52 protein-coding genes, 1 riboswitch and 2 other annotated features (1 of these 55 running past the window's edge) are annotated in these 57671 nt (G+C 49.0%); of the genes, 44 read left to right on the top strand and 8 right to left on the bottom strand.

Features of this window, described 5'->3' with window-relative positions; genetic code table 11:
- From L6H70_RS27735 to galE, 6 genes are all read left to right on the top strand, one after another.
- Positions 1–992: hypothetical protein (locus L6H70_RS27735; RefSeq protein WP_236337422.1), on the top strand; the 992-nt coding region annotated here is incomplete at its 5' end.
- The gene (locus L6H70_RS27740) at positions 955–1791 is read left to right on the top strand and encodes a glycosyltransferase family 2 protein (RefSeq protein ID WP_236337423.1); all 837 of its coding nucleotides are present in this window, start codon (positions 955–957) and stop codon (positions 1789–1791) included. The genes L6H70_RS27735 and L6H70_RS27740, both read left to right, overlap by 38 nt.
- A gap of 68 nt (positions 1792–1859) precedes the next feature.
- Positions 1860–2579 (top strand): glycosyltransferase family 32 protein, encoded by a 720-nt coding sequence (locus L6H70_RS27745; protein ID WP_236337424.1) that lies wholly within the window; start codon positions 1860–1862, stop codon positions 2577–2579.
- A 37-nt stretch (positions 2580–2616) separates the two neighbouring features.
- Complete coding sequence (locus tag L6H70_RS27750; protein WP_236337425.1) at positions 2617–3267, top strand: CatB-related O-acetyltransferase; 651 nt, start codon at positions 2617–2619, stop codon at positions 3265–3267.
- A gap of 39 nt (positions 3268–3306) precedes the next feature.
- Positions 3307–4830, top strand: a complete 1524-nt coding sequence (murJ, locus tag L6H70_RS27755) for a murein biosynthesis integral membrane protein MurJ (protein ID WP_236337426.1) — start codon at positions 3307–3309, stop codon at positions 4828–4830.
- 10 nt (positions 4831–4840) lie between these two features.
- A complete protein-coding gene (galE, locus tag L6H70_RS27760; RefSeq protein WP_236337427.1) occupies positions 4841–5854 on the top strand; it encodes a UDP-glucose 4-epimerase GalE in 1014 nt (337 codons plus the stop codon).
- A 1095-nt stretch (positions 5855–6949) separates the two neighbouring features.
- Here the strand turns inward: galE and L6H70_RS27765 are convergent.
- The 3 genes from L6H70_RS27765 to L6H70_RS27775 all read right to left on the bottom strand — a co-directional run bounded on the left by L6H70_RS27765 (position 6950) and on the right by L6H70_RS27775 (position 8212).
- The gene (locus tag L6H70_RS27765) at positions 6950–7138 is read right to left on the bottom strand and encodes a hypothetical protein (RefSeq protein WP_236337428.1); all 189 of its coding nucleotides are present in this window, start codon (positions 7136–7138) and stop codon (positions 6950–6952) included.
- A gap of 544 nt (positions 7139–7682) precedes the next feature.
- Positions 7683–8072, bottom strand: a complete 390-nt coding sequence (hpt, locus tag L6H70_RS27770; RefSeq protein ID WP_236337430.1) for a hypoxanthine phosphoribosyltransferase — start codon at positions 8070–8072, stop codon at positions 7683–7685.
- Positions 8060–8212 (bottom strand): type I phosphoribosyltransferase, encoded by a 153-nt coding sequence (locus L6H70_RS27775; RefSeq protein WP_236337433.1) that lies wholly within the window; start codon positions 8210–8212, stop codon positions 8060–8062. Before L6H70_RS27775 ends, hpt (L6H70_RS27770) begins: the two co-directional genes overlap by 13 nt.
- A 118-nt stretch (positions 8213–8330) precedes the next feature.
- Here L6H70_RS27775 and L6H70_RS27780 point away from each other — a divergent pair, with 118 nt between their 5' ends.
- Positions 8331–8603, top strand: coding sequence for a hypothetical protein (locus L6H70_RS27780; protein ID WP_236337435.1), 273 nt, complete (start codon positions 8331–8333; stop codon positions 8601–8603).
- 404 nt (positions 8604–9007) lie between these two features.
- Positions 9008–14224: an S-layer homology domain-containing protein gene (locus L6H70_RS27785; RefSeq protein WP_236337436.1), complete on the top strand. Its 5217-nt coding sequence runs from the start codon at positions 9008–9010 to the stop codon at positions 14222–14224.
- A gap of 97 nt (positions 14225–14321) precedes the next feature.
- Here the strand turns inward: L6H70_RS27785 and L6H70_RS27790 are convergent, their stop codons facing one another.
- The 4 genes from L6H70_RS27790 to L6H70_RS27805 form a co-directional block, all read right to left on the bottom strand.
- A complete protein-coding gene (locus L6H70_RS27790) occupies positions 14322–14786 on the bottom strand; it encodes a hypothetical protein (RefSeq protein ID WP_236337437.1) in 465 nt (154 codons plus the stop codon).
- Positions 14787–15018: 232 nt separating this feature from the next.
- Positions 15019–15552, bottom strand: a complete 534-nt coding sequence (gene hpt, locus L6H70_RS27795) for a hypoxanthine phosphoribosyltransferase (protein ID WP_236337438.1) — start codon at positions 15550–15552, stop codon at positions 15019–15021.
- Positions 15553–15584: 32 nt separating this feature from the next.
- Positions 15585–17096: an IMP dehydrogenase gene (locus L6H70_RS27800; protein ID WP_236337439.1), complete on the bottom strand. Its 1512-nt coding sequence runs from the start codon at positions 17094–17096 to the stop codon at positions 15585–15587.
- A 157-nt stretch (positions 17097–17253) separates the two neighbouring features.
- On the bottom strand, positions 17254–17814 hold the full coding sequence (locus L6H70_RS27805; protein WP_236337440.1) for a phosphoribosyltransferase: 561 nt from the start codon (positions 17812–17814) through the stop codon (positions 17254–17256).
- Positions 17815–17936: 122 nt separating this feature from the next.
- A riboswitch (purine riboswitch) is annotated at positions 17937–18039 on the bottom strand.
- A 195-nt stretch (positions 18040–18234) separates the two neighbouring features.
- Between L6H70_RS27805 and L6H70_RS27810 the strand changes: the two genes are divergently transcribed.
- From L6H70_RS27810 to ypfJ, 10 genes are all read left to right on the top strand, one after another.
- Positions 18235–19113 carry a protein phosphatase 2C domain-containing protein gene (locus L6H70_RS27810; protein ID WP_236337441.1) on the top strand — a complete coding sequence of 293 codons (879 nt, stop codon included), beginning with the start codon at positions 18235–18237 and terminating at the stop codon, positions 19111–19113.
- Between the two features lie 196 nt (positions 19114–19309).
- A complete protein-coding gene (gene hemA, locus L6H70_RS27815; protein ID WP_236337442.1) occupies positions 19310–20701 on the top strand; it encodes a glutamyl-tRNA reductase in 1392 nt (463 codons plus the stop codon).
- Positions 20702–20706: 5 nt separating this feature from the next.
- On the top strand, positions 20707–21534 hold the full coding sequence (gene ccsA / locus L6H70_RS27820; protein WP_236337475.1) for a cytochrome c biogenesis protein CcsA: 828 nt from the start codon (positions 20707–20709) through the stop codon (positions 21532–21534).
- A gap of 5 nt (positions 21535–21539) precedes the next feature.
- Entirely contained in the window at positions 21540–22187 is a 648-nt protein-coding gene (locus L6H70_RS27825) for a precorrin-2 dehydrogenase/sirohydrochlorin ferrochelatase family protein (protein ID WP_236337444.1), read from the top strand.
- Positions 22188–22711: 524 nt separating this feature from the next.
- Positions 22712–23695: a hydroxymethylbilane synthase gene (gene hemC, locus L6H70_RS27830; RefSeq protein ID WP_236337446.1), complete on the top strand. Its 984-nt coding sequence runs from the start codon at positions 22712–22714 to the stop codon at positions 23693–23695.
- Between the two features lie 5 nt (positions 23696–23700).
- Complete coding sequence (cobA, locus tag L6H70_RS27835) at positions 23701–25248, top strand: uroporphyrinogen-III C-methyltransferase (protein ID WP_236337447.1); 1548 nt, start codon at positions 23701–23703, stop codon at positions 25246–25248.
- Positions 25249–25358: 110 nt separating this feature from the next.
- The gene (gene hemB, locus L6H70_RS27840) at positions 25359–26357 is read left to right on the top strand and encodes a porphobilinogen synthase (RefSeq protein ID WP_236337448.1); all 999 of its coding nucleotides are present in this window, start codon (positions 25359–25361) and stop codon (positions 26355–26357) included.
- A gap of 31 nt (positions 26358–26388) precedes the next feature.
- Positions 26389–27690, top strand: a complete 1302-nt coding sequence (hemL, locus tag L6H70_RS27845) for a glutamate-1-semialdehyde 2,1-aminomutase (protein ID WP_236337449.1) — start codon at positions 26389–26391, stop codon at positions 27688–27690.
- Positions 27691–27761: 71 nt separating this feature from the next.
- Complete coding sequence (locus L6H70_RS27850) at positions 27762–28631, top strand: RluA family pseudouridine synthase (protein ID WP_236337476.1); 870 nt, start codon at positions 27762–27764, stop codon at positions 28629–28631.
- Between the two features lie 197 nt (positions 28632–28828).
- On the top strand, positions 28829–29677 hold the full coding sequence (gene ypfJ / locus L6H70_RS27855) for a KPN_02809 family neutral zinc metallopeptidase (protein WP_236337450.1): 849 nt from the start codon (positions 28829–28831) through the stop codon (positions 29675–29677).
- A 106-nt stretch (positions 29678–29783) separates the two neighbouring features.
- On the opposite strand, the gene L6H70_RS27860 is transcribed toward ypfJ, so the two are convergent.
- Complete coding sequence (locus tag L6H70_RS27860) at positions 29784–31019, bottom strand: GGDEF domain-containing protein (RefSeq protein WP_236337451.1); 1236 nt, start codon at positions 31017–31019, stop codon at positions 29784–29786.
- 193 nt (positions 31020–31212) lie between these two features.
- Here L6H70_RS27860 and L6H70_RS27865 point away from each other — a divergent pair, with 193 nt between their 5' ends.
- The 26 genes from L6H70_RS27865 to L6H70_RS27990 form a co-directional block, all read left to right on the top strand.
- Positions 31213–32643, top strand: a complete 1431-nt coding sequence (locus L6H70_RS27865; RefSeq protein ID WP_236337452.1) for a glycosyltransferase family 4 protein — start codon at positions 31213–31215, stop codon at positions 32641–32643.
- Between the two features lie 129 nt (positions 32644–32772).
- Positions 32773–34158: a LysM peptidoglycan-binding domain-containing protein gene (locus L6H70_RS27870; RefSeq protein ID WP_236337453.1), complete on the top strand. Its 1386-nt coding sequence runs from the start codon at positions 32773–32775 to the stop codon at positions 34156–34158.
- Between the two features lie 201 nt (positions 34159–34359).
- Positions 34360–34643: a binding site (T-box leader), on the top strand.
- Between the two features lie 159 nt (positions 34644–34802).
- Positions 34803–37439 (top strand): valine--tRNA ligase, encoded by a 2637-nt coding sequence (locus L6H70_RS27875; RefSeq protein ID WP_236337477.1) that lies wholly within the window; start codon positions 34803–34805, stop codon positions 37437–37439.
- A 5-nt stretch (positions 37440–37444) separates the two neighbouring features.
- The gene (locus L6H70_RS27880; protein ID WP_236337454.1) at positions 37445–38821 is read left to right on the top strand and encodes a bifunctional folylpolyglutamate synthase/dihydrofolate synthase; all 1377 of its coding nucleotides are present in this window, start codon (positions 37445–37447) and stop codon (positions 38819–38821) included.
- Between the two features lie 7 nt (positions 38822–38828).
- A complete protein-coding gene (murC, locus tag L6H70_RS27885) occupies positions 38829–40217 on the top strand; it encodes a UDP-N-acetylmuramate--L-alanine ligase (RefSeq protein ID WP_236337456.1) in 1389 nt (462 codons plus the stop codon).
- Between the two features lie 267 nt (positions 40218–40484).
- Positions 40485–41666: a glycosyltransferase family 4 protein gene (locus L6H70_RS27890; RefSeq protein WP_236337458.1), complete on the top strand. Its 1182-nt coding sequence runs from the start codon at positions 40485–40487 to the stop codon at positions 41664–41666.
- A 184-nt stretch (positions 41667–41850) separates the two neighbouring features.
- Positions 41851–43035 carry a glycosyltransferase gene (locus tag L6H70_RS27895; protein WP_236337460.1) on the top strand — a complete coding sequence of 395 codons (1185 nt, stop codon included), beginning with the start codon at positions 41851–41853 and terminating at the stop codon, positions 43033–43035.
- Positions 43036–43144: 109 nt separating this feature from the next.
- Positions 43145–44299, top strand: a complete 1155-nt coding sequence (locus tag L6H70_RS27900; protein ID WP_236337461.1) for an SPOR domain-containing protein — start codon at positions 43145–43147, stop codon at positions 44297–44299.
- Between the two features lie 181 nt (positions 44300–44480).
- Positions 44481–44726 carry a DUF4321 domain-containing protein gene (locus tag L6H70_RS27905; RefSeq protein WP_206101681.1) on the top strand — a complete coding sequence of 82 codons (246 nt, stop codon included), beginning with the start codon at positions 44481–44483 and terminating at the stop codon, positions 44724–44726.
- Between the two features lie 36 nt (positions 44727–44762).
- Positions 44763–45371, top strand: a complete 609-nt coding sequence (locus tag L6H70_RS27910) for a Maf family protein (RefSeq protein WP_279306804.1) — start codon at positions 44763–44765, stop codon at positions 45369–45371.
- Positions 45372–45390: 19 nt separating this feature from the next.
- Positions 45391–46080, top strand: a complete 690-nt coding sequence (gene radC, locus L6H70_RS27915) for a RadC family protein (protein ID WP_236337462.1) — start codon at positions 45391–45393, stop codon at positions 46078–46080.
- A gap of 40 nt (positions 46081–46120) precedes the next feature.
- Positions 46121–47155, top strand: coding sequence for a rod shape-determining protein (locus tag L6H70_RS27920; protein WP_054942706.1), 1035 nt, complete (start codon positions 46121–46123; stop codon positions 47153–47155).
- Positions 47156–47214: 59 nt separating this feature from the next.
- The gene (gene mreC / locus L6H70_RS27925) at positions 47215–48093 is read left to right on the top strand and encodes a rod shape-determining protein MreC (RefSeq protein ID WP_236337463.1); all 879 of its coding nucleotides are present in this window, start codon (positions 47215–47217) and stop codon (positions 48091–48093) included.
- Complete coding sequence (gene mreD, locus L6H70_RS27930; protein ID WP_236337464.1) at positions 48093–48623, top strand: rod shape-determining protein MreD; 531 nt, start codon at positions 48093–48095, stop codon at positions 48621–48623. Before mreC ends, mreD begins: the two co-directional genes overlap by 1 nt.
- An 80-nt stretch (positions 48624–48703) precedes the next feature.
- Positions 48704–49363, top strand: coding sequence for a septum site-determining protein MinC (gene minC, locus L6H70_RS27935; protein WP_054942703.1), 660 nt, complete (start codon positions 48704–48706; stop codon positions 49361–49363).
- Between the two features lie 5 nt (positions 49364–49368).
- A complete protein-coding gene (minD, locus tag L6H70_RS27940; RefSeq protein ID WP_054942702.1) occupies positions 49369–50163 on the top strand; it encodes a septum site-determining protein MinD in 795 nt (264 codons plus the stop codon).
- Between the two features lie 159 nt (positions 50164–50322).
- Positions 50323–51180 carry a peptidoglycan DD-metalloendopeptidase family protein gene (locus L6H70_RS27945; protein WP_236337465.1) on the top strand — a complete coding sequence of 286 codons (858 nt, stop codon included), beginning with the start codon at positions 50323–50325 and terminating at the stop codon, positions 51178–51180.
- Complete coding sequence (locus L6H70_RS27950; protein WP_236337466.1) at positions 51173–52015, top strand: M50 family metallopeptidase; 843 nt, start codon at positions 51173–51175, stop codon at positions 52013–52015. The genes L6H70_RS27945 and L6H70_RS27950 overlap by 8 nt, the downstream gene beginning before the upstream one ends.
- 33 nt (positions 52016–52048) lie before the next feature.
- On the top strand, positions 52049–53290 hold the full coding sequence (locus L6H70_RS27955) for an Rne/Rng family ribonuclease (RefSeq protein ID WP_236337467.1): 1242 nt from the start codon (positions 52049–52051) through the stop codon (positions 53288–53290).
- Positions 53291–53383: 93 nt separating this feature from the next.
- Positions 53384–53469 (top strand) — a sequence feature (ribosomal protein L21 leader region).
- A gap of 14 nt (positions 53470–53483) precedes the next feature.
- Positions 53484–53795 (top strand): 50S ribosomal protein L21, encoded by a 312-nt coding sequence (gene rplU / locus L6H70_RS27960; protein WP_054942699.1) that lies wholly within the window; start codon positions 53484–53486, stop codon positions 53793–53795.
- 12 nt (positions 53796–53807) lie between these two features.
- Positions 53808–54143, top strand: coding sequence for a ribosomal-processing cysteine protease Prp (locus tag L6H70_RS27965; protein WP_206101672.1), 336 nt, complete (start codon positions 53808–53810; stop codon positions 54141–54143).
- Positions 54144–54161: 18 nt separating this feature from the next.
- Entirely contained in the window at positions 54162–54473 is a 312-nt protein-coding gene (gene rpmA / locus L6H70_RS27970) for a 50S ribosomal protein L27 (RefSeq protein ID WP_039876443.1), read from the top strand.
- A 199-nt stretch (positions 54474–54672) separates the two neighbouring features.
- Positions 54673–55413, top strand: coding sequence for a Spo0B domain-containing protein (locus L6H70_RS27975; protein WP_236337468.1), 741 nt, complete (start codon positions 54673–54675; stop codon positions 55411–55413).
- 15 nt (positions 55414–55428) lie between these two features.
- Entirely contained in the window at positions 55429–56739 is a 1311-nt protein-coding gene (gene obgE, locus L6H70_RS27980) for a GTPase ObgE (protein WP_236337469.1), read from the top strand.
- Positions 56740–56920: 181 nt separating this feature from the next.
- The gene (locus tag L6H70_RS27985; protein ID WP_236337470.1) at positions 56921–57445 is read left to right on the top strand and encodes a hypothetical protein; all 525 of its coding nucleotides are present in this window, start codon (positions 56921–56923) and stop codon (positions 57443–57445) included.
- 173 nt (positions 57446–57618) lie between these two features.
- Positions 57619–57671, top strand: the start of a protein-coding gene (locus L6H70_RS27990) for an ACT domain-containing protein (protein WP_054942981.1). It continues 385 nt past the right edge of the window; 53 of the gene's 438 nt are visible here — the first part of the coding sequence; the start codon lies at positions 57619–57621; its stop codon lies off the right edge, out of view.

The raw sequence follows: 57671 nt of genomic DNA on the forward strand, positions 1-57671 counted from the left end.
TTATTATTGTAGTATATTTATTTACTCTTTTTTCATTTTATTTTGCTGTTGCAAATATATTAAAAGTAGGATTATCTAATATTACTAATAATATGGTTTTGAGAATTCAATTATCTACACTTGGCCCGTTTGCAATAGTTCTTATGTTTCCTTTAGGGGTTTCTACATATTACTGGATAAGGCTAATTGATGGTGATAGAAAGTTTGCTGTTAAATTTAAAACAATACTATTCTCCTTAATGGCTTTTGTTGTTGCTTTTTTCAGAGGTCAAAGGACTGATCTAATATTAATAATATTGTTGCCTTTACTTTACTATTTTTATAAAAAAAGAAAAATCTCCATTTTAGTATTAAGTTTTTTTGGTCTTATCATCTTATCTTCGGTTTATGCTATTTTCTTTAAAGTAACTACAAATAGTTTGGGATTAAATATTAGTGAAGCTGTAAAAGGTGTGCTAAGTGGAGACTTGGATAGAAATTGGACTTATTGGATGAGTGTAGTGAATTCCAATTTTGTTTCAAACAATATTATGAGTGAATCATTTTCAGGATACTTATATACCCTACTTACTTTTATCCCTAGAAGTATAGTTGATTTCAAAGGATATTCTACGGAAACATGGTTTGTTTATTTCATGGGGAACAATGTTTTTTACGAATGGGGGGTAGCGTCACTTGCGAACATAAATTGGGGAATTACATTGAGCGGACTTAGCGAGGGAATTATTAATGCTGGATACATTGGAGGAGTAATTTTCAGTATATTATCAGGATATTTATTAAGAATAATGGATACAATGGTTGCAAAATATAAATATTTAACTTCGTGTATCCCACTGATTTCCTTGCTTTTGTCAGGATATACCTTTTATAACATAATTGTTATTTATTTACCGGTTGTACTAACCTTAGTTGTACTAAATAAAAGAGATATAATAAAAGGGAGTTATCCAAGTGGTGAAAAAAGTATCAATAATTATGGGGATATATAATTGTGAGAAAACCTTGGCAGAAACTTTAGATTCAATTCTTAATCAGTCTTATGGTAATTGGGAACTTATTATGTGCGATGATGGTTCTACTGACAACAGTTTTAAAATAGCTAAGGATTATTCATCAACAGAAAGTAGAATGAAATTATTAATACATCAAAAAAATAATGGACTAGCTAAGACTCTTAATGATTGTCTTGAGTGTGCAACTGGTGAATATATAATGAGACATGACGCTGATGATCTAATGGTTAAAAATAGGATTGAAAAGCAAGTATTATATATGAACCAAAACATATGTGATGCCTGTGGATCAGGGGCATTTATTTTTGATGAATCAGGGATATGGGGACTAAGGCAGCCTAAGGAGATTCAGGACAAGTATAGCATGATAAAAGCAGCTCCATTTATTCATCCTACAGTTATAATGAAAAGAAGTGTTCTGAATGCAGTAGGTGGTTATTCTGATAACAATTTAACAAGAAAAAGATTAGAAGATTATGATCTTTGGATAAAACTATTTGAGAAAGAATTTATACTTCGTAATATACAAGAACCACTTATTTATTTCAGGGAAGACAGAGATTCATATACCCGGAAAAAAAGACTTTTTAGACTTATCGAAATGAAGGCTAGGTTAAATGCATGTAAAAGACTAAAGGTTCCACATATAAAAAGGATTGGTGCTTTCAAACCCTTACTGGTCATGATCCTACCTAAAGGAATCCTAAGAAAACATCATATTAATAAATCAATTGTAAACTTAAAAAATGAGCAAAAACAAATAGAAAAACAATAAAAAGTTTTGGACTAATGTGTCCTTATATTTGGATTTAATAAGTTAATAGTAAAGGATGTCTGATTAGAGTGGGGAAAATACCAAAATTGATTCATTATTGTTGGTTTGGAAGAGGTGAACTTCCTGATTTAGCTAAAAAGTGTATTAAAAGCTGGCAGGAAATACTACCGGATTTTGAGATCAAAGTGTGGAACGAAGACAATTTTGATATTGCATCTAATAACTATGTGAAAGAAGCTTATGATGCTAAAAAATATGCCTTTGTTACAGATTATGTGCGACTATATGCTTTGTTTCATGAAGGTGGTATCTATATGGATACAGATGTAGAGGTGGTTAAACCATTAGATAGTTTTTTAGAACATGAAGCTTTTACAGGATTTCAAACAATCGATGAGTTGCCGACTGGTTTAATAGCATCAGTGTCTGGTAATCATTGGATAAAGGAAAATTTAAATGTGTATAAAGAGAAAAGTTTTTTAAAACAAGATGGAACATTTGATACCACAGCTAATGTATACTCAATTACGAATATTTCAAAAAAAATGGGCTTCAAAGAGGGAAATGATTTTCATTATTTGATGAATGAAGTAGCGGTTTATCCAATAGAGTATTTTTGTGCTAAAGACTTTGCAACTAATAAGTTATATGTAACAGAGAACACATATGCAATTCATCATTTTGCAGGTTCATGGCTTTCACCAAAAGAAAAAATGAAATTAAAATTACGAGGAATTATTGGATCAACAATGTATGAAAAATTTAAAAATGTAATTTTGAATAAATGAACATAACTTTGATAACTTTAGTGAAAGGTGATTATAAATGTTTTTTAATTTCTTCATTCCGGATTTTTTAAAAGAGTACATTTACTTAACTAAGCTAAAAATGAAGTTTCGCAGTTGTAAAATTTATTCTTTTAGAATAGCAAAGAATGTGGAGATGGGGAAATCTGTTATTATTATGAATAATGCTGTAGTTCATAAAAACTGTAAAATTTCTGATTATAGTTATATCAATTCTAATACATTCTTGGGATATGCTGAAATTGGAAAATTTAGTTCTGTGGGATGTAATTGTCAGATTGGTGTACCAATACATCCTAGTAACTACATAAGTACCTCTCCGTTTACCTATGGACCTAATAATTTATTTGATGTGCCATCCTTTTATGAAGAATTTCAAACAAAAACAATAATAGGCAACGATTGTTGGATAGGGAGTAATGTTGTTATTATGCAAGGTGTTAGAATTGGGGATGGAGCTATCGTTGGGGCAGGATCAGTAGTAACTAAGGATGTTCCACCTTATAGTGTTGTTGCTGGTATCCCTAGCAAATTTATAAAATTGAGGTTTAATCAAGAAAAGATTGATGCTTTAATGGATCTTAAATGGTGGGAAAAGGATATAGAAAAAATAAAAGAATATAAACATTTATTTATAAGTGGGGATAAATGGTATTTTAATATGAAGTAGTACCTATACATTTTGCAATTAATATTAGGCAGGTAGATCATGAAGAAAACTGCATTATATTTGGTGATAATTACCGTATTTTCAAACATTCTTGGTTTTTTGCGAGATATTGTTCTCTCATATTTTTATGGAACCTCTGGGGTAAGTGATGCCTATTTAATTTCATTAACTATACCTGGAATTATTTTTACTTTTATAGGTGTGGGGCTTAGTACTATATTTATCCCAGTATACAGTAGTGCATTAAATGAAAAAGATCAAATTTCAGCAGATAAATTTATGAATAATACTATCAATTTTTTGTTAATAGCGTGTAGTGTTATTGTTGTGATAGGTTTAGTATTTGCTGAAGAAAGTGTAAAACTATTTGCCTCGGGTTTTAAAGGTGATACTTTAAAGTTAGCTGTTTCTTTTACTAAGATAAGTATATTTGGAATTTATTTTTCTGGATTAATATACATCTTAAGTGGCTACTTGCAAATTAAAAATAAATTTATCATTACTGCTACTATGGGATTGCCCTTTAATATTGTAGGTATACTTTTTATATACTTAGGCCACAAGTATAATATTATGTTTCTTTCTGTTGGTAGTATCGCTTCAGTGGCCATCCAATTCCTTTGCTTGCTTTATTTTGCAAAGAAGCAAGGGTTTAAATATGAAACTAGTTTAAATAAAAATGATGAATATTTCAAAAAAATGTTGAATTTATCTATCCCTGTTATATTGGGGGTATCTGTAAATCAAATAAATTCTTTAGTTGATCAAATGATAGCTTCAAACTTAGGTTCTGGCGGTATATCTGCACTTAATTATGCAAATAAAATTAATTTGTCTATTAACACTATTTTTGTAATGTCAGTAGTAACTATACTGTATCCTAAAATTTCAAAACTAGCCGCTGAAAAAAAAGTTGAAGAATTAAAAAAATCAGCAACAGAGACTATAAATATTGTAATAATATTAATCATACCTATTACTATGGGAGTATTAGTTTTTTCTAATCAAATAATAACTTTGTTATTTGGTAGAGGAGCTTTTGATAGCTTCGCAATTAATATGACTTCAAAAGTATTAATATATTTTTCAATTGGATTAATTGGAATTGGATTAAGAGAAGTTTTATCAAGAGTCTTTTACTCCATGCAAGATACTAAAACACCTATGATAAATGCTGCTATTGGATTAGGTTTAAATATCATCTTAAATATTATACTATCAAAATATTTAGGTATTGGTGGATTAGCATTAGCCACGAGCATTTCAGCAATTTTCACATCAATTCTATTATTCATAAATCTGACTAAAAAAATTGGGGATTTTGCCTATAAAGAAATGTTAAGTGTTTTTTCTAAAACGTTTGTTTCATCTGTAATAATGTCATTGGGTTCCCAACTCATTTTTACGTTTGTATCATCTAAGATTAATTTGAATATATATTTGTTTATATCAATCTTTTTTGCAATCGTAATATATTCAGTTTTAATTTATATAATGAGAATTGATATTGTAATAAAATTTACTAAAAATTGGAAATTAAAGTTAAAAATGCGAAAGGTGTGATATATAATATATGGCAATATTAGTAACGGGCGGAACAGGTTATATCGGTAGTCATACAATTATCGAATTGCTTAACGAGGGCCACGACGTTGTAATTGTCGATAATTTGAGCAACAGCAAAATAGAAGTACTACAACGAATAAAGCAGATTACTAGTAAAGATTTTAAGTTTCACGAGGTTGATATTCTTTGTAAAGAGGCCCTTGAAGAAATTTTTATAGAGAATTCCATTGATGCAGTTATTCATTTCGCTGGCCTTAAAGCTGTGGCAGAATCTGTTGTAAAGCCACTTTTTTATTATGACAACAACATTACTGGTACATTAGTTCTTTGTGAGTTAATGGAGAAATATAACGTAAAAAAAATGGTTTTTAGCTCATCTGCAACAGTCTATAGAGCAAGTAATTCTCCTCTAACAGAAGATTCGGAATTAGGAGCAACAAATCCCTATGGTAACACCAAACTAATGATTGAACAAATATTACGGGATCTATGTATTTCTAATAGTTCATGGGGAGTTACAATCCTTAGATATTTTAACCCAATAGGAGCTCATGAAAGTGGTTTAGTTGGTGAAGATTCAGTTGGTATTCCCAATAATTTAATGCCCTATATAACACAAGTTGCAGTAGGTAAGAGAGAGCAATTAAATATCTATGGTAATGATTATAATACATATGATGGTACTGGTATTAGGGATTATATTCATGTTGTAGATCTTGCTAAAGGACATCTAAGAGCCCTTAATAAAATCTTTGATGAAGAAAAAGTTAATGTATATAATTTAGGTACAGGAAAAGGATATAGTGTTTTAGAAGTAGTACATAAATTCTCTAAATCTACAGGTATTGATATACCATATACATTCTGTAATAGAAGACCTGGGGATGTTGAGGTTTGTTATGCAGATTCTTCAAAAGCCTTTAAAGAATTAGGATGGAAATCTGAACGGGACTTAGAGGAGATGTGTAAGGATGCTTGGAGATGGCAAACGTTAAATCCGTATGGTTATACAGAGAAATAGACTTAATAATTTAAGGTTAAGATATTTATACTTTGTCTTTAGAATAATTTCTGGTTCACTAAATACTTTTCTTCTTATTTATCTAGTTAATCTATTTAGAGGTCTCGGTTAAATTTCAAAAAATGTCTTTATCTTTTTGGATTTTATAGAGGAATTATGGCCAATAGGTATGTGTTTCTCCTATGGCATCACCAGTACAGATGCGGTTATTTCGAGTTGAATGAGAACTCGTCTGGATTAGTTTTGATTGCTAAGTTGTCAAGATGTTGAAACCAAATGGATGCCTATAGACTCTGCCTTTTGGTTGTTTGAATTGTAAATTTCTCCAGATATCTAAGCGTTTTCGAAGTTGAACCATGAAATGTTCAGAAGTTTTAGTGGTATCATCTACGATTTGTAGGACGTGCAAGCATTGGCATTCCGTAACTATGATTAACATATATAAAGTTAGAATTTCCTCCCATGGAAAAAGAAAAAAAAGGATTTCTTAATAAACCTTACCGTATTCTCCTTAATCCTGAGCATCGTGTACAGTGTAATTGTAGCCAATGTAGGTAACTCTTTAGTATTCGCAACTCCGTATGTAGTGGTTCGGGGGATGCTGTTGTATTTATACTGTTTTTTCTCATTTTGTATATGTCTCATATTGTGCTTAGTCTGTTGCATTACCTTAATTTTTAGAATGCAGCATGGAAGCTTTCCACTAAATGATAATTTAAATATTGTAGTAGAAGCTATAATTATCATCCTGTACTTTTATTTCAATGATCCGATCGTGTTATTCTTACTTGTTACACCGGTGGTCTTCTATTTTTTCTCAGGGGAAACCGTTCGGATCCTAAAAGCCAGACCATATTTATCACTAACATTAGGCCTTGCTCCATGCAGGATTCGTTAATCAATGGGCGAATACTGACGTGCAGGGCCTGTTAAATTTTCTTAAAGCTGTGCTTCCTATTCAATATCCTCCGAACCCCCGCTCCCCTCCACCACCGCCTTCTGTAGTATATGCATATTTCATTTCACCTGACGGGCCGGGCTCCTTGCCGATATATTTCAAAAATTTTTTGAGACATGGCTGTCGCTATCCTTTTTCTAATAAACATAATAGGTGGAAGCCCAATTGCTGGTATGTCCTTTGAACGCGTTGATGTAATCCAGCTCCTTGGCAGTCTTAATTCCCGTAAGATCCTGCTGTTCAATTCCTGAATATATATTGTCTTTGCCGCTGCAGCCGCCGACTAACATAGCACTGAGCAGGAGTAGAATAGGTAACCGCTTCAAGGTCATCACCGCTCCTTATATTCCAGGGTAAGAAAGTTTTTTGTCAATCATGCTCTCCAGATATATCGTATAATGGATAATTATTTGATTCAATCCGCTCGATCACGGCGTAATAACAGCTAAGAAGGGAGGGTAACTATCTCGTGGGACTATCCTCAAAAGTACTGCTGAAAGCTCTGGTGGCTTTAAGTCCGAGTATCATTCTGCTCCTGATCTTAATAGATCAATTTCCGTACACAGGGCTCGGGAGAATTGTTGCACTCCCTATCATTATCCTGATGAACCTGCTGCTCATTGGTTTAGGTTTGTTAGTAATCGGGCGATTACAACTCCGCTACAGGATTGTTCTGTGGGGATTCATAATTATGGTTACTTTGTGTTTTGCTCTGCTAATGTATCCTCAGGAATACGGACCCAGTGTTGCTGAGGAATTGTGGGATAGGTTAGTAGAATGATTTGAAAAAAACGGACACTTCTCCTGCCCAGTCATTCTGAGTGAATGCTGGTGGGAGAGGTGTCCGTTGTTGGTTGGTGCCTGATAGTGTTACTGCTGTTCCTCAGTCTCCACAATCCATACCTCCGGCAGGTTGCGGTACTGTTCGGCATAGTCGAGTCCGTACCCGACGACAAATTCGTCGGGGATCTCGATGCCGCAGTAGTCGATGGGAATATCGGCCAGACGGCGGGAGGGTTTGCTGAGGATGGTGCAGATGGACACGCTTGCCGCTTCGCGGAGGGCGAACAGCTGCCCCAGATGCTGCAGGGTGAGTCCGGAGTCGATCAGATCCTCGACGAGCAGCACATGCTTGCTGCGGATATTAATATCCTGCTTGATTGTTATTACGCCTGAAGTGGTGGAACTGCTGCCGTAGCTGGAGACGGACATATAGTCAATGGCCACGGGGAAGGTGATTTCCCGCATCAGGTCGGCCATGAATACGGCAAGAGCCTTTTCAGGATTCCGATGAGCACGAGCTCTTTTCCTTCATAATCGCGTGAGATGGCCGCGCCCAGCTCCTCCACCCGGCTCTCAAGCTGGGCTTTGCTAACCAGTACCCTGCGAAGTTCCTTCATTACCACTGCTCCTTGTGAATCATCTTCAATGCTCAGGATGTTCGATCCTTCTTCTTTGCATAACATCATGTGCCCCGCTTTCGTAGATGGTGGTCGATGAGACGAGGGCGGTTTTGGCATGCTCATGCATCTGGGGGATGGTCAGCGCGGCGCAGTTGCACATCGTGGATTTAATTTAACTGATGCTGAGGTCCAGTTTGTCTTTGAGTCTGCCAGCATAAGGGATGAAGGAATCCCCACCCTCCTCGAATTCGATCAAAAATACCATATCGATACCATAAATAATAATTTACTTGCTCTATTACAATCTTTACTACACACTACTATTTTTCCAACTATAAAAAATTATCAATTGTATTTATTACTGGAAATAAGTATTACAGTATCATGAAATATTCTTTTTTTAAAAGGTGAATAAACTGTATCCATTTTTGGTTGTTGTTTCTGGAACAGACAATATAGAATTATCTATGTTTATTAGAATTTCTTACTTATATAACACATTCGGAAATTACTGGAACTACACCATTCATAAAATCCAGAAATTTCGACATTTTACTGAAAGTATTATCCTGGAAGTAGTTCTATTTCGTTTCCTATTAAGGAATTAACAGACACAACCGATGAAATATATGTAGTATCCATACTAGATGTCTTTTTTATGGGGCTTAGTTGTGAAAGGAGTTGGGATCGTAGGGTTTTGACTTGTAAGAAAGATATGAATTCACTGGGAGTAGGAGATGAGTTATGTATTCAAAGAGATTTCGAATGGCGGTTTCTGTAATTTTAGTACTATTGTTATCTTTCATTAATGTACTTGGGGTGTCTGCTGCTTCACTTAAAGCGGGGATAGCATCCAATGAACTCTCGCAAGATGGCAAGCAAAAGATTACAGTCAACAGTGTAGTAGACGTCACTTATAAAGACCTAAAAGTTCTGCAAGAGGTTCAGTTTATCCTTACGAAGGGTGATACCGAAATTGCACGCCAGGTGAAGCCTAAAAGCGAGGCGAAGCTTACGGTACTGGATGCTGTATACACTTCCCTTGAGTATAGCAGCATTCCTTTTGAAGGATTGACAGCCGGTGAAGAGTATTCCCTGCGGGCAGAGTTTGCAGGTGAGCAAGGTACGATTGTTACCCTGCCACAGATCATACGGGTACCCTCAACAACGGGGATAAACATTGCTGTGGAAGTAATGGCCAAGGATTCTAATACATATGTAAGCGCAACTAATGGAGAGATACGCAGTGATGATAAGAATGTAAGAGTGACCATCAGCAATAATGGTGTTCCGCTAGCGAACGAGACGGTTGCTATTTGGATGAATTATTCCTCTTACAACTTCACAACGGATGCAAATGGACAGATTCAGTTGAAGGATAAAATAAGCTCTATCCTTAATACTCCTGTTCTGTTTGTATTGTTGAAACAGGGAACCGATCAATATGAAGCTAAACCCATCTATGTAACCGATCTCCAGCAGGCAGGAACATACACTGTTGCTATTCGTTACTTGGATGCAGCTGGCAAGCAGCTGCGTAACTATAATTCCAACACTTCTTGGCCAAACGGAATTGTTAACCGCTATGGCGTTTCGGGAATAGATGTGCTGGTGCTGAAAACGGGTGAAGTATCAGGAAATTATACAGGATACGTTACTTCGGACACTGGAACGTATTTATTCCAGACGGGGCAAGCGGCATTGTATTCCTCGGTTAGCGGGGTTCACAAGGAGATTATTGAGGCTGGCAGCGATTATAGCCGTCTGAGCCTACACTACACCTGGGATAATAAGCCGGTGCAGCTGGAATCTTATTCGGTCATTGATAACAACCAGTATAAACAGATTAATGGTGGATACAACAATAAAAAGTTAACTTCACCTGCTGTTTATGTCAAAAAGAATAAAGAATATGAAATCACTGCCATCGGCACCGTTCAGGGTGTAGACGGCAAGGTGGTCTTCCGTAATAGGGTTAAGCCGACGGAAGCTGCGGTTGAAGTAACAACGGCTGCGAACCCTGCTGATTATAGTGCCTTGAAGCTTCAGGTGCCTCAGCAGAGCGCAGGTGTAGGCCAAGTGCTGGTGTCTTATCTCAATGACAAGCTCAATTATAGCCAGATCAGTACCACTCTTCCTGCGGGCAGCGGTACGTTGTATGTGCGGAAAGGTGAAGAAATACATCGTCTGACTGCCACTGTCGCGTCAGCTGCTACCAGCCAGAGTAACAGTGCGAATCAGATTGTACTGAAAGCATTCTTTAATCCGTCTGAGAGTGAATATACGCTGAAGGGCGGCAGCATCTATACAACCGCGATTAACGTCGTGGTACCGGACACGTCTTACTATGGCGAAGATGAACTGCGGAATCAGGTTGTACTGGGTGAAAGTGTCCAGAACCAGGTTGTTATGACAGATGAATACGGCAATATTATCGATCTGAACGGCAGCTACAGGTTCTCGATTGTGGATGAGAGCGGCACAGTCTTAGCGAATGATTCGCTGTCTTGGACGACCAGGGAGAAGGACGGCCATCTGGAGCGCATTAATATGCGGGACTGGAAGCCTGTTACTGCAGGGACTTATAAAGTTCAATTCGCACCTTCTACCTACGTTAACGGTCAGTATGTCAATGGAGAAGTGCTGGCTGAGGCAGAACTAACGGTTTTGCCAAAGAATGAGTTTGATGTAGAGATCAGAGGCATGGACGGGAAATTGGTTGACCTGGTGGAGAAGCCTTATTTAACTGTTGATCAGGCACAAAATGTAACCATTACTGTGCGTCAGCATGTCACTGGCGGACAAGGTGAACTGCAGGCTGGTGTAGAAATCAGCCGTTATGGTCAAGCGCTAGGAGTTACGGATGCTCAAGGGAAGTTCACGATACCTTCAGATCAGACCTATTATATCGGTGAACTCATGTTCAAGAAACCGGGCTTCTTATTCAAAAAAGTCAAGGCAGCGGTAATTAATCCGCAGACCCAGGCGGTAATCCGCGTTCGCGGGTTGGACAAGGCTGAAGGAAGCAGCTATGCTGGAGGCGTCCCACTCGATTATGCCAGCGTTCAAGCCGTTGTTAAGAGTAAGGATGGTTCCTACCAAGCAGATTCTTACTTCATTAATACTTCAGAAGCACAAGCCATTCTGGTTGTGGATTCACCTTCTGTAGTGGGTATTGACTTCATCCGCTACAACCGGAGTTATACGGGAGTAGAATCTAAATATGGCTACTATATGTACGGTTCTGTCCGGACGGAGCCTGGTAAGGATTACTCGCTCGTGCTGGATGCAAGACAGGATCTGCAGGAAGTAAGTAAAGTGTTATTAGATAGACCTGCAGAGGATTTATCTGTTGTAAGAGCTGACTTGGCAGGAGCAGACAACGTTCCTTTTGTTATCGACAGCAATGCAGTGAAAGAGAATTATTTCTACGCAACGCAGGGGACTTATAGTATGCTTGCGCAAACAGCATCGGACACCTTTATCTATCGTGACGGCGTTGTTATTGGAGCGGGAGATAATACACTTACGCTTGATGATTCTGCTTCTGGGCTGGCTACCTTGCTTGCACCGGAATCCGGAACGATTTACAGCGTTGAATATTCAACACCGAATCAATCGAAGCTTATGAGCTATGCTTATAACGCTGATCAGGTACGACTGACTCCAGGTGATGTAACAGTACAGGTAGACAAAGCTTTTGGTACAATTGAGTATCAGTATGATATTCATTTTGCACCTGGAACGCTGAAGGCTGGTACACTTACTGAGCTTACACCGCAGACCATACAGAGGCTGGACATCGTTGGGCTGAAGGATGGAAAGCTGACACGCCCTGCCGGAGTGAACTGGCTGAAAATCGGACTCGTGGATACAGCCGGTAATCAAATCGGACAGATTAAGAAACCGCAGATTTTGGTAATATCCAATGGTGGCTGGTCTAACGGGTATAAATACGTTACTCCAGAGGCAGCTTCCTATGAAATTCAGGATGAGTCTGGAAAAACACTATACTCAGATTCATCGGTTGGCTATCCGCTGACTGCCTATACCTATAACACTTCAGAGGAGAATTTTAGTTATCTTCCGAACGGGACGTACGTTGTAAAAGCTTCTCTGACGATTGATGGCCAGACTTACACGCTGAATAAGAAGATTGTGCTTGAGACAACTACTGGCACTGTTGTAGATCCGGGTGAAAACTTGCCGGGAACAGATGTAGGTAGTGGAACTGGAAATGGTACTGGTAACGGCAATGGAAGCGGAACTGGAACTGGAACTGGAACTGGAACTGGAACGGCTACTCCATCACCAACTCCAACTGCTGCAAACGTGACCGAGAATGTACAGAACCAGAATAAAAAGCTTGAAGAATTGTTAACGAATAACGCGGGTTCAGCCGCTGATCGGGCCGCGGCAGCACAAACGGCTCTCACAAGCATTGCGGACTCGCTCAAATCTGCTACTACTTCTGCGGAAGCCGAGCAGAATAGCAAGAGCCTCTCCAAGGCTATGGATACGGCAGCAGGGTTGCTCGCAACGATCCAAGACTCTGCAGCGAAGCAGAAGATTGTGGACTCGATTACAGAGCTTGTTGGAAGTGCGCCATATCTGCTTAATAAAATGGATAGCTCCGACAAGGCCGTTTCGCTCGCCCATACGCTTATTGAGAATGCAGCAGCTGTACTCAATAATGTGCAGGGTGTGGCAGCGGAAGACATCCAGAAGCTGAAGAACAGCGTAATCTCCTCAAGCCAGACCGCTCTTAATAAAGCGGGAGAAGTAACGATTGCCAAGGCAAATGTAACAGTGGCAGGTAATACTGTTTCTTCGAAGCTTGATGAGACACTAATCAGCACACAGATCCAATCTGCGAAGCTGGCGCTGTCTGATCTGTCCAAAGATTTGACAAGCAAGCTGGGTTCAGGAAGTGCAGCAGATCTGAAGGTGAGCATCACCGTCAACGTACCTCCGGTAGAAGAAGGAATTCATAAGCTGAATACCTCGCTTCCTTCTGAAATCCTTGCGCTGGTCAAAGAAAATGATGTTGCCGGCTTAAAAATTCAGATGGATCAAACCGCATTCACGCTTGAACCGGATACCTTCGGTACTGTAGAAGCAGGCCAGACGATTAATCTGGCGGCAGAAGTTGTAGAGAATGCTGTAGTAAACAAGCCTAGTCAGGCTGAACCGCTTGCCAGCATTCCTGTGATGGAATTTAGCGCGTCTGTAGGCGGTCAGCAGGTTAAGAGCTTTGCCAAACCTATTGAAGTTACTTTTGATGTATCTTCGATCGATACTTCCAAATATTCCGGGGCTAACCTGGAGAATCTGACGGTGTATCTGCTTAATAATGAGAGTCTTACATGGGAAGCTGTCGGGGGCAAATATGACCCGGTTACTCAGACCGTAACGACCCCAAGAGGACACTTTAGCCGATATACGGTAATGTTGGCCAAAGCTGCCTTCACAGATGTCTCTGCTAATCATTGGGCAGTGCAGGAAATAAATTATTTGTTGAACAAAGGAATTCTGGATCAGAGTTCAGTGTTCCGTCCATCGGACAAAGTTACACGCCAAGAGTTTGCTGCTATGATCGCCCGGGCGTATGGTTTGAGCGGTGAGGGACTGGTTCTGCCGTTCAAGGACATCTCATCATCCAATCCGTATTATGATGAGATTGCCGCTGCTTATACTGCTGGATTGATTACCGGCAAGTCAGCAACTGCTTTTGACCCGAAAGCAACTATCACTCGTGAAGAAATCGCGACGATGCTTGCACGGGCACTCACAACCTATAATGGCAAGCAAGCTGTCTCCCAGCCTGAATCCGTCAATGCAATCTTCACAGATAAGGCTAAAATATCGAAATGGGCAGCAGCAAGCGTAGCATTGACCAAGAGTATCCAATTATTCGAAGGTTTCGAGGATCATAGCTTCCGTCCGGCTCAAACAGCAAGCAAAGCGGAGGCGGCTGCACTTATCTATCGTTTATATCAATTAAAATAGTAGTTGAAGAGGTAATGACATCATAACAAGCAGAGCAGCGATTATTCCGTTACGGGTAACCGCTGCTCTGCTTTTTTCAGGGCTGCCCATAGAATTACTACAGTTCAGGCTCCAGCTCGATGTTCTCCGAACCCCCGCTCCACTCCACATGCATCTTTACAATAGAATCCTGTCCGGCCACTGCACCGGTTCCGCCGCTGCCGCCCAGATTATAGATGACGGACGGTGACTCCGCATCAAATAGGGTCCCGCTCCCGCCACCGCCGCCTTCTGTAGTATATGCGTACTTCATTTCACCAGACGGGCCGGGCTCCTTGCCGATGTATTTCAAAAATACTTTTGAGACATGACTGTCGCTATCCTTTTTCTGATAGACATAATAGGTTGAAGCCCAATTGCCGGTATGTCCTTTGTACGCGTAGATGTAATCCAGCTCCTTGGCAGTCTTAATTCCCGTAAGATCCTGCTGTTCAATTCCTGAATACACATTATCCTTCCCGCTGCAGCCTCCGACTAACATAGCACTGAGCAGGAGTAGAATAGGTAACCGCTTCAAGGTCATCACCGTTCTTTCTTTCCTAAATAGGAAAAGTAGTACGAAATAAGTTCTCCTATTATACCATATAATGGATAATTATTTGATTCAACCAGCAACACTCGGACCATACTTCTGAGGATAGCTATGGGACAGGATCGCAGGAAAATTTGAAAAAACAACGGACACCGCTCCTGCCCAGTCATTCTGAGTGAATGCTGGCGGGAGAGGTGTCCGTTGTCTTTGGCGGTGCCTGGTGCTACTGCTGTTCCTCAGTCTCCACAATCCATACCTCCGGCAGGTTGCGGTACTGTTCGGCATAGTCGAGGCCGTAGCCGACGACAAATTCATCGGGGATCTCGATGCCGCAGTAGTCGATGGGAATATCGGCCAGACGGCGGGAGGGTTTGCTGAGGATGGTGCAGATCGACACGCTTGCTGCTTCACGGAGGGCGAACAGCTGCCCCAGATGCTGCAGGGTTAGCCCGGTGTCGATCAGATCCTCGACGAGCAGCACATGTTTGCCGCGAATGTCGGTGTTAATGTCCTGCTTAATCGTAATTACCCCTGATGTAGTGGAGCTGCTGCCGTAGCTGGAGACGGACATATAATCAATGGCAACGGGGAAGCTGATTTCCCGCATTAGGTCGGCCATGAATACGGCGGCGCCTTTCAGAATGCCAATGAGGACGAGCTCTTTTCCTTCATAATCGCGTGAGATGGCGGCTCCCAGCTCCTTCACCCGGCTCTCAAGCTGGGCTCTGCTTACCAGTACCTTGCGAAGTTCTTTCATAACCACTGCTCCTTGTGAATCAAAATCAATGCTCAGGATGTTCGATCCTTCTCCTTAAGCATAACATCATGTGCCCCGCCTTCGTAAATAGTTGTTGAAGAGACTAGGGTGATTTTGGCATGCTCCTGCAGCTGGGGAATGGTCAGCGCGCCGCAGTTGCACATGGTCGATTTGATTTTACTGATGCTGAGGTCCAGGTTGTCTTTGAGTCTGCCGGCATAAGGAATGAAGGAATCCACACCTTCTTCGAATTCAAGCTTGCTCTCCTTGTCGGCGTTGCCGAAGTCGTATCTTTGCCAGTTGCGGGCCCGGCTGGAGCCTTCGCCCCAATATTCTTTGACGAAGTTCCCGCCGACGAGCAGCTTGCGGCCTGGGCTCTCGTCGAATCTGGCAAAATAACGGCCTAGCATAACGAAGTCAGCGCCCATAGCCAGGGCCAGCACGATATGGTAGTCATGGACGATGCCGCCGTCGGAGCAGATCGGGACATAGATGCCTGTTTGCTCATAATATTCCTGGCGGGCTGCCGCCACCTCAATGACGGAGGAGGCCTGGCCGCGGCCGATGCCTTTTTGTTCTCGTGTAATGCAGATCGAGCCGCCGCCGATGCCGACCTTGATGAAGTCTGCCCCGGCTTCCACCAGGTAGAGGAACCCTTCTTTGTCGACGACATTGCCGGCCCCAACCTTCACCGTCTCCCCAAAAGTTTCCTTTATATAATGGATCGTCTCCGCCTGCCATTCGGAATAACCGTCGGAGGAATCAATGCAGAGCACATCTGCTCCCGCTTCGACCAGCGCTGGTACCCGTTCCTTGTAATCCCGGGAGTTGATGCCTGCGCCGACGATCAGCTGCTTGTTGCTGTCATGCAGCTCCAGCGGATATTCCTGGTGGCTGTCATAGTCCTTCCGGAAGACCAGATGCACCAGATGTCCGCTGCTGTTCACAATCGGCAGGCAGTTCAGCTTATGATCCCAGATCATATCATTGGCTTCAGTTAGTGTAATCCCCTCTTGGGCGTAGATCAAGGCGGACAGCGGTGTCATGAATTCGGTAATCGGGCATTCCTGGGGCAGGCGGTTCTCGCGGTAGTCGCGGCTGGTTACGATGCCCATAAGCTTGCCGGTCGGCTCCCCGTTATCTGTGATGGCGATGGTGGAATGGCCGCTGCGCGCCTTGAGGGCCAGCACATCCTTCAGTGTATCCTCCGGACGCAGATTGGAGTCGCTCAGGACAAAACCGGCTTTGAACTTCTTGACCCTGCGGACCATCTCCACCTGCTGCTCCACGGATTGGGAGCCGTAGATGAAGGAGATGCCGCCGCTTTTGGCTAAGGCTATAGCCATATTATGGTCGGAAACCGCCTGCATTACCGCAGAGGTAACCGGTAGGTTCATTGTCAGCGCCGGAGTCTCGCCGCGCCGGAATTTGGTCACAGGGGTTCTGAGATCTACATTCCCGGGAATGCATTCTTTGGTCGTCAGGTTCGGAACGAGCAGGAACTCGCTGAACGTTCTGGACGGCTGATCATAATAGTAAGCCATGGTTGTTCACTCCTTAAAAGTTTTGTAAGCTGAGCTACTTGAATTCACTTCGTACAAAACTGGCATCGGAAGCATAAACTTAAGTTTTGTAAGCTGAGCTACTTGAGTTCACTGAGTTTTGTGAGTATCCGTAAGGATCTGTCTTGCACCCGCCTGCTTACACCTTGGACAGCACCCGCACCGGGATTCCATAGTCCGCTTCCAGCTGTTTGTAGTGCTCACCTTTGGCCAGAATACCCTGCACCCCGACGAGCTCCACCCCCATATCCGCCATTTGCTGGGCGATGCAGCGGATCGTTGCGCCTGAACTGATCACATCATCAAGAATAAGTACCCGATCTCCGGCCGTAAAACCGTCAAAATAAATATAGTTCTCGTTATAAGCCGTCTCCCGCTTAATGCAAACCTCGTAATTCTCGTACAGCTCGGTGCTGAGGCGTAGAATATTCATCGGCTTCATCAGCTTGTAGGCTGCCAGCATGCCCCAGGTGTGACCGCCCGGCTCGGGCGAAACGATATAATCAAAAGCGGGGAAATGCTCCGTAATGCTGCTGGCCAGATTGTCGGTAATTTCACTGATCAGCTCGGGATCGATATACGTGCCGCGTTCGCCAAAAGGATACAGCTTGAAATCATAGGCGGTGTCTTTATTTTTATAAATCCTCACGTTTTTGGCTTTGCTGATCGATTCGCTGAGTCTTGCATAAGATGCGCTCATCGCCTTCACTCCTTTTGTCTGGATATACAAAACCCCAGAATACAAGAGACACCTGCAGAACAAAGGGTCACCAGAGAAGAGCGGGCACATCAAAGTCTGCGGCTGCTCGGCCTGGAATTCTTCTGTCTTGCGGTATCTCTTGTAGCCTGGGGCAATTTACGGTTGCCTGTAGAAACGCTCAAACCAAATTAATGAGCTTATACAAGAGGTATGCGATTGTGGACTTCATGTCAGGAATCATAACCTTGATCATTTTGTTATATGCTATCACCCGCAATAAAGTGTGTCAATCCTTGAATTTGTGTTATAAAATATAACATAAGAGAGGGGCGAGTATTAATTTACCCGGAAAGAAGGGGAATTGAGTATTTTGCGAAATATATCAATACTGGATTCCTGATACAGAAAGGGTTGAGAGCTATGGACAGCATGAGCCACTGGAATATGGAGACTTATTCATTACAAGGAGACGGCGAGTGGAATGAGGATGCGCTGGTAGTCAATGAGCCGGCGTGTATCTACGGGGTGGTCGATGGGGCGACTTCGCTTTCACCTTACCGTAATCAGGAGGGATTTACCGGGGGATATTTGGCTGCCCGGCTTGCTGCCGAATATTTTTCAGCTACCTGTCAGCAGCCGTTAGAGCTTGCAGCCATCGAAGCCAACGAGCGTTTACGGGAGGAGATGGAAGCGGAAGGTGTGGATATTACTGATTCTTCTGCACTCTGGTCTGCTGCTTATGTCATCATCAAAGTACATCCATATTCCATAGAATATATACAGTCCGGAGACTGCATGCTGTTGTGCAGGTACAAGGACGGTTCGGTAAGAGTGCTAACCCATACACAGGTAGCTCATATTGATCAGAAGACGCTGAACCGGATGGCAGAGCTGCGCGCAGGAGGGGTAGCAGATCCGGTGGAGCTCCGGAGACTTCTTACTCCAATGCTTCAGGATAACCGCAGAAAGGCTAACACGCTGGAAGGATACGGAGTGATGAACGGCAGTCCGGATTTTCCGCTTTTCCTGGAGAAAGGGACGTTCAACCGGGCGAATGTGGAGAGCCTCTATCTGATTAGTGATGGTCTGTTTACAGGTGCTGGAGGCTGGGAGAGTCTTATTGCCGATATCGATCGCAAAGGGCTTCAGCGCTGCGCAAGTGACATTTATGCTGCTGAACAGGAGGATGCAATGCTGCAGAAATATCCCCGCCTGAAAATATCGGATGATAAAACAGGTCTGGTGCTGCGTTTTATCGGATTCATAAATAATGAAAAAATAACCCATCATAAACCATAGCACTTTTATGGTTTTTTATTTATAATTATTATTATCTGGATGTCATAAATAGTTCAAAGGTTATACAAAAAGTCACATTTTGATGTGATATACTTAACACACGTGATTTGGAGACTTGTGAAAGACGACCCAATTAATCTGATTAAATTGTAACAGTCCTGCACCACTGAATAGAGACTAGGATGGTGAACAAGCGATGCATATTGTCGTCGTTGGCCTGAATTACCGTACGGCTCCCGTTGAGGTGAGAGAGCAGTTCGCTTTTGCAGAGAAGGACTTGCCCGCAGCGCTTCATCAGCTGATGAAGACCAAAAGCGTGCTGGAAGGGGTCATTGTGGCCACCTGCAACCGGACGGAAATTTATGTGGTTATAGACCGGCTTCATATGTGCGGATATTTCATCCGCAGCTTCATGGAGCAGTGGTTTCATGTGAAAAGTGAACAATTTGCGCAACATATGTATATATACGAAGATGAGCAGGCGATTGCCCATCTGTTCCGTGTGACCTGTGGTCTGGATTCAATGGTAATTGGCGAGACGCAGATTCTGGGACAGGTGCGCAATTCTTTTTTGACTGCACAGAGTGAGGGTGTGACCGGAACCTGGTTCAATCAGCTGTTCAAACAGGCGGTGACGCTCGGCAAACGGGCGCACAGCGAGACCTCCATCGGAGAGAGCGCCGTTTCGGTCAGCTATGCGGCTGTCGAGCTGGGCAAGCGTATCTTCGGCATGTTTACCGGTAAAAGAGTGCTGATCCTCGGCGCAGGCAAAATGAGCGAGCTGACGGTGAAGCATCTGTACAGCAGCGGCGCGGCTGAGGTTATTGTCGCCAACCGTACCCTGGCGCGGGCAGTGGAACTGGCGGAGAAGTTCTCCGGGAAGCCGAGTACCATTGATGAAGCCCTGAAGCATCTGGATGATGTTGATATTATTATCAGCTCCACCGGAGCGGAGGGTTATGTACTGACCGCTGATCAGGTGGCTGCCGGTATGAAGCGCCGCCCTTCACGGCCGCTGTTCATGATCGACATTGCTGTTCCGCGTGATATCGACCCGGCGGCCTCGAGCGTCCCGGATGTCTTCCTCTATGATATTGATGATCTGGAGGGCATCGTGGAGAGTAACCTTGAGATGCGCCGCAGCGAAGCCGCGAAGATCGAAGTCATGATCGCAGGCGAGATGGACGAATTCCAGGTATGGCTGAAGACACTTGGTGTCAGACCTGTGATCCGTGCGCTGCAGGACAAATCGAACGGAATATATGAAGAGACGATGGACAGCCTGTTCAACAAGCTGCCTGAGCTGGATGAGCACCAGCGCAAGGTAATCCGCCGTCTGACAAAAAGCATCGTGAACCAGATGATGCATGACCCAATTAACGTCATTAAGGAAATGTCCGGCGGCAGTCAGGGAAATGAAGCTCTGGAGTATTTCACTCAAATCTTCGCCCTGCAGGAGCAGCTTGAAGCCGGTCCGGGCGGAAGCAGTAATGCTCCGGTGCAGCAGAATGACAAGGAACGTGCATCTACCGCTGATTTCAATGTGCCTAAGACCGTCTTTGCTCCGGCAGGCCTGCTGGGCGGGTGAGCAGCATGCAACTGCTGAACGGAATATATGATACTGCTCTGCTGCTATATGCCCTGAGCCTGCTGTTTATTTTCTCGGATTGCCTTCGGCGTAATCCGGGCGGAAAGCGGATAGGCACAGGGTTTCTTGCCGTTGTGGGTGTTCTGCAATCCGGCGGGCTTGCCGTGCGCTTCTCCCAGGAGAGGGGCCTGCCGATTTTTACTCCCTATGACTTCCTGTTCTGGTTTTCCTTCAGTATTGTTTTGACCTCGCTGGCCGTTGCATATACGCGCGGAGGTGAATTCACTATACTGCTGCTTAGCGGAGCCGGCTTCAGTGTGTTTTTGCTGAACCGGGTATGGCTGACGGCGGCGGATCATAGCCTAGAAAGCTGGAGTGCGGTGCATGGCTGGCTGGCGATGCATATTATTTTGGCCAATCTGAGCTTTGGCGCACTGACACTGGGGACAGTATTTGCGATAATGTACCTGTTCCTGCACACGAAGCTCAAAAATAAAAAGTGGGATGACCGGATCCGCCGCCTGCCGAGTCTCGAAACGATGGACAAATATTCGTATTCTGCGATCCTTGCCGGAGTGCCGCTGCTGATCATCTCCCTGCTGCTGGCTGCTACGTCGATTATCGCTGAGGGGCGGACACCGCTGTTTCAGGATACCAAGGTACTGACGACACTGCTCGGGCTGGGGGTATATGTTATTTATATTGTCCTTAAACGGTCCGGACGGAGAAGCGGCACTATTATGGCCCGCTGGGCCATATCGGGCTACGCCTTCATTATCCTCAACTTCCTGCTGAATTCGTTATCTGAATTTCATGGCTGGGGCGGGAGGTGAGCGGGATGAGTCATTATATGCCTGTTATGCTGGATCTCAGGGGACAGAAGGTAATTGTTATCGGCGGTGGAACTGTAGCGGAGCGCAGGGTGCTGGCGCTCCTTGATGCGGAGGCGGCTGTCGTTGTTGTCAGCCCCTCACTGAGTGGGGCACTTAGCATACTCGCTGAGGCCGGCAGGCTGAACTGGTTGAACCGCAGCTATGCACCCGGTGATCTCCGGGGGGCTTTTTTGGTATATGCCGCGAGTAGTGATGACGCGGTGAATGAGCAAGTGGCTGCGGAGGCTCGTTCGCTTGGACTTCCGGTGAATGTAGCCAGCCGGGCCGAGGCGGGGAATTTCATCACACCCGGCGTTTTGCGCCGGGGAAGGCTGACTGTAGCCGTCTCGACTTCAGGCGCAGGGCCGTCTGCTGCGGCCAGGATTACGGAGCAGCTGAGCGAGGTGTTGGGTGAAGAATACGAACCGTACCTGGATTTTTTGCATCAGCTGCGCACCGAGATCAAGCGGCGCGAGCCCTCGGCTGAGGTGCGGGGGCGGCTTCTGCGCAGGCTTAGCCGGCTGGACGTGTTGAATGAGATGCGGCAGGGCACCTTTATAGAGTGGACTCCGCAGGATGTGGAGGCGTGGATCGCCGGGAACCGGGGCGATTAGTGCCGGGTAGTGGCCATGGCGGAACCGGCATAACGGATTTTAAGGAAATTGTTGTAGAGCTAAGTGGAATTACTCCACCTAATTCTCAGTTCAACCTTGGAATCATAGTGCTAGTGGGAATAACTCCACTTAAATGTATCGAAATTGAGCCCCGATCGATGTATGGACCGAATTAGGTGGAGGTTTTCCAACTAATCCTCGTAAATATCGGAATATGATGGGATTAGATGGAGCAAATCCAATTAATTATTGGATAATATTTTTTTTTGAAACAAGCTATGCCATGCAGCCCTCTGGTTTGCGGCATTTACACCCTTATTAAATAATTAACAGCACTGCAATCTCTATGATTACTGTGAGAGGTAACTCCATACCGGACAGCTGCAGGCAGATAGTGTGGATAGTTAGAAGCAGCTGCTCATAGCAGGCAGACGGATGAACGGCAGGCATGCCCCGGATTGGATAAGAGTACAATGATTGGGAGAGCAGTAAGACAGAGCGATGTTACCGGGAGGAATGAGAGAATGCGTAAAATTATTGTAGGCAGCAGACAAAGCGCTCTGGCGCTGACCCAGACAGGGCATGTCATTGATGATCTTACACGGTTAAGTGCGGAGCATGGCTTCGATTTCACCTTTGAGGTGCACAAAATCGTAACCAAGGGCGACCGTATTCTGGATGTGACCTTATCCAAAGTAGGCGGCAAGGGTCTGTTCGTGAAGGAAATTGAGCAGGCGATGCTGGCCCGTGAAATCGATATGGCTGTACATAGTATGAAGGATATGCCTTCCGAATTGCCGGAGGGCTTAATGAATGGCGCTGTTCCGAAGCGGGTGGATCCGCGGGACTGTCTGATTGCTTCGGGGGGATCGAGCCTGGAGGAGCTGCCGCAGGGCGCGCGTGTGGGCACAAGCAGTCTGCGCCGCTCCAGCCAGCTGGCTGCCCTGCGGCCGGATCTTGTGATTGAGCCTGTGCGCGGCAATATCGACTCACGGCTGAAGAAGCTGGAAAGCGGCGAATACGATGCGATTCTGCTGGCTGCCGCCGGACTGACGCGGATGGGCTGGCAGGATCGGGTAAGTGCCTACCTGGCACCTGAGGTGTGTCTGCCCGCGGTAGGTCAAGGCGCGCTCGGTATTGAGTGCCGTGAGGATGATGCGGAGCTGCGGAAGCTGCTTGCACTCTACAATGATGAGCAGACGGCACTGACGGTTGCGGCGGAACGGACCTTCCTGGGCGCGTTGAACGGCGGCTGCCAGGTACCGATCGGCGCTTACGCTGTGCTCGGTGCGGGCGGAGCTGCACCTCTGGAAGCTGCGGGAACAGAGCGGACAGCTGAAACTAAGGGGCAAGTCATTACACTGACCGGTATGGTCGGAACACCGGACGGCTCTGTAATCCTTAAGGAAACATGCAGCGGCGAAGACCCGGTGCAGCTTGGTGAAGAGGTAGCCCGCAAGCTGATTGCCAGGGGTGCGGAGAAGATTTTGGCGGATGTAAGGGGATGATAGAGATGACGGGGAAAGTATATCTGGTAGGTGCAGGCCCGGGAGATGCGAAGCTGATCACAGTGAAGGGCTTGGAGTGTATTCAAAAGGCGGATGTGTTGGTCTATGACCGGCTCGCAAGCCCGAGGCTGCTGAAACATATGAAACCCGGCGGTCAAAAAATTTACGTGGGCAAATTGCCTGACCGCCATACCATGAAGCAGGAGGAGATCAACCAGCTGCTGGTTGATCTGGCGCTTGAAGGGAAGACGGTAGTGCGGCTTAAGGGCGGAGACCCGACGATTTTTGGCCGGGTGGGTGAAGAAGCGGAGCTGCTGCGGCGGCATGGCATCTACTATGAGATTGTACCTGGCATCACGTCGGCGATCAGCGTGCCGGCGTATGCCGGCATACCGGTGACACACCGGGATTACGCCTCCTCCCTGTCGATTATCACCGGTCATGAGAGCCCGGATAAGCTGGATCGTTCCATTCACTGGGATAAAGTCACGAATGCTACGGGAACCCTGGTATTCCTGATGGGCGTAGCCAAGATCGGCTACATCAGCGACCAGCTGATCAAGCATGGGCGTCCGCCGGAGACGCCGGTGGCGCTGGTCCGCTGGGGCACGCGCGCCGATCAGGAGACGCTTGTGGGCACGCTCGCCGACATAGAGGACAAGGTCAAGGCGGCTGATTTCCAGCCGCCGGCGGTGATCGTCGTCGGCGATGTGGTGCTGCAGCGCAAGCAGCTGCAGTGGGTAGAGGCGCTGCCGCTGTTCGGCAAGCGCATCGTCGTGACCCGCGCCCGCAGCCAGGCCAGCGAGCTGGTGGACCGCATTGAGGAGCTCGGCGGGGAACCCTACGAGTTCCCGGTCATTGAGACGGTCATGCAGGAAAACGCAGAGAAGAAAGCCGCCATTGCTTCCGCGCTGGGAGCGCTGGAAGCTTATGATTGGGTTTTCTTCACGAGCGCGAACGGCGTGGAGTTCTTTTGGCGCCACCTGGCGGAGCTCAAGGTGGACATCCGCGGCCTGCACCGCGCGAAGATCGGCGCGGTGGGGCCGGCCACAGCCGCGGCGCTGGCGGAGCGCGGGCTGATGGCCGAGGAGCTGCCCGCCCGCTTCCAGGCGGAAGGGCTGCTCGAAGCCTTTGGCCCGCGGCTTGAGCCGGGGCAGAAGGTGCTTCTGCCACGCGGTGATCTGGCGCGCGAGTGGCTGCCGGACAAGCTGAGGGAACTGGGGCTGGAAGTGACCGAAGTGGACACCTACGAGACGGTGGTGACCGGCGAGGATGATATTGAACTGATCAGGCTGCTGGAGGAGAAGCGGATTCATGCGATTACCTTTACCAGCTCTTCGACAGTACGTAATTTTATCAGCATCCTGGAGCGCATGGGGCTGGAAGATCCGCTTCAGCTGCTGGCAGGAGTCACGATTGCCTGTATCGGTCCGGTAACGGAAGAAACCGCAGTTGAGGCGGGCCTGACCCCGGGGCTGCTTCCGGAAGAAGCGACGATTGAAGGGCTGGTGCAGGAGCTGTGCCGCTGGAATGAGTCGACCAGACTACGGTAGAGACAGGTCATTTGGTTGCTGTGATCCGGGAGCACTTTGTGGGTAAGCATTAACAGCGCAGATTGTTTCCGGATTGTGTTTACATAACTACTAAACAGGAGGACATACAAATGAGTTTTCCAATTACCCGTCACCGCCGTCTGCGCGGTACAGCCGGAATCCGCGGAATGGTGCGGGAGACGGTGCTGAATACGCTGGACTTTATCCAGCCGATTTTTGTGACTTATGGAACAGGAGTGAAGAATGAGATCGGCTCGATGCCGGGCGTATATCATTTTTCACTGGATATGCTGAAGGCGGAGGTGGACGAGATTGCGGCACTTGGCATTCTGGCTGTCCTGCTGTTCGGAATTCCTGAAACCAAGGACGCCATCGGTTCTTCCGGCTTCGCCGATGACGGGATTGTGCAGGAAGCAACGCGGCTGATTAAGCAGTGGTATCCTGAGCTGCTGGTCGTTGCCGATACTTGCCTGTGCGAATTTACGGATCACGGCCACTGCGGGATGGTCCATACACATGTGGTGGATGGTGTCGTGCATGGCGATGTGATCAACGATGCTTCGCTGGAGCTACTGACCCGTACTGCGGTATCGCAGGCTAAGGCGGGCGCTGATATTATTGCCCCTTCAAACATGATGGACGGTTTCGTGCAGGCGATCCGTACCGGGCTGGATGAGAACGGGTTCGAGCATGTGCCGATTATGTCCTATTCAGTGAAATACGCTTCTGCGTTCTACGGCCCGTTCCGTGAGGCGGCTGATTCCGCACCGCAGTTCGGCAACCGCAAAACTTATCAGATGGACCCGGCCAATCTGCGGGAGGCCATTCGTGAAGCGGATTCCGATGTGCTGGAAGGTGCAGATATGCTGATGGTCAAACCGGCGCTTGCTTATCTGGATGTGATCCGGACCATCCGCGACCAGTTCGATCTGCCGCTGGTGGCTTACAATGTGAGTGGGGAATACTCTATGGTCAAAGCAGCGGCGCTGCAAGGCTGGATTGATGAGAAAGCGGTTGTGCTGGAAATGCTGACCGGCATGAAGCGCGCAGGCGCGGATATTATCATCACTTATTTTGCGAAGGATGCCGCCCGCTGGCTGCGCGGTTAAATAAGAGAGAACAGAACAGGAGTGATTAAGCATGGGCAATGTGCCATTGGCGCGCCGGGAAGAGGCTTCCAGGGCGGCTTTTGAAGAAGCGAAACAGTATATTCCCGGCGGGGTGAACAGCCCGGTGCGGGCGTTCAAATCTGTGGGTCTGACACCAGTGTACGTGGATCACGGGATCGGCTCGCGCATCTATGATATCGACGGCAACAGCTTTATCGACTATGTCTGCTCCTGGGGGCCGCTCATTATGGGTCATGCCCATCCTGAAGTGGTCCAAGCGCTGCAGGAGACAGCGGTAAAAGGGACAAGCTTCGGGGCGCCTACCCTGCTGGAGACGGAAATGGCTAAAACGGTAGTGGAGCGTGTACCTTCCGTCGACATCGTACGGATGGTTAACTCCGGTACAGAAGCTACGATGAGCGCCATTCGTCTGGCCCGGGGCTATACCGGACGGAGCAAAATCCTCAAGTTCGAAGGCTCCTACCATGGACATGCTGACAGCCTGCTGATCAAAGCCGGTTCGGGTGTAGCTACGCTGGGTCTGCCCGACAGTCCGGGAGTGCCGGAGGGCGTTGCGGTGAATACAATCACCGTGCCTTATAACGATCTGGAAGGTGCCAAAATCGCGTTTGAACGCTACGGCAATGAGATTGCAGCAGTGATTGTCGAGCCGATTGCCGGAAATATGGGCGTTGTTCCGCCTCAGCCGGGCTTCCTCGAAGGCCTGCGCAAGGTAACGACAGGGTACGGGGCTTTGCTGATTTTTGATGAGGTGATGACCGGCTTCCGGGTGAACCGGGGCTGTGCGCAGGGGCTATTCGGGATTGATCCGGATCTGACTTGCTTCGGCAAAGTAATCGGCGGCGGTCTTCCGGTTGGTGCTTACGGCGGCCGGAGAGAGATCATGGAGCAAATCGCTCCGTCCGGCCCGATCTATCAGGCGGGAACGCTCAGCGGTAATCCGCTGGCGATGGCTGCCGGCTACAGCACGCTGAAGCTGCTGACTCCGGAGGTGTACGACCGGCTGGAGACGCTCGGTGCGCGCCTGGAAGCAGGACTGAAGCGCAACAGCGAAGAGACCGGCATTCCGCTGACGGTCAACCGTGTGGGCTCGATGGTCTGCCCGTTCTTTACCGAAGGGCCGGTATACAATTTCGAAACGGCGAAGACAAGCGACCTGAACAGATTCCGTACCTACTTCGGCAAAATGCTCGATCAGGGCATCAGCGTTCCGCCGTCGCAGTTTGAAGGCATGTTCGTCTCTGGTGTACACACCGAGCAGGATATTGACGATACGATCGAGGCCCATTACCAGGCCTTGAAATCGCTGTGACGGCTGGCGGAGAAGGCACCGGCTTCAAGGGCGGCGGCGCCTGGACCCGGCGCGGGGAATGGCTGGAAGCCATGCCCGGCCGGGCTGTCACCGGAGCCGCTGACAAAGAAGCAGCCATCGATCTGTGGCTGCTGGAGACCGCCGGGATACCGCTGAAGCTGCATACGCGGCTGCGCCGTGAAGGCGGCATCCAGTGGCGGGGCGACCGGCTGCGGCTGGCGCTTTTCCCGCACCGGGAGGCGGGCCTCGAACCGGTATGGCAGGAAGCCACCGTGCTGTATGAGGACGACTTCTGCCTCGTCGTCCATAAGCCTGCAGGCATGGCCGTGCACCCGGATGGCAGTGGAACGGAGGTTACGCTGGATCATCTGGTGGCCGGGCATTATGCATCTTCCGGCGGAGGTGTGGCGGTACGGCATATTCACCGCCTGGACAAGGATACAACGGGGCCTGTGCTGTACGCGAAGAATGAATATGCCCAGCTTACACTCGACGAGGATATGCGCGGCAAGAATATTTCGCGCCTGTATGCAGCTATCGCCGAAGGCATCGTGCCGCCTGCGCTTACCGTGATCGACGAGCCGATCGGCCGTGACCGCCATCATGCGTCACGCCGGCGGGTCTCACCCGGCGGGCAGCCGGCGGTAACGCGGATCATCGGGCGTGAGGTACTGCGCGGAGGCACCTCGCTGAAGGTCGAGCTTGAGACCGGACGTACACATCAGATCCGTGTCCACCTCAGCCATGTAGGTCATCCGCTCATTGGCGATGAGCTCTATGGCGGACCACGCTGGGGCCTTGCCGAACGCGGCCGCCAGGCGCTGCACGGTGAGTCTCTGGCTTTTCGCCATCCCTGGAGCAAAGAGCAGATCCTGGTGGCCGATCCCTGGCCGGAGGATATGCTGCGGCTGCGGGAGTCGCTCGGAGGTTCTCAGCTCTAACAATATTTAAGGCCGGGAGAAACGCCTGTAATCTGGTGTTTCTCCCGGCCTTTAAGTTTTGTTTTGTCATTTGCCCCTTAACGGATGCCCGCACATCCAGCAAGTGGAAGTGAGCTTCTGCAGATTTTGGGTATAACACTAATAAGAGTTCTGTTCACATGAATCGTTTAGTGTAAATACGACTGGGGGGCTCAGCTATGAAATGGCAGGGTAGAAGAGGCAGCTCGAATGTGGAGGACCGCAGGGGCATGGGCGGCGGCGGCAAAATGGTCGGCGGCGGGATCGGCGGTATCATTCTAGTAGTGATCGTAACGCTGCTCAGCGGCGGCAATGTCGGTGATATTTTGGGAGGTCTGACTTCCAGCGGGACTACCTCCAATGCTCCTTACCAGGAGACGGCGCAGGATAAAGAGCTAGCGGAATTTGTCTCTGTTGTGCTGGCAGATACAGAGGATGTATGGACAGAGGTATTCGCTCAGCAGGGATTGACCTATACGGACCCTACGCTGGTGCTCTACAGCGGCAGTGTAGACTCAGCCTGCGGGACAGCAAGCTCGGCGGTCGGGCCGTTTTATTGTCCGGGCGACAGCAAGCTGTATATTGATCTAAGTTTCTATGATGAGCTGCAGCAGCGTTTTCAGGCCCCGGGCGATTTTGCGATGGCTTACGTCATTGCCCACGAGGTAGGGCATCATGTACAGACCTTGCTTGGAACCTCGGAGAAGCTGAATGCGCTCCGCCAGAGCCTGAGTAAGACGGAATTCAACAAATATCAGGTCCGCTTTGAGCTGCAAGCCGATTATCTGGCCGGTGTGTGGGCTAAACATGCCCAGGGTATGAATCTGCTGGAGGAAGGTGACTTGGACGAAGCATTGACGGCAGCCAGCGCAGTCGGCGATGATACGATCCAGAAGCAGACCCAGGGCTATGCGGTGCCGGACAGCTTTACGCACGGAACCTCGGAGCAGCGGAAACGCTGGTTCTATAAAGGCTTCAATTCCGGCACGATTGCAGGCGGAGATACATTTAATGCTACTGAGCTGTAAGGGGAACATAGGAGGAGTTTCACTCTGCTGCATTCCGCCTAAACAAAGAGCCGTTTCAGCCGGACTACCCGGTGAAACGGCTCTTTGTCTGATTTCTGCTTCGATATTAATCGGCCAGCTCATTTTTGTGTGTGAGCCGGTTTCTGCCGAGTTTTTTGGACTCCAGCAGAAGCTGGTCCGCGCAGACATAACCTTTTTGCATAGAGGTGTTCTGATCCGTCTTGTAGTAATAGAGGCCGAAGGAAGCTGAATATCTGACTTTGATCAACTGGTCCTCATACTCAGCCGTAGCGGAATGCTCTGCAATATCCTTCAGAATTTCTTCAATTATGGACCGGCACTCCACGAAGGATTTATTTCTCAGAAACAGGGTGAACTCTTCTCCACCGCTGCGGAAGAGAATATCGTCCTCGTGCAAATGCGATTTCAGGGTGTCGGCAAAATCGACGATGACTTTGTCGCCGACAGCATGATTGTAGGTGTCGTTAATTTTTTTGAACCGGTCGATGTCGGCCACTACGATGCCGATACATTCGCCGCTATGATCCAGTTCTTTCATCATTTTGTCCATGTGGGCACGGTTGTAGCTGCCGGTCAAAAAGTCCCGGTAAGCCATCTGCTCGAATTTGTCCCGTTCGAACTTATGCTGGGCGCTCTGCGATTTCGAGAAGAAGGAGAGGCTGACGATGTAATTCAGCAGGAAAAGAGCGATCAGCATTTCCCATTTCTCCATTTGCAGGAGGCGCAGCAGCAGGGCATTGGTTAGTGCGACTTTGCTGAAGTCCAGCAGATTCCGACTTTTTAACAGCAGATTCAGCGCTTCTTTCCGCGTCTTAATATCCCCTGAGAGTGCAAAGGTGATTACCAGGAAGCCTGAGGACAGAAAGGTTGTAACACAGACCACCAGCAGGAACAGCAGCCAGTATCCGGCCGGGAAATTGGTGGCAACCGGATAGAGAAGCGTGTACAAATAGTAGGCGGCAGTACCGCCAAGCGTGAAGGAACCGATATTATAAAAGGTATCCAGGAACTCTCCGGGATCAGCGGTTTTGGTTTTCTTTTTATAGAGAAATACGGTAACCCGGTAACAAATCTCATAGATCAGCGTACCCAGCGGGCCGGCAAAAATACCAAAGGAGGAAGTGTAGCTAATCGCGTAGTCAATGGTCGAGTTTCCGCTCCGGGTCACAATGCGCAGCTGGAAATAAAAGCTGGCGAATACCCAGTACAGCAGCATCGCTTTGAGATATGTATAGTTCAAGGCTACACCGGGATGCGTCCCGAGTGCTATGCCTACAGCAGCAACAAACAGTGACAAATCGAAAATTCGTGCTTTTGACATCATCGCCTGACTTCCTTTCCAGAGTTATACCGATTATACCCGAAATGTTGAAGCGTGATAAAAATATATTTTGAAAATTTGCAGGCTATTTTCTTTGTTGTACAAAAGGACTCTCACCCATGTCGGGGAAGCGGCACCGGTCATATAATACTTTGTTCATTAGTGAATTCTATTTGCCGGGGGAGAGGGGTTCATGAGAATATTGCTGGTTACCTACTGGGGACTCACCAATATGGGGGGAATCTGGACGTACATGAAACAACTCTCAGACAAGCTGGGCGAGCAGGGGCATACGGTAACACTCATGGGCAGCCATGTAGAGAGCAATACCTTATATCTGCTGAACGAGAACGCTCTCTTTGATAAAAAAGCGTATTATACCGCGCTGCTGCCTTATCTGGATTCGCAGAAGTTCCCTCATTTGCATCAGGAGCATGGCATTTTCAGCTTTGAGCTGGGGCGCTATGTATTCGAAGGCGGGGCTACGGCGCTCGGTCTGCAGAATTATGATGTGATTCATGCCCAGGATCTGATTTCCTCTTATGCGCTACGGCGGATTATGAAGGTTCCTGTGCCGCTGGTCTCCAGTGTTCATGGGGCTCTGGCCCGTGAGTCGTTTTATGAATACAAAGGGCTTGAGCCGGGGCTGACAAAGCAGGAATATGAGCGCAGGCCAATCTGGAGTTATTTCCGCCGGATCGAACAGCTTGGAGCGAACGCTGCGGATCTGATTATGGTCTCATCGGAATGGATCGGTCAGCTGGTGGAAGAACTGGGAGTGGAGCAGGAGCGGATTCACCTTCAGCCCTATGGAGTCAATCTGAACGAATATGAAGTAAAAGCGGCAATGCCCTCTCCGCTCCATCTGGATCACGGGCGGAAGGTCATTATGTACGCCGGACGTCTTGAATATATCAAGGGAGTTCATGTATTGATAAGTGCACTTGGTATTGTGAAGCAGCAGCGCCAGGACTGGATTTGTGTGATCGCCGGGACCGGCAGCCTTATGGAGGAGTTAAAAGAACAGGCGCAGGAGCTTGGCATCCAGGACTTCGTTTTATTCCCCGGCAAAATAGACAATATTCCCTCTGCACTGGCAGAAGCGGATATTTATGTTCAGCCCAGCCTGCAGGATACGCAGCCCTTTTCGGTTACGGAAGCGCAGCTTGCCGGCATTGCCCCTGTTGTAGCCGGTACGTCAGGGATGCCGGAAATGGTACAGCACGGGGCAACAGGCTGGATTGTGCCCCCGGAGAATCCGGAGGCGCTGGCGAAACAGCTGGAACAGCTGCTGAACGATGACGGGCTGCGGGCCAAGACGGGGAGTGAGGCGAAGCGCTGGGCTAAGCACAGCCGTTCACTGGATTCGATGGTAGAAGGGACACTCAAAGGATACCACTTGGCCGCAGGGATACAGGCATGGCCGCAGCCAAGCGCTGCTGCTAGTATATTGCATTTGATTAAACGGAAAGCCCGGCCTATTTCCGGTGCTTTTCATCCTGCGGATATCCTCAGTCTAACCGACCCCGGTAATCCTCTGGAGCATATTTTGCGCAGTAGACTTCCGGAAGATTATTGGATTCCAGACGCCAGCATCCTCACCAGTAAGGGAAATAAGCCGTGACTTATGCTGTTATGTCCAAAATAGTCATGCCTTCCTGATTGAAGCATATACATGAGTGGAGTAACATTTTGGGCTTATGCTCTGGGCTTGTCTCAGAGTTAGATTATGCCAAGAAGGAGGACATTTCCCGTGTTTGACCAGTCCCACGGCTTGCGGTTTGATATTTATGAACGCATTCACCTACCTGCAGAACTTCCGGGAATAGCTGAGCTGGAAGAGGTGGAGCTGATTCCGGATATTCAGGTAATTCAGCGGGAGGACCGGGCCGAGCTCTACGGCCAGCTGCTGCTCACCGGACTTTACCGGGGAGAAAATGACCGGACCGTGCGTCTGGAGCATGCCATTCCCGTTGAAATCACAGTTCCGCTGACCCGGGTCAGTTCACTTGAAGACATAGGGGTGGAGATCGAGAATTTCGATGTTGACCTGCTTACAATGCGTACTGTCAACATAACAGGCGTGCTCTCCTTGCGGGGAATCGGCGGAACGGATACTGGGGCCGCCTGGCAGCAGGAAGAGTACACAGTTGCTTATTCTCCGGAGGATGAAGGCCGGGGAAGTGATGCTCCGGCTGAACCCCGTGAGCATGATAACGATGCCCTGTACGAGAATTCGCTGTGGACGTACGGTGAAGGTGCAGCTGAAGCCCCGGTAGATGAACACGAGAATGCTGTCTTTACAGCGGAAGCTGCAGTAAATCCGCTTTTCGTGGAAGACTCCGTCTACACTCAGCCGGGAGGCTCCTCAGCGCAGCTGCAGAAGGACAAGGAAGCGAAGCTGCGGACGCATAGCTTTGATTCCCACAAAGGCAATGCAGAGCCGCTTTCCGGACACTTTTTTGGTGCGCGGGAGAAGGCGGAAGCTGCAAATACGCTTAACTCACCGGAGTTAGCGCAAGTATCAGGCAGTGCTTCCGCAGATGCTGTTATTCCTGCTGCTGCACCAGTGACTGCTTTTGAAGACGACACAGCTGCAGCAGAGAATTATGCGATTCACCGGGAAGAGCCTTCTTCGGTTGCTGCCGAAGCAGAGGATAATGCTCCGCCTGAGGTTCAGGCTCAGGATGAAGAGGTGCTCCCCGAGCCAGCCGAATACAAGGAGAATGAAGTCTTTCATTCGCCGGAGACGCTGCCCGCCCAGGAAGAAAAGACGGATCTGAAAATCGCATTGGGAAGCAAGAAGGAAGAAGAGACTCCTGCAAAAGAGCACCTCACCTTCTCTTCATTGCTCAGTTCAAGCCGTGCCCATAAGGAGCAGGAGACTGCCGCCCTGAGCGGAGCGGTTCCTGCAGCGCCTATTCCGGAGGCCGGGAATGATAGTGAATGGAAGAGTCGCTTTATCGGCGGATTGGGCGGTGCCGAGCTGTTCCGCAAAGTCCGGCTCTGCATTGTACAGCGGGAAGATACCCTGGACACTATTGCCGAGAAGTATCAGCTGAGTGCACGGGAACTGGTCATGTATAACCGGCTGTCCGGCCAGAATGTGGAGGAAGGGCAGGTCTTATACATTCCGTAGAGCTTTATGAACGGCATGAATGGTACGAAAGAAATCTCTCCTTATAAAATGGTTGGTCATCCTTCCATTTTTCAGTAAGGAGAGGTTTCTTTTTGTATTTCGCCAAATTTTTTATTTGGGCGGTATAAGTCCAGCGGTTTGTGCGTATGCTGGTTGACTAGGAATAGTACTAACTGTATTATGGGATTAAGTAAAACTTAGCTAAAGACTGGGAACGGGAAGAGTAGGCGGTCAGCCCTTCAGAGAGCGGAATTGTAATTGCTGTGAATTTCCGCAGGATGCAGCCACCGAAGTCGCCCCGGAGTCGCCCTTCTGAAATGCTTACCCTGAATCAGGGTTGCAGTGTAGGATGTGGCCGGATGCAGCCGTTATCTGCGTGAGTGTCGCGCTAAGCTCTGGAACCGTAAGGGACCCGGGCAGAGGTTTATTTTCTGTTAGCGCGAAACAAAGGTGGTACCGCGAAAGAATGGCCTTTCGTCCTTTGAGACGAAAGGCCTTTTTGTATTTTCATGACCACAAACAATACAGTTATCTTAATGGAGGTTCAGAACATGGCTGATCACAACACTAATGCGGCAGCGGAGCTGCCGGACACGCAGGCTGCGGTAGACAATGCCGCTGCTGACAATAACGCCAAGAGCGAAATGCCGACTACATATGATCCGAAGGCGGCAGAGCAGAAATGGTACACCTACTGGATGGAGAACGAATTTTTCAAAGCCGGATTGCGGCCTGATGCCGAGCCTTACAGCATCGTAATTCCTCCGCCGAACGTAACGGGCATGCTGCACATCGGGCATGCGCTGGATTTCACGCTGCAGGATATCCTGATCCGCACCAAGCGGATGCAGGGTTTTGACACCCTGTGGCTGCCGGGAACGGACCATGCCGGGATCGCTACCCAGACCAAGGTGGAGCAGAAGCTGCGCCAGCAGGGAATTTCACGCCATGATCTCGGGCGCGAGAAATTCCTGGAGCAGGTATGGGCTTGGAAAGAGCAGTATGCCGAAACCATTCATGGGCAATGGGCGAAGATGGGGCTGTCTCTGGACTATTCGCGGGAGCGGTTTACGCTGGATGAAGGATTAACCAAAGGGGTACGCCAAGTCTTTGTTGAGCTGTACCGCAAAGGCCTGATCTACCGCGGCAAGCGTATTATCAACTGGGATCCGGCTGCGCGTACCGCATTGTCGGATATCGAAGTGGAATATAAGGAAGTTAACGGGCACCTGTACCATCTGCGTTATCCGCTTAAGGACGGCAGCGGCTTCATTACGGTAGCGACTACACGTCCGGAGACGATGCTGGGCGATACAGCGGTAGCGGTGCATCCTAAGGATGAACGCTACAAAGACCTGATCGGCAAAACTCTGGTTCTCCCGATCGTCGGCCGTGAGATTCCGGTTATTGCCGATGATTATGTAGAGAAGGAATTCGGCAGCGGAGCGGTGAAGATCACCCCGGCCCATGATCCGAACGACTTCGAGGTAGGTCTGCGCCATAACCTGCCGCAGATTAATGTGATGGACGAAGGCGGCACAATGAATGAGGAAGCCGGACCTTACCAGGGTCAGGACCGCAGCGAATGCCGCAAGAATATCGTTGCTGATCTGAAGGAGCAGGGTGTTCTGATCTCCATAGAAGACCATGTGCACCAGGTTGGTCACAGCGAGCGTTCCGGGGCAGTAGTTGAGCCTTACCTATCCACCCAATGGTTCGTTAAGATGCAGCCGCTGGCCGAAGCTGCCATTACTGCACAGAAGAACGGTGAAGGCGTTAACTTCGTGCCGGACCGTTTTGAGAAAACCTATCTGAACTGGATCGAAAATGTACGTGACTGGTGTATTTCCCGCCAATTGTGGTGGGGACACCGCATCCCGGCCTGGTACTCTGAGTCTACCGGTGAAGTGTTTGTTGCGTATTCCGAAGATGAAGCCCGCGAAATCAGCGGTCTGGATGATCTGAAGCAGGATGAGGATGTTCTCGACACCTGGTTCAGCTCCAATCTGTGGCCGTTCGCCACGCTCGGCTGGCCGGATGAGAACAGCAGCGATTATCAGCGCTTTTATCCGAACAATGTCCTGGTTACCGGCTATGACATCATTTACTTCTGGGTAGCCCGTATGATCTTCTCCGCACTCGAATTTACCGGCAAGAAGCCGTTTAACGATGTCTTCATGCACGGTCTGGTACGGGATGCAGAAGGACGTAAAATGTCCAAATCGCTTGGCAACGGGATTGATCCGCTGGATGTGATCGAGCAATATGGTGCGGATGCTATGCGGTACATGATTTCGACGGGCAGCACAGCCGGACAGGATCTGCGTTTCCGTATGGAGAAGGTAGAGCAGGCGCGCAATTTTGCCAATAAGATCTGGAATGCTTCCCGCTTCGCACTGATGAATCTGGAAGGTGTAAGCTTTGCAGATATTGACATTACAGGTGAGCTTACTACGGCGGACCGCTGGATTTTACACCGCCTGAACGAAACTTCTCGCGATATTACGCGTCTAATTGACTCGTACGAGTACGGTGAGACTGGCCGTCTCTTGTACAACTTCATTTGGGATGATCTGTGTGACTGGTATATCGAGTTCGCGAAGCTGTCGCTTTATGGTGCGGATGCAGCCGCCAAAGCCAAGACCCAATCGGTGCTTGCCTATGTGCTGGACCGCACGCTGCGCTTGATTCATCCGTTCATGCCGTTCATTACCGAGGAAATCTGGCAGCATCTGCCGCATGAGGGCGAGACGATTACCCTTGCGCAGTGGCCTGTGTATGATGCGGCACTTGAGAACCCTGAGGCTGTTGCGGAAATGAACCTGCTGATGGATGTTATCCGTGCGGTTCGTAACATCCGTGCTGAAGTGAATGTGCCGATGAGTAAAAAGGTTGAGCTGATCATCAAAGCCGGAAGCGAAGAAACGCTTAGCATCATTACCCGCAACGATAATTACATCGGGCGTTTCTGCAATACTTCTTCGTTCGAAGCTGGCCTTAATCCGCAAACTCCGGATAAGGTTATGTCCGCAGTAGTTACAGGAGCAGAGCTCCTGCTGCCGCTATCTGGTCTGATCGATATCGAACAGGAAATTATTCGTTTGGAAAAAGAAGTGCAGACGCTGAACAGCGAAGTAGAACGCGTAGAGAAGAAGCTGGGTAACCAGGGTTTTGTTGCCAAGGCACCGGCAAAAGTCATCGAAGAGGAACGGGCTAAGCAGGCGGATTATTCCGCTAAGCGCGAGAAAGTGCTGGCCCGCATCGCAGAGCTGAGAGGATAAGGGACATGGAAGAGATGATCGGGAGCGGCGGTACCGCTCCCTTAAGTTCTTATACAGAAGCGGTCGACTGGATTAACGGTCTGATTCCTTTCGGCATCCGTCCGGGGCTGGAGCGGATTGAAGTGCTGATGGAGAAGCTGGGCAATCCGCACCGCAAGCTGAAGTTCATTCATGTAGCGGGGACGAACGGCAAAGGCTCGACCTGCGCTTTTTTGACAAGTGTGCTGCTGAAGAGCGGGTATAGCGTTGGAACGTTCACTTCTCCCTATATCACCAAATTCACCAACCGTTTTCAGTATAATGGCATGGATATTCCTGAAGAGACTCTCGCCGAGCTTGCGGAGAAGCTGCGTCCGCTCGTCGAAGAAATTGCCGGGACTGAGCTGGGTTCACCCACGATGTTTGAAGTGGCTACGGCGCTGGCTATCCTCTACTATGCGGAGCGCTGTTATCCCGATGTAGTCGTATGGGAGACGGGTCTTGGGGGAAGGCTGGATGTAACGAACATCGTGACGCCAGTCGTGTCCGTGATTACAAATGTCGGCCATGATCATACCGATGTGCTGGGAGATACCCTGGAGAAGATTGCCGGTGAAAAAGCCGGAATCATCAAGCCCGGAGTTCCTGTAGTCAGCTGCGTGAGCCAGCCCGAAGTTATCGCTGTGCTTAAGGCCAAAGCGGCAGCCTGCCGCTCGACCCTCTATCTGGCTGGAGAAGATTTCAGCTATGATCTGACGGGGATTGAGGATGGTGTACAGCGCTTTAACTTTAAAGGCCCGTTCCGTTCGCTGGACGTTGGCATTGGCATGAAAGGCGAGCATCAGCTGAGTAATGCGGCCGGGGCCATGATGACGCTGGAGGTTCTTCGTCAATACATGGCGTTCATGCTTGAGGACGAGGATGTGCTGGAAGGCTTTAAGAATACGTTCTGGGCTGGAAGGCTGGAGGAAGTAAGCCGCTCTCCGCGGATAGTACTCGACGGGGCACATAATCCCGAAGGCGCTGAGAGCCTGGCCAAAAGCCTGCCGCAGTTTTATAAGTACGGCAAATTAAATTTGCTCATGGGGATGCTGGCAAATAAGCATCATGAGTCATACTTCAAGCATATACTGCCTATAGTGGATACGCTCATCCTGACCGAACCGGATTTCCGGAAGAAAATGGACGCGGAAGAACTGCAGGCCATCGCAGAACGTCTGCGGGATAAATATGCCAAAGAAAATTTGGAAATCATAGTAGAACGTAATTGGGGTAAGGCGCTGCAGCTGCTGCAGTCGATCACGTCAGAGAATGATCTTGCGGTCGTGTCCGGCACGCTGTATCTGATCTCCGATGTGCGCAGTACGCTTTTGCGGCAACCCGATTCTGAAAAAGGCTGGTGACGAACTGTTGGATACTACTGAACGTGTGCATTTTATAGGGATCGGCGGCTACGGAATGAGCGCGATTGCCCGGGTAATGCTTGAGATGGGATATACGGTTACGGGCTCCGATGTGGCAGCTCAGGAATTGACAGAGAAACTGATTGCCAAAGGTGCCAAGGTTTATATCGGACATACTGCGGAGCAGGTAAAAGGTGCGGATCTCGTAGTTTACTCTACGGCGCTGGCAAGTGACAATGTGGAATGGATGGAGGCGGAGCGTCTCAAAATCCCGATTCTGCACCGTTCCCAGATGCTTGCCCGGCTGCTGAATGAACGCAAGGGAGTTGCCGTTGCAGGGGCGCACGGCAAAACAACCACCTCCTCGATGATCGCTTTGATCATGGAGGATTGCGGAGTGGACCCGACATATATTATCGGCGGGGAGATTATGAATGTCGGAACCAATGCCAAGGCCGGACAAGGAGAATTCGTCGTGGCCGAAGCGGATGAAAGCGACGGCTCCTTCCTTCAGTACCACCCTTGGCTGGCGATTGTGACTAATATTGAAGCGGATCATCTGGAGAACTATGGCGGCGATTTCGGCAAGCTGAAGGCTGCCTACGTCCAGTTTATGAATCAGCTTCGTGAAGACGGCACAGCCATTGTCTGTGCCGATGACGAGACGGCAAGCTCGCTGTTGTCTGAAGTGAAAGGTAATGTCATCACTTACGGCATTCATTCGCCGGATGCGGACTATACCGCCACTGACATCGTGCTGGGTGACCGGCTGGTCTCCTATACGATGAGCAGCCGCGGTCAAGTGCTGGGACGGATTGAGCTGTCCATTCCCGGAAAATACAATCTGTACAATTCAATGGCTGCGGTAATCGCCTGCCTGAAGTCAGGCATCGCTTTCGAGGCCATCGCTGACGCTATAGTGAAATTCCACGGTGCCAAACGCCGATTCCAGGTGCTTGGCGAAGCCAATGACATTCTGGTGATTGATGACTATGCGCATCACCCTACAGAAATTCAGGCTACCATCAGCGCCGCTAAAGCTACGGGTAAACGGATTATTGCCGTTTTCCAGCCGCAGCGGTATACCCGGACGTTCTTCCTGCTGGATGCATTCAGCCGGGCCTTCAGTGAAGCAGACGAGGTAATCATTACCGACATTTACTCACCGGCCGGTGAGAAGCAGATTGAAGGCGTGACCTCCGCGAAACTGGTGGAGCTGATTGTGCAGAACAGCAACGCCGGGGCAAGGCATCTGCCGACCAAGGAAGCCGTACTGGCAGACCTGCAAGGCCGTATAGCTCCAGGTGATCTGGTGCTCACTATGGGCGCCGGAGATATCTGGAAGGTTGGGTACACCTTGGCAGAAGCTCTGAAGGGGCACGGCAAACAAGCATAAAATGATTGAAGCTATATCTCGAAGCGTATTCTTTCTGATCATTCGGAAAGGATACGCTTTTTTTATAAAATTTATTTAATTTTAATGGAAGCGTGTACAACCCTGTTGTATGGCGGTACTGCACTTTTAGAAGTAGAAAATATTTTGAAATATTTATGTAAAATCCTATAAAACGACAAAAACCTGCGCCGCTTTGGGGTAATATATCCTAAATGGATAAGTATGCCCAAAAAATTACAGATAAAGTGGAGAGTAGGAGACGAGGTCATGAAAGAAAGATTACTGTTTATTTCCGCTGAGAATCCTTTTCCGCAAGACAGCGGCGGCAAACTGAGGACTGGCAATATTCTGAATATTTTGATGATGAAATATGAGGTAGACCTGCTAACCTACCGGAACCCGCGGGAACAGAAGCCGCAAGAGAGTGCGCCGGCCTTTACCATGCATGAAGTGGAACGTCGGATGAGTTACCGTAAGGCGATGCTCCGATCACTCTATAAGTGGCGCAACTGCTCTTATATGAGTCATGCAGATATGGATATGCACAGCCAGATTATTATGCTTAGCAAACAGAACAGCTATAGTCACGTCTTTATCTCTCATAGCCTGCTAGGATCCTGTATTGATATTGTTCGCGGAGTGTTGCCGGAGGCAGTCATTATTACGGATGCCCACAATTTTGAGAGCAATCTCTCGGCGCAGCTGGCACAAAAGAAGCACGGTATCGCCAAGCTGTATTTTAAGCTGAATGCGTTCTGGACCCGGCTGGATGAGCTGAAGCTGATGGATAAGACCAATCTGCTGCTGACAACCTCTGAACAGGACGGATTGTCCTTCAAAGCGCTGTCCAGCAAAAATTCCTATAAAGTACATGTCATCCCCAACTTCATTCGGATCGGCGATTATCGTTCAAAAGCAGAACCGGAGAAAGAGAAGTGGATCATCCTTCCCGGGAATATGAACTACTTTCCGAACGTTAATGCAGCCGTCTATTTCTACCGCGATATCTATCCGCTGATCAAAGCACAGGTTCCGGAGATCAAATGGTATATTGTAGGCCGGGATGTGCATCCTGATGTGGCTGCGCTGGCGGAGAAGGATCCGTCCATTGTGATTACCGGTTATGTAGACAGTGTGGCTGACTATGTACGGAAAGCACAGGTGGTTATTGCACCTCTGCTGGAAGGGAGCGGGACCCGTCTGAAGATACTGGAAGCCTGGGCGCTGAAGACCCCTGTTGTCTCCAGCACCAAAGGTGCGGAGGGTTTGCTCTACAAGCATGGCAGCAATATTATGATTGCCGATGATCCCGTGACTTTTGCCGGTAGTGTCGTGCAATTGCTCCAGGATCGTAAACAGGGAGCCAAGCTGGCGGAGCAGGCGCATCGGACGCTGATGGCTAATTATGAGGCCGATAGTGTGAGGGAGAAGCTGCTGAGTCTTGTCTAAAACTATTCATATTTAGAAATAAAAAAATTTTTCTCTCATAAATCGACAATCTTTCTCAATAAACTGCGCTACTATTGATCTACAACTAAAGTTCTATAAAAAGCGGCTGGGTGTGTATCCGGCCTGCTTTTTCTGCACGTTAATATGAGGTTTATTATTTTTATAGAACCAAGGAGCTAGAGATATGAGAGAGAAAATGCTGTTTCTTTCTGCCCAGATTCAAGGTTTGGGGGATGATGCAGAAGGAGAAATACGAACGGAAAGTCTGATCGGCATCCTGCTGGAGAGATTCGATATCGATCTGCTTGAATATTGCAGAAGCCAGCGTGACTCAACTTTACGCCCTGATCCTGCGCTTAGGATGCACACTGTAAATCAAGTCTCCAGGCCGCGCAAGTCTCTGTTGGATTCGCTATATAAGCTGCGGGGAAAAGCTGTTCATAGTTATGCAGATAAAGATCTTCAGGCAGAAATCAGACGTCTGTGCAGCTTGCATACATACAGCCATGTATTTATTGCGCAGGGAGTGCCTGGCGACTGCATTGATATAGTGTCTTCGTTGCTGCCCGAAGCTGCAATTATTACCGATTTACAGCGCTTGGAGAGCATGCAGTCAGAGGGAAAGGCTGCGGGCAAACGGGGTCTAAGCAGACGTTATCATAAGTTAAATGCGGCACTGTCCCGGCGGGATGAACGTAAATTATTGAACAAAACTGCTCTGCTGCTGACGGCTTCCGAGTGGGATGCCCTTTCATTCAAGGCCCTGTCCTTTGCGGATGCTGGCAAGGTTCATGTCGTGCCGCATTTTATCGATCTGGACGACTTTCAATACAGCGAGCCTGCCGTCAAAGAGAATGCAATCCTGCTTCACTGGAATATGCACACCACTCAGGGTAAGAATGCGGCATTGACCTTTCATAAGAAGGTGTATCCGTTAATTAAGGCTAAGGTTTCAGACTGCAAATGTTACATAGTCAGCAGTGAGGTTCATCCGGAGGTTGCAGCTTTGGCCAAGCTGGATTCCTCTGTGCGGATCATTGAAGAGAGCGGAGAGGCGTACACATACATACGGCGGGTGAAGGCGGTTGTGACTACACTCCGTGAAGGCTGCGGCAGCCCGCTGAACATACTTGAAGCTTGGGCGCTGCGGACACCGGTAGTTACGGGCCCGAAGAGTGCGGAGGGAATATATTGCGAGCCGGGCCGGAGCATTCTGCTGGCCGACACCACCGGTGAAGTTGCCGAACAAGTGGTGAAGCTGCTGCTGACCCCGGAACTCGGATCAATTATAGCTGATCAGGCCTACCGGACACTGCTGAAGTATTATGAGGCAAGCAATATTAAGGAAAAAGTGCTCAGTTTGGTGTAATCATAGCAAAATAGCATATTCGCCCTCTCTCTATCATATATTCTCTTAACGAATAGACGATAGTGAGGTGTGAGATTTGAATAACGGAAGAATGACATTCCGCTTTGATATGAACAAGGACAAGAGCGGACAAGCACCGCAGGATATAAGTGTAGGCGGCGGAGGTCTCGGTACAGTCAAGGATTATAGCAGCACGCAGCAGCGTGAGGAGACAATCCCTTTAGAGACTTGGTCCTATAGGGATGTCGAAGTAGAGCCTGTGTATGATCTGCAGGAAAGACCCTCGCGCCATCCCGCGGCTATTATTCATGAGGAAGAATACAGACAAGGCAGCCAGTATTCGGAATTCGCGTCTTCTGACGAATCGGAGAACTACGGGGATATCTCCTACTCCGGAGTCAGTTATGGAGGCTCTTACCAGACCCGCCGGCCTACGCAATGGTGGAAATTCGCACTTCCTGTTGCCGGAGCGCTGGGGATTGGGGTGTTGCTGGGCTACGCAGCGCTGAACTTTATCAGCGGTGTGAATGATGGCGGCAGCAACGGGGCTGCCGGAGCCAATAGGGCAGCCGTGCAGAGCCAGGCGAATACTTCTTCCGGCCAGCAGACTACCAGCGGTACGGGGCAGCCGGACATCTCTGCTGCAGGCCGCATACCCGTAGCAATTGCAGAGCAGAGCTACTATCTGCTGCAATACGGTGTGTTCAGTACCCCGGCAGGAGCTCAGCAGGCTCAGCAGGAATTACTCACTGCGGGACTCGCCGCCGGTTTAGATCCTGAGGGCGGCAACCGGGTCTATGCCGGAATGTCACCTGACCGCGAGCAGGCCAAGCTGCTTAGCAGCGGACTTAAGAATCAGGGAATTGAGCTGTACGTAAGAGAAGTGACATTGCCGGCCGCGGATCAGGCTGCTTTTGCCGGGGCCTCTGAGGCTGTGAACAGCTACTTTGCTGCCAGCGGGAAGCTGGTGAATGAGCTGAGCAGCCTGTCTGCATCGTTGCTTAGCGGAGCCGGTGGGAACGTGGACAGCGCTGCTGTCAGTGACCTTCATATGCAGTGGAATGAGGCTGTCAAAGGACTGGAACCGGGTCTGACTGCCGAAGGGAAGAGTCTTTGTGCAGGGCTGGAGAAATCCGTGAGCCAGGGAATTGCAGCACTTAACGAATATAATAAGAATCAAGCGCAAGGACTGCTTTGGGAAGTGCAGGATTCGATGATGAGCTTCCTGGCAAGCCAGAAGAGCCTGCTCTCCTTGCTTAGTTAACAGGAAATATAGTATCCCCCGGCCCGGTGTCCCGCCCTGGCCGGGGGATTTTTGATACCCGGAGCATTCAGTTTAAACGGGCTGAATGGTAATCATTACCGATGTGGATTTTGAGTTTGTATTGAACTCAGTTTCACCGTATAATAATTAAGGTGTCAAAAAATGGCGAGGGAAGACGTGGATGAAGAAGAAAAATGTAGGAACACTGCTGTTATTTCTTATTCTGGGCTGGCTTGCCGGGGCATGGATCGCCAAGCTGCTGGAGCCTGTAAAAGCCCTGTCTTTTCTTACAGCCCCGACTGTTCTTAAGTGGTCGCCGCAAGCCGATTTGGACATCATAACCTATGATATCACTATTCATTTGAAATTGTGCCTGCTCAGTCTCGCCGGTATCATTACAGCCGTATGGCTGTACCGCAGACTGTAGCTTTCAGCTGCTGACTTCAGAAGGGACGTTTATACAGTGGAGCATGATAACTCACGACTCATTATCCTTGCCTCAGGCTCACCTCGCCGCCGGGAACTTATGTCGAACCTTGGCTTGCCTTTTGAGGTGCTGGTCAGCGATGCTGACGAGAGTACGCCGCCGGATTTTACACCGGAGATGATCGTGCATACGCTCGCTTTACGCAAAGCAGAAGCCGTATTGCCTGCCGCCGGAGAGCGGAATGCCGTTATTGTCGGCAGCGACACCATTGTCGTGCTGGATGGCAAGGTGCTCGGCAAGCCGGTGGATGAGCAGGACAGCAAAGCCATGCTGAGCATGCTTCAGGGCCGGACTCATCAGGTGTATACCGGCGTGGCCTGCATCGGGCTGCCGGACGGCAAGTCCGAGGTGGCGCACCGGGTAACCTCAGTAACGATGAGAGCACTCGGCGAAGAGGAAATCTCCGCTTACATAGCGACCGGAGAGCCTGCCGATAAAGCCGGCTCCTATGCGATACAAGGCCTTGGCGCCACTTTGGTGGATGAGATTGAGGGCTGTTACTTTAACGTGGTCGGATTACCGTTATCGCTGCTTGGCGGCATGCTGACCCGGTTCGGAATTTCTGTGCTGAACCGGCAAGGATAGCAAGGAGAGAGGGATAGGGATGGAGTCGCAATCATTTATGCTGCGGGACCTCCCCCATGAAGAACGACCACGAGAGCGCATGATGCACTATGGGGCGGAATCACTCAGTCAAGCGGAGCTGCTGGCTATACTGCTGCGTACGGGTACACGCCGGGAATCGGCTATTCATATTGCCCAGCAGCTGCTGGGCAAGTCTGGCGGTCTGCGCGGGCTTGCGGACCTGAGAATTGAAGAATTGACGAATATCAAAGGCATCGGCCCTGCCAAGGCGGTGCAACTGAAAGCTGGCATAGAGCTGGGCAGGAGGATGGCGAATTCGAGGCTTACTGAGCCGGTCACCATCCGTTGCCCGCAGGACGCAGCAGAGATTCTGACGGAGCAGCTGCGTTATTTACAGAAGGAGCACTTTGTCTGCCTGTTTTTGAATACGAAGAATCATGTAATCTCGCAGGAGACTTTATCTATGGGGAGTCTGAACGCCTCTATTGTGCATCCGCGGGAGGTGTTCCGGGCAGCCATGAAATGCAGCAGTGCAGCGATAATCTGTGCACATAATCATCCAAGCGGCGATCCTACGCCAAGTCCCGAGGATATCGCCCTGACGTCAAGACTGATTCAGGCAGGCGAAATTGTCGGAATCGATGTGCTGGATCACCTGATTATCGGGGACAGCCGGTTTATTAGTTTGAAAGAAAAAGGGTACATGTAATATAATTGTCCAGATTCACTAGGAAAAGGAGAATACAAGCATGTTAGGTGGTTTTACGAAAGATCTTGGAATTGACCTGGGGACAGCGAATACGCTTGTCTATGTACGCGGTAAGGGGATTGTAGTCAGAGAGCCTTCCGTGGTGGCCATTAATACAGACACCAAAACGATTGAAGCAGTAGGCGAATCCGCCAAAAAAATGATCGGCCGTACGCCGGGGAATATCCGTGCGATCCGTCCGATGAAAGATGGCGTTATCGCAGACTTTGATACAACTGCGACAATGATTAAATATTTCATCCGCCAGGCACAAAAGCAGCGCTCTATGTTCCAGCGTCATCCGAATGTAATGGTTTGCGTTCCTTCCGGCATTACTGCGGTTGAGCAGCGTGCGGTTGAGGATGCGACCAAGCAGGCGGGCGCACGTGAGGCTTACATTATCGAAGAGCCCTTTGCTGCAGCAATCGGTGCAGATCTTCCGGTGTGGGAGCCTACAGGCAGCATGGTGGTAGATATCGGCGGAGGAACTACAGAAGTTGCAGTCATCTCGCTTGGTGGTATTGTTACCAGCCGCTCTGTGCGTGTGGCCGGTGATGAAGCAGATGAGTCGATCATCCAGTACATCAAACGCCAATATAACCTGATGATCGGGGAACGCACTTCAGAGCAGCTTAAGATGGATGTGGGTTCTGCCCTTCCGCTGGAGAAGGCGGAAACGATGGAAATCCGCGGGCGCGATCTTGTTACCGGACTGCCGAAGACACTCACAATTACCTCGGATGAGATCTGTGAAGCTTTGTCGGATACGGTGAATGCGATTGTAGAAGCAGTAAAAGTGACGCTGGAGAAATGTCCTCCCGAGCTGGCTGCCGATATTATGGACCGGGGCATTGTGCTGACCGGCGGTGGAGCGCTTCTGCGTAACCTGGACAAGCTGCTGGCACGTGAAACGGGAATGCCGGTAATCGTTGCCGAGAATCCTTTGGATTGCGTCGTCATCGGAACAGGCAAAGCGCTTGAGAACATTCATCTGTTCAAGAGCCGCAACAATACGGGACTTCGTCCTAAACGATAGGATATACTGCTGCATGTGCACATCAACCCCTGATATGGGTGAAATACGGTTGTTAGAGGGTGTTGAAACTGTTTAAGCTGTTTAACAATAAACGTCTGTTCATCCTGCTGATTACACTGGTAATGTTCATCGTGGTCATGGGCTTCAGCCTGGGCGCAAGGAAAGCCTTGTCCTGGCCGGAGAATTTCCTCAGGGATACAACCGGATTCGTGCAAAGTTTGTTCTACAAGCCCGCTGGATATGTAGCGGGCTTCTTCCAAGATATCGGGAATCTGCATGATCTGGCAGAGGAGAACGAGCGGCTCAAAATTCTGGCTGCCCAGTACGCACGGGATAAAGCGGTCTATAATTTTACTAAAGCGAAGATCGAGGATTACCAGGAAAAACTTAATTTCAAGGATGCTCAAAAGAAGCTATATGATTATGAGCTGCATATAGCTCAGGTCATCAGCTTGACGACAGAGCCGAGCAATAGCTCGGTTGTTATTGATCTAGGCTCGAAGGACGGCATTAAGCCAAATATGTCTGTGATTTCTGTCGAGGGAATGGTTGGCGTTATCAGTCAAGTGAGCAATTTCACCTCAACGGTGAAGCTTATGACCGTGATGGATGCGAACGATCCTAATTCCCAGCCGCCGATTGCTGCAACAGTGCTGGACAAAGAAGGCAAGAGCTTTGGGATGATTGAAAGCTATGACCAGCAGACCGGTATGCTGAAGATGAACAAGATTCCTGTAGGCGATCCGATAGCAGTCGGCGATACTATTATTTCTTCCGGTGGCGGCGGCGTGTACCCGCGCGGTTTGACCATAGGTACAGTGAAGAGTGTCAAGGTAGGAGAGTTCGGCTATACGTCGACTGCGCTCATTGACCCGACGGCTGACTTTCAGGATTGGAAGGATCTGTTCGTGGTGTTTACGGAGGAGCGTGTGGAATAGTGAGGATGCGCAGATCTGTTCTTGTACTATTATTGTTTCTTATATTTATTCTACAGGGCACCATTCTACCCTGGCTGCTTCCGGATGCCTGGGAATTGCGGATTATTCCTAATCTTGTTTTTATCGTGATCCTGTTTGTAACGATCTATCATCACCGGCATACGGCACTTATCTTAGGACTGTCTTTCGGCATGCTGCATGATATTGTTTACTACGGCAGAATTCTGGGTGCCCATTCCTTCGCAATGGGGCTGTCCGCTTATTTGATTGGCCTAATCTTCCAGATTCCGCGCGCGCCGCTTCCGCTGATGATGACAGTTGTGCTGCTTGGCAGTCTGCTGGAGGACAGCATCCTGTTTGCGATTTACAGTGTGTTCAATCTCAATCAGGAGCCCTATAACTGGGCGCTTCTGAACTATATGCTTCCAACCATGCTCTTTCATTTTGCCATCGGATTACTCTTATACATTCCGGTAAGGCGTCAGCTGGAATTATTGAAGAAAGAGACCCGTAAAGAAGAACCGGCATAACCGGGCTCCGCATTTTCTTTCACGCAAAGAAGGAATTTACCTGACCCGGAACGAATGAATGAGGATGGGGGGACAGGCATATGACAGTAAAATCCAAGCATGTAAGGATTAAGGGCATCAAGGACGGCCTGGTATTCCTGCTAGACGACAAGTGTCCCTTTGAAGATCTCTTAAGCGAGCTTCGCTATAAGCTGGAGCACAGCCATCAAAATATTTTAACAGGTCCGATTGTGCACGTGGATGTTAAGCTGGGGAGCCGCCCCGTCACCGATGAAGACAAAGCGGCCGTGCTGGAGATTCTAAAAAGTCAGGGCAATCTGCTGATTCGCTCTATTGAAGCGGTTGAAGATCAAGGTAATGTGGATCCTGAGGCCTTGTTCCTGATGAGCGGCATGCTTCGTTCCGGGCAAGTCCTGCATCACCAGGGCAATCTGTTGTTTCTGGGCGATGTGAATCCGGGTGGTACAATTACCTGTTCAGGTGATATTTATATTCTCGGAGCACTCAGAGGTATGGCTCATGCCGGAGTGGACGGCAATCAAGATGCGATTATTGCCGCTTCTTTATTGTCACCGACACAGCTGCGGATCGCCGATGTCATTAGCCGGCCTCCGGATGAATGGGGAACCCGGGAGAGCAGCATGGAATTTGCCTATTTATCGAGCGGCGCTATGCAGATCGACAAAATTCATAATATAGTCAAATTACGTCAGGGTTTAAATGTGTTTAAAGGGGTGTAGCCTCCATGGGAGAAGCGATTGTCGTAACCTCGGGCAAAGGCGGAGTTGGCAAAACAACCACAACAGCCAACATTGGAACCGCACTTGCATTGCAGGGCAAAAAAGTATGTCTGGTTGATACGGATATCGGACTGCGGAATCTGGATGTAGTTATGGGGCTGGAGAACCGGATCATCTATGACCTCGTCGATGTGGCTGAGGGACGCTGCCGCCTGAATCAGGCGCTGGTCAAGGACAAACGGTTTGATGAGCTGTACATGCTGCCGGCTGCACAGACGAAAGACAAGACGTCCGTTACCCCTGAGCAGGTAAAGGATATTATTCTGGAGCTGAAGAAGGAGTACGAGTACATCCTGATCGATTGTCCCGCCGGGATTGAGCACGGATTCCGCAATGCCATAGCCGGTGCGGATAAAGCCATTGTGGTTACCACTCCGGAGCATGCTGCTGTAAGGGATGCGGACCGGATTATCGGGCTGCTGGAGCAATCCAGTGTGGAATCACCGAAACTTGTGGTCAACCGAATCCGGCCGGGTCTGGTCAAGTCGGGAGACATGCTCGATATAGAGGACATCCTTCAAGTGCTCAATATTGACCTGATTGGAATTGTTCCGGATGATGAGCTTGTGATCAAGGCGGCGAACAGCGGGGAGCCGACGGTGATGAATCCCAACTCGCCTGCGGCGATCGCTTACCGTAACATCGCGCGGCGTATTTTGGGTGATGCCGTACCGCTCATGCAGCTGGACCGCAAGCCGGGTGCGTTTAGTAAATTTAAGAAATTTTTTGGTATGGGTTAAACGGTACGTAGAGCAATTATAGAATCATCCATGATAATCCCGCCTGCAGAGTATCTGCGGCGGGATTTTTCTTGGTATTCCCTTCCGCGGGGGCTTGTTCTAAACAGATGCTGCGGTCTCATAAACTAGCATTAAAACAAGCCCGCCGGAGGGATGAATATGGAACAGAATTCAGGCATCAAAGGACGCCGCAAGGAACGTATCCGCAACCTGCTGGATGAGAACCCGGAAGCCGCGGCACCGCCGCTGTTTACGCTGACCGATAATGTGACGAGCTATAAGGAATGGGGACTTGGGGAGCGAAGCGAGATTCATACTGGACCGGAGCCCGACCCTGAGCTCCTGTGGAAGCAGCAGCGCGGAGGCTGGATGGACGAGGGGGGCGGAGGCGGTACACCGCGGTTTGCCGCCGGATTCATCCGGCGTACTGTCGCTAGTGTCCTTGTGTTCGGGGCAGTGTGGGGCATCTTCATGTCCCGGGAGCCTTGGGCGGTTAAGGCGCAGGATTTTATTACCGATGTACTGAGTAATGACATGGATTTCGCAGCGGCACAGGTCTGGTATGAAGCGCATTTTAACGGGGCGCCCTCCTTTATTCCGATTTTTGGTGAAGATGAAGTGCCGGCACAAAAGGTGAACGCGTCGCACACCTTAAGCGCTCCGCTGGAGGGAAGCATCGTACGCGCCTTCGCTTCCACGCTGAAAGGCGTGGAGATTATGCCTCTGGACGATTCAAGCGGCAATGTCACGGTGAAAAGTGTAGATACGGGCCGTGTGCTCTCTGTATCGAAAGAAGCACAGGGAGGAATCCGGGTTGTTGTTCGCCATACCGGCAATATAACAGCGGAATACGGCCATTTAAGCGGAACCAGATTATCGGCGGATGACTGGGTGCAGAGCGGGGATACGGTCGGCTGGATGCAGGAAACAGAGAGCCAAGATTCGCCGCTGCTTTTTTTTGCAATTATGAAAGACAAGACTTATATTGATCCCGCTGAAGTGGTATCGTTTGATTAGGATATTAGGAATCCAGCTGTCGCTGCATCCGCTGTTCGTGCTGATTATGCTCCTCTCTGTCATTACCGGACAGTTCCTGGAACTGCTAACGTTATTTACAATCGTATTTATTCACGAAATGGGACATGTCATTGCCGCATTGCTGAATGGGGTTACGGTCAAGTCTGTCCAGCTGCTTCCATTTGGGGGTGTGGCTGTTATCGAGGATCACGGGCGGCTCACCGCCGGCCGGGAGATTACCATTGCACTTGCCGGACCGCTGCAAAACGGAATTATGATTGTGATGGCTCTTCTCCTGCAACATGCAGGAGGAAGCAATAGTGCCTTTCTTGCTTATTTTATACAGGCAAATGCTATTATTGCGCTTTTTAATCTTCTGCCGGTGCTCCCTCTGGACGGGGGCAAAATCCTTCAGGCTGCGCTTAGCATGCTGGTGCCTTATTATTACACTCTCCTATGGAGCGGCAGAGTGAGCATAACAGCAAGCGTGCTGGTCATTTGCTATGCGCTGCTTCCGCTTACGACAGGCGGCGGCCTGCGGCTGAACCTGTTGATGATCGGTGCTTTTCTGCTCTATTCAAATGTTACGGATCAGCGTAATTTGCCTTACCGCTTTGTGGCTTTTCTGATGAACAGGGAGGCTGCCTATGAACGGCATTTACGTTCGGGGAGTGCCGCACGTCCTATTGTTGCTTTTTCCGCGAAACCTTTAGATGATATATTGCGTCTATTTAAACGTAATCAATATCATTTTATTTATGTGATGAACGATGATAAAAATGTGGTAGCCGTTGTACCGGAGCAGCGCCTGATCTCTTCCTATTTCGGAATTTAGATACATGAATGATTGAATACCAGAGGTGAAGCCATGAAACAAATGATCGTTCACTGCACGCAGCATGTTACCCGGATGGCTCTTCTGGAGAACGGGCGGCTGGTGGAGTATGCGGCTGAGCGCGATCAGCAGCAAGGGCTGGTCGGAAGTTATTACAAAGGCCGGGTTATGAATGTTCTGCCAGGCATGCAGGCCGCTTTTGTCGATATCGGACAGAAGAAGAATGCCTTTTTATATGTTGATGATGTACTTCATCCACACTTGGACAAGCAGCCGGAGGTGAAGCCCTCCATTGATACCCTGCTGCAGCCTGGCCAAGAGATCATCGTTCAGGTGCGCAAAGAGCCCCGCGGCGGCAAAGGAGCCAGGGTCACCACCCACTACACACTGCCTGGACGCTGGATGGTGTACATGCCTTTTGCCGAATACGTCGGGGTATCCAAAAAAATCAGCCGTGAATCGGAACGGAACCGGCTTAAGGTCATCGGCGAAAGACTGCGGCGGCGCGAGGAAGGGCTGATCATGCGGACGGTTTCGGAGGATGAACAGGCGGATGCGGTGGAAGGCGATCTTTCCTTTTTGCGGGCGCAGTGGGAAATGATTCTCCGCCGGGCAGAAGAGGCATCAGCTCCGGCACTGCTGCATTCCGATCTTAGTATTGTTCAGCGCTTTATCCGTGATGCTTACAATCCGCAGCTTGATGAGCTGATGATTGACTCGGCCAAGGCTGTGCGGGAAGCGGAGGCTTTTCTCACCGAGATGGCCCCTGAGGGGTACAAGCCTGTAGGATTTTACCGCGGGCAGGAGCCGATTTTTACCGCGTACGGCGTGCAGGAGCAGCTGCTCCGGAGCTTCAGCCGCAAAATCATCCTTGAGGGCGGAGCAACACTGATCTGGGACGAAACCGAGGCGCTAACCGTCATTGATGTCAATACGGCTCAATATACCGGCGGGGCGACGCTCGAAGAGACGGTAACACGTACGAATCTGCTAGCTGCAGAGGAGATCGGCCGGCTGATCCGTCTTCGTGATACCGGAGGCATTATTATTGTCGATTTTATTGATATGGAACTGGAAGAACATCGCAGGCAAGTGGTGGAACGTCTGGGGCGCGTGGTCAGCAGCGACCGCACCAAAACGCATATTCTGGGCTGGACACATCTTGGACTGCTGGAGATGACCCGTAAAAAAGCAAGGCATGACTCGGCAAGCTTCGCCCCGGTGATCTGCCAATGCTGCGGGGGCACGGGCAAGGTCGGGGCCTGGCTGGAGTGACCCGCAACTTCTTAAATACCTTTCCTATACTATTGACGATAGGTAATAAGTATGATAATATCTTCAAGTATGTGTTTGATTCTTCTAATCCTGCACATGCTGTAACCGCTCCGATCGGGTACATAAGCGCAGTTCCTTCGGGAATTTGCCACCTAGACTAGGCGAGTCTGAGACATGAGGAGGTGCAAGTACAATGTATGCAATTATCGAAACTGGTGGTAAACAATACAAAGTCCAAGAGGGCGATGTTTTGTTCATTGAGAAGCTGGTGGCTGAAGACGGCGCAAGCGTAACGTTTGACCGTGTATTGGCTGTTTCTAACGAAGGTGGTCTGACTGCAGGAACTCCGCTGGTTAGCGGCGCGTCTGTAACAGCTAAAGTCGAGAAACATGGTAAAGGCCAAAAGGTTGTAGTTTACAAATACAAACCTAAGAAGAACTACCACAAGAAACAAGGCCATCGTCAACCGTACACTAAAGTAACTATCGAGAAGATTCAAGCGTAAGAAGGTGCGTTAATGATTAACGTGCGGATTACACGGGCTTCGAACATGGGTACTGTTATCGGTTTTGAGGTGGAAGGGCATGCAGGTTATGCCAAACGCGGTGAAGATATTGTATGTGCCGGAGTATCAGCCGTTACGGTGGGTACCGTCAATTCAATTGAGAGTCTGACCGGAATCTCCATGGATACATCCATGAAGAATGGCTTCTTAAGCGGAACCCTGGGTTCTGTTGAGGATGCTGAAACGTCCGCGAAAGTTCAACTGCTGCTGGAATCCATGGTCTTAATGCTCAGTGATATCGCAGAATCATACGGGAAGTATATTAAGATACAGCAAGTCATCATTTAAAGAAGGAGGTTGACCAACATGTTGAAATTGGATCTTCAATTATTCGCATCGAAAAAGGGTGTAGGTTCCACAAAGAACGGACGTGATTCCCACTCCAAACGTCTTGGCGTGAAACGTGCTGACGGTCAAGCAGTTACCGGCGGTAACATTCTGGTTCGTCAACGCGGAACAAAAATTCACCCGGGCACTAACGTAGGCATCGGTAAAGATGATACGCTGTTCGCACTGGTTGATGGCGTAGTGAAGTTCGAACGTTGGGGACGCGATCGCAAAAAAGTGAGCGTATACCCGGTTGATGTCGCTCCGGTAGCAGCGGCAGTGGAAGCGTAAGCTTTCCGAACCACATTTGTATGTAGAAGCCTCCGGCATGAGTGCCGGGGGTTTTTTTGATAAAATATAAGAATCTATAGGCTGTATGTGCTGGTGATTGCACTGGGCGCCTGTGTTATACTGGAAAATGGTAAAAGCTCCTTCGGGGCAGATTAATAATGTTGAATGAATTTTGCGAACTGAGGGACGGGGAGAAAGAATGAAATCCTGGAAAAGGTTGATCTGGGCAGTCATGTTATCCGTAGCGCTTCCTTTAGGTCTCGTGTATTGGCAAACCTCCTTTTTCACATGCCTGCTGCTCGGTTTATGGGTAGCTGGGGTGCTTGCTTTCAGCTTTTTTTACAACCGGCGTCATTTTGAAGAGGAACTGCGCATACAGGAGAAAACTCTGCAACAGGCGGCAAACCGGACACTGAATCATCATCGTCATGACTGGATGAATGATCTGCAGGTACTTTACGGATATATCCAGCTGGGGAAGCGTGATAAATCCGTACAATGTGTGGAAAGAATAAAGGAACGTATAGCACTGGATAGCCGGATCGCTAAGCTTGGCATTCCATCGCTGGTGTTTTATCTGCAGTCCTTCCGCACTTTCCGGAGTAATCTGGAGTTGGAAGTGCAGGTAGAAGAGGGATTGCAGCTGGAGGACAAGCTGACTCCTGACCAAGGGGACGAACTGACTTCTGTGATTATGCAGACGGTAAGGGCTTACCAATACAGTGGGCTTATGCAACAGGGCGATACGCGGACACTCCGCATCGGCTTTACACAGGATGGAGGAGACATTCTCATCTCTTTCGAAAGCAAGGGGGATCATGGCAATCCCGAAATGCTGCAGGGGCAAATTTATAATATAGTACAAGGCAAAATCATGAAGGCGGAGCAGTGGAAGCCGAGTGAGGCTTACGTAGAGCTGCGTGTACCGCTGGGAATGTAAGGAAGGTGAACATGAATGTTCGTAGATAAAGCTAAGATTTATGTGAAGGGCGGCGACGGCGGCGATGGACTCGTTGCGTTCCGCCGGGAAAAGTATGTGCCTGAAGGCGGTCCTGCCGGTGGAGATGGCGGACGCGGGGGAGATGTTATTTTCCGCGTGGATGAAGGTTTGCGTACTCTGATGGATTTCCGTTATCAGCGCCACTTCAAAGCTGAACGCGGAGTAAAGGGCCGCAACAAAAGCCAGCACGGAGCGAATGCCGAGCATATGATCGTGCGCATTCCTCCAGGAACCGTACTGATTGATGATGATACTCAGGAAGTCATTGCTGATATGACACGTCACGGTCAGCAGGTGGTGGTGGCGAAGGGCGGACGCGGGGGACGGGGAAATACCCGTTTTGCCACTGCAAACAATACTGCACCGGAGCTCGCAGAGAATGGTGAAGAAGGCCAGGAACGTTATATTGTCATGGAGCTTAAGGTCATGGCGGATGTAGGGCTGGTAGGCTTCCCGAGTGTAGGCAAATCTACACTGTTGTCGGTGGTGTCAGCGGCACAGCCGAAGATCGGCGCTTATCACTTTACTACGATTACTCCAAACCTGGGTGTAGTTGATGTTGGTGATGGCCGCAGCTTCGTTATGGCGGATCTGCCCGGTCTGATTGAGGGTGCCAGCGAAGGCGTGGGCCTGGGGCATGAATTCCTGCGCCACGTTGAACGGACGCGTATTATTATCCATGTAGTGGATATGTCCGGTTCCGAGGGACGTGATCCTTTCGAAGACTGGGTGCTCATTAATGATGAGCTGAAGCAATACAATGCGAATCTGATTGACCGTCCGCAGATCGTAGCAGCGAACAAGATGGATATGCCGGAATCCGAAGCGAATCTGATTTCCTTCCGTGAACGGGTAGCAGAACTGCGCCCGGATATGGAGATTATGCCGATCTCTTCCCTTACCCGTCAGGGGGTTCAGGAACTGCTGTACCGTGCAACAGATATTCTCGACAGCATCCCGGTTGCTCCGGTAGTAGAAGAAGTAGCAGAAACTTCGGAACGTAAGGTATACAAGCTGGAAGCCGAGGATGATAATACCTTCACTATTACGCGTGACAATGATGCGTTCGTCGTCAGCAGTCCGCGTATTGAGAAGATGCTCAAACGCATGCAGCTAAGCACGCATGATGCGATTCTGAAGCTGGCCCGTACGCTGCGGCATATGGGAGTAGACGCAGAGCTGCGTAAACGCGGCGCTGTGGAAGGCACAATCGTCCGCATAGGTGAATTCGAATTTGAGTTTGTAGAGAACAGCAGTTACTATTAATTAATTACTCTGCCGGTTAGGCAGAGAGGTATGGAACGCCGACAGTGGTTTCCCCGTCAGGGGAGAACATCGCCGGCGTTTTTTTGTGCAAACAACCCTAAACAGCCCTCAAATCGTTTACAATGATAAGCGGAAATGAATGTAAAATGTGGGAGCACAAGAAGGGGTAAAGGGGGAAGTTATGCGGAAGAACAAGGGTTATAAGGATATCGTCAGCTTAATTTACGCTGTAGTAGTCATCCTCACTTTTTTTTCCTTTATGATCCTGGGCTTCTCAGAATCACTGCTGGCTGAGCTGATTATTAGTACCGTTATCCTTGGAGCAGCTGGTATTTACAGCCGGAATGCTGCATCAAAGGTACAGAAAACTAAGGATACTGCGCGGATCCATCGCCAGCATCTGGAGGAATTACAGGATATAAGGGAGCTTGCCGGTACATGGAGGCATCCTGGAGCGGAATGGCTGGCAGAACTGGTTGCCGGCATAGAAGATCGGTTTCAATACAGCGCTCCGGTTTCCCATTCCAGTCTATTCGCAATTGAGGTTATCCTTACTCAGCAAATTTCTTTGCTGCATGATCAGGTAACCCTGCTGATGGCGCTTCAGAGCCCGGGCAGCAATTGGGAAGAGTCCGCGAGTGAACTGGCGGAGAGTATTTCCGCTACGCTCCAGCGGCGAAACAGGGAGCTTGCAGCACTGAAATAGGAGGAATCTCAGGATCGTCAGGTGTTGGCGGCTCCCGTTTTTGTCGGGGGTTTTACTGTATCCAGGGGATGACTCAATACAATCACGATTATGAAAATGTATTGCTTTTTTCAGTTCCTTTCAAGTATAATGTCCACTATATAAACACAAAAGTCTTTGGGGTGAGGACGTTCGTGAAAGAACGCTATTATTTGGTCCGGGAGGACATTTTGCCTGATGCCGTGCT

It is taken from the genome of Paenibacillus auburnensis, assembly GCF_927798115.1.
GTDB classification, from domain to species: domain Bacteria; phylum Bacillota; class Bacilli; order Paenibacillales; family Paenibacillaceae; genus Paenibacillus_AQ; species Paenibacillus_AQ auburnensis.

Excerpts from the sequence above, each read along its gene's own strand:
- hemC (WP_236337446.1), top strand. The coding sequence starts at position 22,712 with ATGCGTAAAATTATTGTAGGCAGCAGACAAAGCGCTCTGGCGCTGACC.
- L6H70_RS27900 (WP_236337461.1), top strand. The coding sequence starts at position 43,145 with ATGAACAAGGACAAGAGCGGACAAGCACCGCAGGATATAAGTGTAGGC.
- rplU (WP_054942699.1), top strand. The coding sequence starts at position 53,484 with ATGTATGCAATTATCGAAACTGGTGGTAAACAATACAAAGTCCAAGAG.
- L6H70_RS27865 (WP_236337452.1), top strand. The coding sequence starts at position 31,213 with ATGAGAATATTGCTGGTTACCTACTGGGGACTCACCAATATGGGGGGA.
- L6H70_RS27985 (WP_236337470.1), top strand. The coding sequence starts at position 56,921 with ATGCGGAAGAACAAGGGTTATAAGGATATCGTCAGCTTAATTTACGCT.
- rpmA (WP_039876443.1), top strand. The coding sequence starts at position 54,162 with ATGTTGAAATTGGATCTTCAATTATTCGCATCGAAAAAGGGTGTAGGT.
- L6H70_RS27920 (WP_054942706.1), top strand. The coding sequence starts at position 46,121 with ATGTTAGGTGGTTTTACGAAAGATCTTGGAATTGACCTGGGGACAGCG.
- hpt (WP_236337430.1), bottom strand. The coding sequence starts at position 8,072 with ATGGCCGACCTGATGCGGGAAATCACCTTCCCCGTGGCCATTGACTAT.
- L6H70_RS27775 (WP_236337433.1), bottom strand. The coding sequence starts at position 8,212 with ATGAAGGAACTTCGCAGGGTACTGGTTAGCAAAGCCCAGCTTGAGAGC.
- cobA (WP_236337447.1), top strand. The coding sequence starts at position 23,701 with ATGACGGGGAAAGTATATCTGGTAGGTGCAGGCCCGGGAGATGCGAAG.
- L6H70_RS27780 (WP_236337435.1), top strand. The coding sequence starts at position 8,331 with ATGCTCATGCATCTGGGGGATGGTCAGCGCGGCGCAGTTGCACATCGT.
- minC (WP_054942703.1), top strand. The coding sequence starts at position 48,704 with ATGACAGTAAAATCCAAGCATGTAAGGATTAAGGGCATCAAGGACGGC.
- ypfJ (WP_236337450.1), top strand. The coding sequence starts at position 28,829 with ATGAAATGGCAGGGTAGAAGAGGCAGCTCGAATGTGGAGGACCGCAGG.
- hemB (WP_236337448.1), top strand. The coding sequence starts at position 25,359 with ATGAGTTTTCCAATTACCCGTCACCGCCGTCTGCGCGGTACAGCCGGA.
- L6H70_RS27875 (WP_236337477.1), top strand. The coding sequence starts at position 34,803 with ATGCCGACTACATATGATCCGAAGGCGGCAGAGCAGAAATGGTACACC.
- L6H70_RS27905 (WP_206101681.1), top strand. The coding sequence starts at position 44,481 with ATGAAGAAGAAAAATGTAGGAACACTGCTGTTATTTCTTATTCTGGGC.
- hemL (WP_236337449.1), top strand. The coding sequence starts at position 26,389 with ATGGGCAATGTGCCATTGGCGCGCCGGGAAGAGGCTTCCAGGGCGGCT.
- L6H70_RS27895 (WP_236337460.1), top strand. The coding sequence starts at position 41,851 with ATGAGAGAGAAAATGCTGTTTCTTTCTGCCCAGATTCAAGGTTTGGGG.
- L6H70_RS27880 (WP_236337454.1), top strand. The coding sequence starts at position 37,445 with ATGGAAGAGATGATCGGGAGCGGCGGTACCGCTCCCTTAAGTTCTTAT.
- L6H70_RS27955 (WP_236337467.1), top strand. The coding sequence starts at position 52,049 with ATGAAACAAATGATCGTTCACTGCACGCAGCATGTTACCCGGATGGCT.
- hemA (WP_236337442.1), top strand. The coding sequence starts at position 19,310 with ATGCATATTGTCGTCGTTGGCCTGAATTACCGTACGGCTCCCGTTGAG.
- L6H70_RS27975 (WP_236337468.1), top strand. The coding sequence starts at position 54,673 with ATGAAATCCTGGAAAAGGTTGATCTGGGCAGTCATGTTATCCGTAGCG.
- L6H70_RS27805 (WP_236337440.1), bottom strand. The coding sequence starts at position 17,814 with ATGAGCGCATCTTATGCAAGACTCAGCGAATCGATCAGCAAAGCCAAA.
- L6H70_RS27800 (WP_236337439.1), bottom strand. The coding sequence starts at position 17,096 with ATGGCTTACTATTATGATCAGCCGTCCAGAACGTTCAGCGAGTTCCTG.
- L6H70_RS27860 (WP_236337451.1), bottom strand. The coding sequence starts at position 31,019 with ATGTCAAAAGCACGAATTTTCGATTTGTCACTGTTTGTTGCTGCTGTA.
- minD (WP_054942702.1), top strand. The coding sequence starts at position 49,369 with ATGGGAGAAGCGATTGTCGTAACCTCGGGCAAAGGCGGAGTTGGCAAA.
- galE (WP_236337427.1), top strand. The coding sequence starts at position 4,841 with ATGGCAATATTAGTAACGGGCGGAACAGGTTATATCGGTAGTCATACA.
- L6H70_RS27825 (WP_236337444.1), top strand. The coding sequence starts at position 21,540 with ATGAGTCATTATATGCCTGTTATGCTGGATCTCAGGGGACAGAAGGTA.
- hpt (WP_236337438.1), bottom strand. The coding sequence starts at position 15,552 with ATGAAAGAACTTCGCAAGGTACTGGTAAGCAGAGCCCAGCTTGAGAGC.
- obgE (WP_236337469.1), top strand. The coding sequence starts at position 55,429 with ATGTTCGTAGATAAAGCTAAGATTTATGTGAAGGGCGGCGACGGCGGC.
- murJ (WP_236337426.1), top strand. The coding sequence starts at position 3,307 with ATGAAGAAAACTGCATTATATTTGGTGATAATTACCGTATTTTCAAAC.
- L6H70_RS27945 (WP_236337465.1), top strand. The coding sequence starts at position 50,323 with ATGGAACAGAATTCAGGCATCAAAGGACGCCGCAAGGAACGTATCCGC.
- ccsA (WP_236337475.1), top strand. The coding sequence starts at position 20,707 with ATGCAACTGCTGAACGGAATATATGATACTGCTCTGCTGCTATATGCC.
- radC (WP_236337462.1), top strand. The coding sequence starts at position 45,391 with ATGGAGTCGCAATCATTTATGCTGCGGGACCTCCCCCATGAAGAACGA.
- L6H70_RS27890 (WP_236337458.1), top strand. The coding sequence starts at position 40,485 with ATGAAAGAAAGATTACTGTTTATTTCCGCTGAGAATCCTTTTCCGCAA.
- L6H70_RS27810 (WP_236337441.1), top strand. The coding sequence starts at position 18,235 with ATGGACAGCATGAGCCACTGGAATATGGAGACTTATTCATTACAAGGA.
- L6H70_RS27790 (WP_236337437.1), bottom strand. The coding sequence starts at position 14,786 with ATGACCTTGAAGCGGTTACCTATTCTACTCCTGCTCAGTGCTATGTTA.
- L6H70_RS27750 (WP_236337425.1), top strand. The coding sequence starts at position 2,617 with ATGTTTTTTAATTTCTTCATTCCGGATTTTTTAAAAGAGTACATTTAC.
- L6H70_RS27850 (WP_236337476.1), top strand. The coding sequence starts at position 27,762 with ATGCCCGGCCGGGCTGTCACCGGAGCCGCTGACAAAGAAGCAGCCATC.
- L6H70_RS27965 (WP_206101672.1), top strand. The coding sequence starts at position 53,808 with ATGATTAACGTGCGGATTACACGGGCTTCGAACATGGGTACTGTTATC.